This is a genomic window from Tsukamurella pseudospumae, from assembly GCF_001575195.1.
In the GTDB taxonomy this organism is placed as follows: Bacteria; Actinomycetota; Actinomycetes; order Mycobacteriales; family Mycobacteriaceae; genus Tsukamurella; species Tsukamurella pseudospumae.
In genome coordinates this window covers 167,694-224,792 of the sequence record NZ_LSRF01000058.1, presented here as the reverse complement: position 1 = coordinate 224,792, position 57,099 = coordinate 167,694, and the positions used below count along the sequence as shown (strand labels likewise).

Below are 57,099 nucleotides of genomic sequence, written 5' to 3'. Positions count from 1 at the left end.
GCCGCGCCCGAGATCGAGGTCGAGCACCCGGTCCCGGGCCCGGCTCGAGGTCAGCCCGTGCAGTTGGACCACGGGGCGGCCGCCCTCGTCGCTGTACTCGACGGCGAGACGGGCACCGGGGACGTCGAAGCTGGTCATCGGCCTTCTCTCGCCGGGCGAACGGTGCGTGGAAGGGCTAGGGTACCGGCCATGCGACTGACCAATGTCGCGCACCTGCGACTGCCCTTCGGCCGGCTGTACGGATACGACGTCACCGCGTCGGAGCCTGGCGCCGCGCTGCCGGTGTCGTTCGACCAGGCGCGGCACGTCGGCGGCGGGGATCGGCCCGGATCGTGGATGGCGCTGTCCTTCCGGCTTCCCGGACCCGTACCGCGCGATCGGCTCGCGCAGGCGTGGCTCGCCGTGATCGCGCGCCACGGCGCACTGCGCACCGCCTTCCTCCCCGGGCCCGACGGCCCGACCCTGCACGAGGTCACCGTCGGACCGGGAGCGTGGGTGGAGCACCCCATCGGGCCGGGGCAGGCAGTGGGCGACGCGCTGCGGGACGTGCTCGACGATGCCTGTTCCCCGTACCGGCGTCCGGCGCACCGGCTGTGCGTGCTGGAGACCGCCGCCGGGCCGACGGTCATCGTCGCGGCCGACCACGCGCACACCGACATGTGGTCGATGCTGGTGATCGCGCGCGACCTCCTCACCGCGCTCGACGAGATCGGTGCGGACCGCGCACCGTCGTCGGACCCGGTGCCGCCCTTCGTCGACCACACCCGGGCCCTGCGCGAACGCCCCCGCGCCCCCGCGGAGGTGCGCGGGCGGTGGCGGGAGATCCTGACCGCGAGCGGCGGTGTCATGCCCGTGTTCCCGCTGCCGCTCGGCGCGCCCGAGCCGTACGTCGAACGGGTCGAGGTGCGGGACGTGCTGGGCACCGACGAGGTGGCCGCCTTCGCCGACGCGGCGCGCGCGGCGGGCGTGTCGACGCTGTCGGCGACCGTCGCCGCGATGACGCGGGTGACGCTGGATCGCGCGGGCGCCCCGTTGCGCGCTGTGTTCCCGGTGCACAGTCGCTACGACGAGCGGTGGCACGACTCGGTGGGCTGGTTCATCACCAATTCGGTGCTGGACTCGCCGTCGGCGGAGCCGCGCGCCGCCGCCGACGCCGTGCGCGAGGCGGTGGGCCTGGGCTCGTGGCCGCTCGAGGACGTGCTCGCCGAGTGGGGCGGGATGCCCGAGGCGCCCGGCATGTTCGCCATCTCGTGGCTCGACCTGCGGCGGCTCCCGGTCCGCATCGACGCCGCCCGCCTCGACGCCCAGTACGTCGGCGCGACCATCCGGACCGACGGCGTGATGCTCTGGTTCATCCTCGACGAGGCCGGCCTGCACCTGCGCTGCCGCTACCCGGACACCCTCGAGGCCCGCGCGAACGTCGGCAGTTGGCTCGACTCCGTGGTCGGCGAGCTGCAGGCCCGCGCCCGCGCGTGAGTCCGATCAGCCGGCGGCGCGCTTGCGGGCGGGCCGCTCGGCCTGCGCCTCCCGGTTCTTCACCGAGGCCTTGAGCGCGGCGAGCAGGTCGGCGACCTCGTCGTCCTCGGCCTCCTCCTCGGGTGCCTCGGGGAAGGCCGTGCCGCCGGTGGCCTTGGCCTCGATGAGCTGGCGCAGCTGCACCTGGTAGTCGTCCTCGTACTGCTCGGGGTCGAAGTCCGTGGCCATCGAGTCGATGAGCGAGGCGGCCATCGCGAGTTCCTGCGGCCGGATCTTCACCTCCTCGCTGAGCGCGGGGAAGTCCGCCTGACGGATCTCGTCGGGCCAGAGCAGGGTCTGCAACACCATGACCTCGTCCACGACCCGCAGTGCGCAGAGCCGGGTGCGGTTGCGCAGGGTGAAGGTGCAGATGGCGAGGCGGTCCGTCTCCTGCAGCGCCTGCCGCAGCAGCACGTAGGCCTTCGGCGACTTCGACGAGGGCTCGAGGTAGTAGGGCTTGTCGAACATGATCGGGTCGACCTCCTCGCGAGGCACGAACTCCGTCACCGCGATCTCCCGGTGCTTCTCCACCGGCATCGACTTCACGTCCTCCTTGGACAGCACCACGGTGTCGCCGCCCTCGGACTCGTAGGCGTTGGCGATGTTCGCGAACTCGATCTCGTCGTCGGTGCCCTCGCGGACGCGCTTGTACCGGATCCGGACCCCGTCCTTCGCATCCACCTGGTGCGACTTCGCGTCATGACTCTCGATCGCGGAGTACACCTTCACGGGCACGTTGACCAGCCCGAACGACAGCTCACCCGTCCATATCGCGCGCATGTGACCATTGTGACTGGTGTGAGTGCGGAATGCGAGACCAACTCTCGGCCCTGCGCTCGCCGGGCGTACGAGGCCGGCAACGATCCCCACGATTCGGCACGCATGTCCGTCGCGACGAGGCATGCGTCAGGCGCATGGGCACTGACCTGCGAGATCACGGCCGGGTATGCAGTTCGCGCATAACCGGGTTCGGCACTCCGGCCCGGCGCGGGTCGATCCGCTCCGGCACCAGGTCGATTCGCGACCGAGGCTGACCGGCCCGGCGCCGACCGACCGGAGTTGAAGGATATGCGCCAACCGCATAAACCGACCCCGTTTCTGCAGGTCAACGGGCATGCGTCCGACGCATGGCCGTGGCGCCGACCACCGATCCCTTCCCGGCCGGCGCCAGCACCCGATAATGGGACCGTGGCGCAGATCCGGGAGAACCGCGAGGTCGACGGCATCGCCGTGCAGCTGACCAATCTGGACAAGGTGATCTACCCCGCCACTGGCACCACCAAGGCCGAGATCATCGACTACTACCAGGCCATCGCCCCGTTCGCGCTCCACCACCTGCGGGACCGCCCGCTGACCCGCAAACGCTGGCCCAACGGCGTCGACAAGACGGCCTTCTTCGAGAAGCGGCTGCCCGGTCACGCACCCGTGTGGATCCGCCGCGGCAGCCAGCACCACTCCGACGGCGAGTCCCTCTACCCCGTCATCGACAACGCCGCCGGCATGGTCTGGCTCGGGCAGCAGGCCGCCCTCGAACTCCACGTGCCGCAGTGGACCTTCGTGTCCGACGGTGCCGCCCCTGGCCCGGAGCCGCTCGACGCGCCACCGCCCGGAGCGCAGCTACTCGTCCCGGAGGTCCCCGGCCCGCCCGACCGCCTCGTCCTCGACCTCGACCCGGGTCCGGCGGTCACCCTCGACGATTGCGCGGCCCTCGCGCTGCGCATCCGCGATCTCCTGGCCGCGATGGGCATGGACGCCTACCCCGTGACCAGCGGCTCGAAGGGACTGCACGTCTACGCGCCGCTGCCCCCGGGCGGGATCTCGTCACAGGGCGCACGGAAGGTCGCCCACGCGATCGCCGCCCAGCTCGAGTCCGAGTCGCCCGAGCTGGTCACCGCATCGATGGCGAAGGACCAGCGCGGTGGACGGATCTTCGTCGACTGGTCGCAGAACAGCGCGTCCAAGACCACCGTCTCGCCCTATTCGCTGCGCGGACGCGACCACCCGTGGGTCGCCGCGCCGCGCACCTGGGACGAGCTCGCCCGGCCCGGCCTGCGCCAGCTCGAGTTCGGGGAGGTCCTCGCGCGCGCCCTGTCCGACGGTGACCTCCTGGCCGGGCTCGACCGTGCCGACGACTCCGGGCCGGCACGCCCCGGGCCGGCAGGCTCCGGGGTCGCGCCCGCGGCACCGTCGACGCCCCCGGCCGAGCCCGTGGACCTGGGCGCGTACCGAGCCAAACGGGACGCGCGCAAGACGCCGGAGCCGTTCGGCGGCGCACCGTCGCAGGGGGATCCGATCTTCGTCATCCAGGAGCATCACGCGCGCCGCCTGCACTACGACTTCCGCCTGGAACACGACGGAGTGCTCGCCTCCTGGGCGGTCCCGAAGAACCTGCCCGACGACCCCGAGATCAACCACCTGGCGGTGCGCACCGAGGACCACCCGATGGACTACGCCGCGTTCGAGGGCAGCATCCCGAAGGGCGAGTACGGCGGCGGCGACGTGACCATCTGGGACCACGGCACCTACGAGCTGGAGAAGTGGCGCAGCGGCGAGGTCATCGTCACCCTGTACGGGAATCGCCTGCGGGGCAAGCGGTACGCGCTGATCCGCACCGGCGAGAAGAACTGGCTGGCGCACCTCACCAAGGACAAGACCGCGAGCGCGCAGGCCCCGGCGACCACGTCAGCACCGGATCCCATGCTGCCCACCGAATCCCCCATCGACCGGCTGTCCGGCGCGGACTGGGCCTTCGAGGGCAAGTGGGACGGTTATCGGATCATCGCAACGGTGCGCGGCGGCACCGTCGCGCTGCGCACCCGGTCCGGGCGCGTGGTGACCGGAGAGTTCCCCGAATTCGAATCGCTCGCACACGATCTCGATGGCATGGATGTCGTGCTCGACGGCGAGGCCGTGGTGCTCGACGCGAACGGCGTACCGTCGTTCCACCTGATGGCGGGGGGCGACACCCGGGCCGGCGCCGTACAGCTGTTCCTGTTCGACGTGCTCGCACTGAACGGCGTCGACCTCACCACACGCCCGTGGACGGTGCGCCGGCAGGTACTGGAAGGCCTTGCGCCGCTGCTCGAAGCGGACACCTCGGTGACCCTTCCCGGACTCGTGGACGCCGCCGACGGTGCACAGGCCGCGGCGCTGAGCGCCGAGCTCGGCTGGGAGGGGATCATCGCGAAGCGTCGCGACTCCCCGTACCTGCCGGGGCAGCGCGTGCGGGCCTGGCTCAAGCACAAGAACTGGCGCGACCTGCAGGTCGCCATCGGCGGCTGGAAGCCCGGAAAGGGCTCGCGGGCCAACGGGATCGGCTCGGTCCTCGTCGGCCTGCCCGCCGAGACCGGGCTGGTGTACCTGGGGTCGGTGGGTTCCGGCTTCTCGGACCGCGACCTCGCGGCGCTGCAGGAGGAGCTGGAGCCGCTGCGGATGCGGCGCTCGCCGTTCACCGCGCCGCTCGACGATCCTGACGCCCGCGACGCGGTGTGGGTGCTGCCGAAGGTGATCGGCGATGTCCGGTACTCGTCGCTCCGCCGCGGCGGCCACCTTCGGCAGCCCACGTGGCGCGGCTTCCGGCGCGACCTGCTGCCCGGCGACCTGCCGACCGCCGGCGAGGCGCCGTGGGAGGGCCCGGAGGAATAGTTAGTGCACTATTGATTAGTGCACTACTCGACTGATACCGTCGACGTCATGACCGAGACGACGACCGACGCGGATCCCCTCGCCCTGGAACGCCAGGTGTGCTTCGCACTCGCGCTCGCCAACCGCGCCGTGCTCTCGGTCTACCGGCCGATCCTGGCGCCCATGGGGCTCACGCACCCGCAGTACCTGGTGATGCTCGCGCTGTGGGACTCGTCGCCGCGGTCGGTGAAGGCGCTGGCCGCGACCCTGCAGCTCGACTCGCCGACGCTGAGTCCGCTGCTCAAGCGGCTCGAGGCGCAGGGGCTGCTCACCCGCGGCCGCGCCGCGGACGACGAGCGGCGGATCGACGTCGAACTCACCGAGGCCGGTCGCGACCTGCGCCAGCAGGCCCTCGCGGTGCCGCCCGCCGTCATCGAGAGGCTCGGCGCGAGCCTGGCCGAGCTGGAGGACCTGCACCGCGTCCTCACCACCGTCAACGCCAAGGCGCTCGCCGCGGGCGCCCTCGAGGAGACCCCATGAACGCCGTCCACCGCCCCGATCCGCTGCACTACCTCGCCTGGGTCTACACCGGCTCCCTACCGGAGCGGAACCGGGAGTGGGTGCGCCACAACCTGACCCGCCGCACGTGGATCGCCCGGCACCTGCTGCGCGGCCAGTTGGCCTTCGTGCCCGTGTACGCGCTGCTCGTACTGCTGCTTCCCGGATCACTGTGGCTGCGCGGCGCGACGGTGCTACTCGGCGCCCTGCTCGCGCTCTTCTACAACGCCGTCTACATCGTCCCCAACCGCGTCCGCCGCCTGCAGAAGAACGGCCTCGACCCCGAGCTCGAGAACCCCGCCGTGATCCGCCGCCGCGCCGAGACGCGCCGCGCCTACGAGGCCGCGTACGCGCCCACCCGCTCCTGACCGTCCCGCCCGCGGTACGGCGCACCGTCGTAGCCTGAGGACATGCCCGTCAGTGCGATCGTCACCATCCCCGGCGTCCGCGTCGGCCACACCACCGACACCGCGGCCCGCACCGGCTGCACCGTCGTGACCTTCCCGGACGGCACCGTCGGGTCCGGCGAGGTGCGCGGCGGCGCTCCCGCCTCCCGCGAGTTCGACCTGCTCTCCCCCGAACGCTCCGTGGATGAGATCCACGCCGCCGTGCTCACCGGGGGCTCCGCGTTCGGGCTCGCCAGCGCCGACGGGGTGATGCGCCGCCTCGAGGAGGAGGGGCGCGGCGTCGAGACCGTCGCCGGACGGGTGCCGATCGTGCCCACCCTGGGGCTGTTCGACCTCATGGTCGGAGACCCGACGGTACGTCCCAGCGCCGAGGACGGTTACGCCGCAGCGGCTTCCGCGTCCGCCGATGCCGAACTGCACGGTCCGATCGGCGCCGGCACCGGCGCCACCACGGGCAAGGCCCGCGGCCTGGAGAATCTCCACGACGCCGGGCTGGGGTACGCCGAGGTACGCGCCGGCGAGGTGATCGTGGGCGCACTGTGCGCCGTGAACGCCTTCGGCGACATCCTGACCGGTGAGTCGACGGCCACCGCGGACTTCGGCTACGAGCCCTTCGAGCGCGGCGGGAACCGCGAGAACACCACCATCGGCGTGGTGATCACCAACGCCCGGCTCAGCAAGGTCGAGTGCCTGATCCTCGCGCAGGGCGCGCACGACGGCCTCGCCCGCGCGATCGACCCGCCGCACACCCGGTTCGACGGTGACGCCTTCATCTCCGCCGCCACCGGTGCGGTGGAGGCCAAGGTGGACCTGGTGCGCGCGCTCGCGATCACCGCGGTCGCCGAGGCCATCCGGTCCCGCGCCTGACGTCCGGACCGAGCCGATGATCCCCCTCCACCGCGCCGGCCTGGCGGCGTGCTTCCTGGTGCTGGCCTCCGCCTGCGCCGTGCTGCCCGAGGATCCGGGCCCGGCGCCGGAGGCACCGTCGACCCCGGCGGTGGTGATCACGACGCCGAGCGTGGCCCCGTACAACGTGGTCGCGCCGGGTGTCCCGGCCGCGGTCGCGACGCGGCCCACCACCGGCGCGGGGATCGCCACCTACGCCGACCCGTTCGGGGTGTACTCGAGCATCTGCACGCTGGGATTCCTCGCCCGCTACCCGAACGGGCAGATCGTGGCGTTCACCGCCGGGCACTGCGCCGAGGCCGCGCGGCAGGTGCGGCCGGACCGCAACCCCGTGGCGCGTTACCTGACCTCCGCGGACAGCAGCGTCCCCTTCGGCGAGTACATCAAGGCGACCCGCAGCGCACGCGGACAGGACATCGCGATCATCCAGGTGGCGGGCCGGGATGTCGCGCCGGTCGCCCCGGCGATCGGGCCCGTGACCGGGTTCAGCACCCCGGACCGGTTGCGCGCGGAGCGGCCCGAGATCTGCATCGTCGGCGCCCGCACGGGCCGGCACTGCGGGGTTCTCGAGGACGCCTCCGGCACCCGCGTGACGTGGGCCGGGATCCCCGCCGTCGAGGGCGACTCGGGCGGGCCGGTGTACGCGAAGTGGCCCGACGGGACCTTCACCGCCGTCGGCGTGGTCAACTCCGTGCACACCCGGGCCGACGGCACCGGAACCGGAAGCGGTACGGGCACACTCATCGCCGCCGACATCGAGGCGAACGACATGACGCTGCTGGGGACCGTCTAGAGCACGCCCAGCACCTGGGTATCGATGTGCAGTCCGGTGGGCGAGCCGTCGGCCGCGCGGGTGACGAGGACGGGGTAGAAGCCGTCACCCCAGCCCGAATCGCTGACAGCGATGTTCTCCCCGTGTTGAGCTCCCGGGATCGGAAACATCCCGGAGCCCTTGATGAAGGCACTCGGGTCGTCATCGGTGGGCAGGTATGCGCGAATCGCGGCGCCGTCCGCGAACGCCACCATTCCGGCATCGACCGCGACGCCGTACACCTTGTCACCGGTGGGCGCCGGCTTGCCCGGCGGAACCGCCAGCTCGACGCGCGTCGTGGGCCGATCGGAGAGCACGAGACTGAGGTAGGCGATGCGCCGGTTGGAGCCATCACGGTTCTTGGACATGTCCGCAACGGTCTGCACGACGCGGTACGTACCGTTGGGGACGGCGAACCTGCCCGCCTGCCCCAGGCTGACATAGGGATCCGACGCTTCGACCAGCCCCGATCGGACGACGAGCTGTCCGAGGTCGCGGACGGTGACCGGCACCCGTCCGGTGCGCGTCGGGGCCTCGCCGGCCCGAAGCGCGTGAAAGTCGGACAGTGCGGGATAGCGCGGCTCAGCCTGCGCCGCACCGACGCCGTGGACCAGCGGCCCCGCAAGCGCGACCGCGATGACCGCGACGAGCCCTACGATCGCCAATCGTGCAGATCGAATCACCATGGGTAAATCATGGCATGCGATCGACGCGCGCCGCTACGAAACGTCGATGCACTCGTCCGCCGCAGAGCGCGAGCGCCGGGACCGTCGGCGCGGAGATCATCCTCAGGCACGCGAAAGGAGTCCGCCGGGTGGTCACGCGCCTAGCGGGTGAGGCTGGTGCCGAACACGCGTAGTTCGCGGTAGGCCACGCGGAACGTCGCGCGGGTGTGCAGATCGCCCGCCTCGCCGTCGTGGGCCACGCGGAAGGGCTCGTCGGCGTCGATCGTGACGACGGGGGCCTGCAGCTCGCGGTAGACCTGCGAGTTGCGGATCCGGCCGCTGATCCAGGACAGCAACAGCCGTGACCAGGCGTACCGGTGCCCGTCCTCGAGGTACCGCACGTCGAGCACACCGTCGTCGAGGCGGGAGCGCCGGCCGGGCACGAAACTCGGTGCGCCGTACATGGAATTGCCGAGGAAGAAGAAGGAGACGGCGGCCGGGCGGCCCTCGATCCGCACCGTCACGGGTGAGGAGTGACGCAGCACGTGGCGCATCGCACGGACGGTGGCCGTGGCGCGACCGATGCGACGCTTCTGATAGCGGGTGCGCGCCTCGACGAAGTCCGGGTACGCGCCGATGCTCGCGGTGTTGAGCAGAAGCTTCTCGTCGTTGAGCCACACCACGTCGACCTTGGCGACCCTGCCGTTGCGGATCGAATCGACGACGGCGGCAACGGTTTCCGAACCGATGTCCAGGGCGAAATGGTTGAAGGTACCCGCCGGGAAGACCGCGAGCGGCTTGCCCGTCGCGACGGCGTGCGCGGCCAGCGTGGCCACGGTGCCGTCGCCGCCCGCCACACCGAGGAATTCAGCCCGCTCCGCGGCGTCCGCGGCGACCGTCTCGATATCGGAATCCGCACTGAGCTCAACGATCTCGGCCCGGGGCAATGCCGAGCGGATCTCCTCCGCCACGCGGGTGCCGGTCCCATCGCCGGATGCGGGGTTGAGCACCACGACCAGGCCCGCACCGTCATGCTCGGTCTCGACGCGCTCGACCGTGGGCTCCGGCGTCATCGTGCGGCTGTCGTCCACGGGCGGCACGAGCCGGGCGCCCGCGATCGCGACGCCCGCTCCCACCGCGAACCCCGCCAGGACGTCGCCCGGATAGTGTGCGCCGGTGGCGACCCGGGACAGGCCGACGGCGCCGGCGAGTCCCGCCAGTGCGTAACCGGCGGTACGGTTCTCGAGCCCCACGCCGATCGCGAAGGCCGCTGCGGCCGCCGAGTGCCCGGACGGGAACGACGTCGAGGTGGGCTGGCGCCGGGCGCGGCGGAGCGGCACACCGTCGAACACCGGGCGGCGACGGGGGTAGATCCGTTTGAGCCCCTGGTTGACGATGAGACTCGTGACCGCGAGCGAGACGATCCCGCGGACGGCGCCGCGGCGCGACGACAGGCCGCCCAAGCCGCCGAGCCCGGCCGCGATCACCAGCCACAGCTTGGAGTGATCCGCCGCCGCGGAGAGCGGGCGCATCGTGAGGTCGAGGAGGGGACTCGGCGAATCGGCGACGGCGTCGAACAGTCGGCGGTCGAGATCGCTCAGCCCCTCGTGAAGGGTGCGGAGGGGGTGCGGCGCGGGATCCGACATGACCCGAAAGTACCCCGGTCCGCTGCGGACCGGACCACGTCGGCGATCAGCGCAGGTGGATCGCCGCCGCGGCGTGGATGGCATCGGTGAGGCGCTCGACGGCGCGGGTGTGCAGCCGCCAGGACTGCCAGTACAGCTTCACGTCGACGGTGTCGTCCGTGAGGCGGAGCAGGGTGCCGCGGTCGATCGCGTCGCCGACGTCGGCCTCCGGGAGGCTGCCCCAGCCGAGCCCGGCCCGCACCGCGTGCGCGAAGGCCTCCGACGACGGGATCCGGTGCATCGGCGGCCCCTCCTCGATCCCGCGCCGGCGCAGCACCCGGGTCTGCAGCTCGTCCTTGCGCAGGTCGTACTGGACGATCGGCATCTCGCGCCAGCGCCAGCGACCGCCCGCACGCCACCGCTCCGCATACGCCGGCGTGCACACCGGGAGGTAGCGCATGGTGCCCAGGTACTCCACCGAGCAGCCCTGCACCGGCTCCGGGTCGGTGGTGATCGCGCCCAGCACCGAGCCCGCGCGCAGCAGGTCCGCGGTGTGGTGCTCGTCGTCCACGACCAGTCGCAACAGCGGACCGTCGGGCTGCGCGGCGATCGAGACGATCACGTCGCGGAACCAGGTGGCGAGGGAGTCCGCATTGACGCCCACGTCCAGCACGGTCGACGGTGCGCCGCCCGCCAACCGGCCCAGCGCGTCGGCCTCGAGCGAGGCGACGCCGCGGGCGAGGCCCAGCAGCACCTCGCCCTGGGAGGTCGGGCGGCACGGTCCCTCGCGGGTGACGACGACGTGCCCGACCTGCTGTTCGAGGGCCCGGATCCGCTGGCTGACCGCCGACTGCGTGATCCGTAGTCGCGCCGCCGCGGCACCGAAGCTCTCCTCCTCCACCACGGCGACGAGGGTCTCGAGATGATGCCCGCTCAGCATGAAGTAATTCTAATGGGTAATCTCCTTCTCGTATTGGCACTTATGTCGGGTCTGGACCTAGCGTCGTGGTCATGACCTCAGCACTCCTCGCCGGCATGGGCCTCGGCCTGTCGCTCATCGTCGCCATCGGCGCGCAGAACGCCTACGTCCTGCATGTGGGTGTGCGGGGCCGCGGACTGGCGGCGGTCGTCGCCGTGTGCATCGTCTCGGACGTCGTCCTGATCGTCGCGGGGGTCGCAGGGCTCGGGGCGGCGGTGTCCGGGCGACCGGTGCTGCTCGAGACGGTGAAGTGGGCCGGCGTCGTGGTGCTCGCCGGGTACGGCCTTCGGTCGCTGTGGTCGGCACGGACCTCGGCCGGCCTCGTCGCGGGCGGCGACGGAGCGGCGTCGGTCGCCGCGATCGTGGCCGGCGTGCTGGCACTGACCTGGCTCAATCCGCACGTCTACCTCGACACCGTGCTGCTGCTCGGGTCGGCGTCCACGCGGTACGCCGGTGACCGTTGGTGGTTCGCACTCGGCGCCTGCGTCGCCAGCGTCCTGTGGTTCTGCCTGCTCGGGTTCGGTGCCCGACGGATGGCGGGAGTGCTGGGCCGGCCGGGCGTGTGGCGCGCGATCAACCTCGGGATCGGCGTGCTCCTGCTGGTACTCGCGATGCGCCTCGCGACGATGCCGCTCGGGGGCTAGCCCTGCGGTCGATTCCTCCCGCGGAGCGAGCACTATCGACCACACCGCCCGCACCGGATCGGGCTTCGAGCCCTGCCTCGCGATGTCGCGCGGGACCACCGGCTCGCGGCCACGGGCTCACGCGGCGATGGCGTTCACGGCGGTGATGACGTCCGTCATCACCGCTTCACCGTCACCGTCGAGCTGATGCCAGCCGAAGCGGAGGACCCGCCACCCGGCGAGCACGAGGCGGTTCTGCTTGCGTGCGTCGTTCATCGCACGATCCGGGGTGCGGTGGAAGGCCCAGCCGTCGACCTCGATCGCGAGCCTCTGCGCGGGGAACGCGAAGTCGATCGAGTACACCCCGAAAGGGAACTGCGCGCGCCACCCGGTGAGGTGATGCAGTTCGAGCATCGTCTGGAACAGGCGCTCCGCCTCCGACTCGGCATCGCCGACGATCACGGCCAACAGTCGGCGGGCCTCCGCCATGCCGTGCCGCCCGGCGTTCCGCTTCGTCGCAGCGGCGAGTCCGTCCACCGTGACGATCCCCTCCTGGAGCGAGCGATCGAGCAGCGCGCTTCCCCCGACCGCCGCCGACTCGAGCGCCGTCAGCGGGGCCGCGGTCACCGACAGCCCGCGAACCACGTCGAGATCGGCCGGCAGCAGGTCGCGGCGGTGCACCTCCAGGTCGTACGGGACTTTCGGCGCCCTCCGATGGCTGCGGGGCACTGTCAGCGAGATCGAGTCCGGCGGCGACTGCGCGATGCCGTGCCACCACGCCGCGGCCGCACCGTCGACAGCCCCGCCCGTAGCGCCCGTCGCAGCGCGCAATCGGGCCTCGTCCGTGAATGTGTGCGTGGCGGACAGGTACGCGCCGCCACCGAGTGCGATCCACAGCTTCGCCTCGACCAGCCTGCCGATCGCCGACGAGCTGAGCCCGAGGCCCAGCGCCGCCGACCGCGTGATCACACCGTCGTGGTCGGCGAGGTACTCCGCGAGCTCCCGCTGTTCGCGTCGCGCCGACGACTCGGCCGCTCGCTTCGATCCGTCCCCCATATCAATTGGACGCATGGGACCGGACCACGGTTCCGGCCCGACCACCGTGGTCGATTCTTCCCGTGCAGCGGGCAGGATCGACCACACGGCGAAGCGCGTACGTTGGAACGCATGGCAGCTGTCACGATCATCGGTGGACACGGCAAGATCGCGCTGATTCTGGCGCGCATCCTCAGCTCCCGGGGCGATGCGGTCACCTCCTGGATCCGCGACCCGGGGCAGTCGGAGGAGGTCGCCGCAACGGGAGCGACACCGCGGGTACTCGATGTCGAGAACGCCTCCCGCGAGGAGATCGCGGCCGCCCTTGCCGGGTCGGACGCGGTCGTCTTCTCCGCGGGCGCCGGCGGTGGGAATCCCGAACGGACCTACGCCGTCGACCGCGACGCCGCGATCCGCTCGATCCAGGCGGCCGAGCAAGCCGGGGTGAAGCGCTACGTCATGGTCTCCTACCTCGGGGCCGCACCCGATCACGGCGTCCCGGAGTCCGATCCGTTCTTCCCGTACGCGGAGGCCAAGGCCGCCGCCGACGTCGCGCTGCGCGCGTCCGACCTGGACTGGACGGTGCTCATGCCCGGCCGGCTCACGCTCGACGAGCCCACCGGCCGCGTCGATCCGGACGCGACGCGGTCCGCGGACAACCCCGGCACGTCACGCGCCAACGTCGCGCTGGTCGCCGCCTCCGTGCTGGACCGGCCGGACACCGTCGGAAAGGACCTGCCCTTCACCGACGGGGACACGGCCATCGAGAACGCCTGGGCCTGACCACAACGCAATTGAACACCGTTATGGAGGGTAAATCCCCAGGTCGGATTCTCCATAACGGTGTTCAATTCGGGAGGCGGGATGCAGAAGGGCCCGGCACCGTCGAGAAGACGGTGCCGGGCCCGAGTGCTGTGGAGATCAGCGCATGGCGGAGAGGATGTCCTGCACGCGGTCCTTGGCGTCACCGAAGAGCATCGCCGAGTTGTCGCGGAAGAACAGCGGGTTCTGGACGCCGGCGTAACCGGCGGCCATGGACCGCTTGAACACGATCACGTTCTCGGCCTCCCACACGGTGAGCACGGGCATGCCCGCGATGGGGCTGCTCGGGTCCTCGGACGCGGCCGGGTTGACCGTGTCGTTGGCACCGATGACCAGAACCACGTCGGTGCCCGCGAGGTCGTCGTTGATCTCGTCCATCTCGAGCACGATGTCGTACGGGACCTTCGCCTCGGCGAGGAGCACGTTCATGTGCCCGGGCAGGCGGCCGGCGACCGGGTGGATGCCGAACCGGACGTCGACGCCCTTCTTGCGCAGCTCGCTGGTGAGCTCGGCCACGCCGTACTGCGCCTGCGCCACGGCCATGCCGTAACCCGGGGTGATGACGACGGACTTGGCACCGGACAGGAGCTCGGCGACCTGCTCGGCGTTGACCTCGCGGTGCTCGCCGTAGTCCTTGTCCTCGGCCGGGCCGGCCTCGATGCCGAAGCCACCCGCGATGACGGAGATGAACGACCGGTTCATCGCCTTGCACATGATGTAGCTCAGGTACGCACCCGAGGAGCCGACGAGCGCGCCGGTGACGATCAGCAGGTCGTTGCTCAGCAGGAAGCCCGACGCGGCCGCGGCCCAGCCGGAGTAGCTGTTGAGCATCGAGATGACGACGGGCATGTCGCCGCCGCCGATCGACGCCACCAGGTGCCAGCCGAGGAACAGCGCCAGCGCGGTGATGACCCCGAGCAGGATCAGCGACGTGGTGTCGTGGTGCGTGTCGCGCGCGACGTACACCGCGGTCAGAACGACGAACAGCACCAGCGAGCCGACGTTGATGAAGTTCTTGCCGGGCAGCATGAGCGGCGCCGACTTCATCTTCCCGGAGAGCTTCCGGTTGGCGACGATCGAGCCGGTCAGGGTGACCGCACCGATGAAGATGCCGATGGCGATCTCGGCCTCGTGGATGTTGGTCAGCGACCGGATGTCACCGGGGTTCACACCCGTGGTGTCGAAACCCTCGAGGGCGCCGTTCCAACCGATGAGCACGGCGGCGAGGCCGACGAAGGAGTGGAGCAGAGCGATCAGCTCGGGCATGCCCGTCATCTCGACGATGCGCGCGCGCCAGAAGCCGATCAGGGCGCCGACGACGATGGCACCGGCCATGAGCACGACCGGCAGCCACTTCAGGTCGAGGCTGTCGAGATCGAAGACCTTCTTGAGCACCAGCGCGATGGTCGCGACGAGCGCGATGCCCATGCCGGTGATGCCGTAGGTCAGGCCGCTCTTGCTGGACTCGTGCTTGGACAGCCCGGCCAGCGAGAGGATGAACAGAAGCGACGCGACGATGTACGCCGCGGTGGCGATTGCGGTGATGGTCATGGATCACGCCCCCTTGCTGAACATGGCGAGCATGCGGCGCGTGACCGCGAATCCACCGAAGATGTTGATCGAGGCGACCAGGATCGCGATCGTCGACAGCACGAGCACCGTCGTGTTGTCGCTGGCGATCTGCAGTAGCGCACCGACCACGACCACGCCGGAGATGGCGTTCGTCACCGACATCAGCGGCGTGTGCAGCGCGTGCGCCACGTTGCCGATGACGTAGTAGCCGATGACGATCGCCAGCATGAGCACGGTGAAGTGCTGCGGCAGCGGGTTCGGCGCGAAGCTGATCAGCAGGCCGAAGAGCACGACGCCGATCAGGGTGAGCGAGACCTTCTTGGACGCCGACATCGGCTCCTTGACCGGCTTCGGCTCCACCGCGGCGGCGGGCTCCGCCTTCGGCGCGGCCGAGACCTGCACCGGCGGCGGCGGGAACAGCAGCTCACCCGCGCGGGTCACGGTGATCGACCGCTGGACGGGATCCTCGAAGTCGAGCACGAGCTGCCCGTCCTTCTCGGGCGTCACCAGCTTGAGCAGGTTGACGAGGTTCGTGCCGTACAGCTGCGAGGCCTGCGCGGGCAGGCGGCCCGCGAGGTCCGTGTAGCCGATGATGGTGACGCCGTTCGGCGTCACGATCGCCTCGTCCTTGACCGCGCCCGCGACGTTGCCGCCGTTCTGCGCTGCCATATCGACGATGACACTGCCCGGCTTCATCGAGGCGACCATCTCCTCGGTGATGATCCGCGGCGCGGGGCGCCCGGGGATCAGTGCCGTGGTGATGATGATGTCGACGTCTTTGCACTGCTCGGCGTAGAGCTGCGCCTCGCGTGCCTTGTAGTCGTCGTCCATCTCCTTGGCGTACCCGGTGGCCGAGACCTCGGCCTTCTCGTTGGCCACGGAGAGGTACTCGCCGCCCAGCGAGGCGACCTGATCGGCCACCTCGGGACGCGGGTCGGTGGCGCGGACGATCGCGCCGAGCGAGCCGGCGGCACCGATCGCGGCGAGGCCGGCGACGCCGGCGCCCACCACGAGCACCTTGGCCGGCGGGACCTTGCCCGCGGCGGTGACCTGCCCGGTGAAGAACCGGCCGAAGACGTGCGCGGCTTCGACGACGGCGCGGTAGCCGGCGATGTTCGCCATCGACGACAGGACGTCCATCGACTGCGCGCGCGAGATGCGCGGCACGGACTCCATGGCCAGCGCGGTCAGCTCACGGCGGCGAAGGTCCTCGAGCAGGTCGGGGTTCTGCGCGGGGGCCAGGAGGCCCGCGAGGGTCGCGCCGGGGCGCATACCGTCGAGCTGCGCGCCCGACGGTGCGTTGACGCCCAGCACGATGTCCGCGTTCCGCGCATCACCGATCGACGCACCCGCCTCGACATAGGCCTCGTCCGAGAACGAGGACGCCGCACCGGCGCCCGAGTCCACGACGACCTCGTAGCCGAGCTTGATCAGCTGGGCGACGGTGGCGGGGGTGGCGGCGACGCGGGTCTCGCCCGGGCGCGCCTCTTTCAAAGCTCCGATGATCATGCGCAGCACTCCCACTGCTGTCCCCCGAACGGGGACATGGTCGGTTCACCGACGTTCATTGATTCGTTCCTGTCGTCCCTACCGGGCCACGCGGACACGGGCCCAGAGCTCCGGCAGCAGGGCGAATCCACACGAAGACAGTCCCCGCCGCGGTGTGAGCGGGGACGAGGATTCGTGCGGTGCCTGGGATCGCCAGGCTAGGAGGAGAACTCCATGGCCCGCCTGATGCTCAGAACAGTGGGCTGACCATAACACACCCAAACTTACTCGAAAGTAGGGTCCTTAGCGTCGACAATCTCCTGGTCGGGGCGGGTATCTCCCGGCAGATCGACGCTCATGTAGCGGTCGATGAGTGTCGCGAATGTGCGCAATTCGTCCACCGACCAGTCTGCGGTCCGGGCGGCGATCCTGCGCCGCCACTCGCGGTCGGTGTCGGCCAGCACGCGCTCGGCGCGCTCGGTGAGGCGCAGCTGCCGCGACCTGGGATTCGCCGGATCGGCGTCGCGGCGGATGAGGCCCCGTCGTTCGAGGCCCGCGAGCTGACGACTGGCGGTGGACTTGTCGATCGACACGGCCTCCGCGAGATCGACGGCGCGGATGCCCGGCGACTCGTTCAACACGAACAGCAGGGTGAAGTCGACGTACGAGACCTCGGCGCCGACGAACCTGGCGTCGGCACGGATCCGCTTGGCCAAACCGACGATGCCCCGGACGATGAGATCCACGTCGTCGGGGGAACGCGGTGGCGCCCCGCGCGCGGCCCCGGTCATCAGTAGCCCCGGTCCCGATCGATCACGGCGAGCGGCTCCATGCCGTTCGCGACGCGGCGCACGTTCACCTCGACGCGCTCGAGCAGCGCCGGGCGCAGGTGCTGCGGCGGGTTCGCGACGTGCGGGGTGATGATCGCGTTCGGGATGGACCACAGCGGGTGGCCGTCCGGGAGCGGCTCGGGATCGGTCACGTCGAGGCCGACGCCGCCGATCGTGCCCGCTCGCAGCGCGGCGACCAGTGCGTCCGTGTCGATCAGCGATCCGCGCGCGACGTTGACGATCCAGGAGTGCGGCTGCAGCTGCGCGAGGACCTCGGCGTTCACCAGGGCACGGGTCTCGGGGGTCGACGGTGCCGCCACCACGACGTGATCGACGCTCGGCCACACCTCGTCGATCCGGTCCGCGGGGACGACCACGGCATCGTCGACGGGCCGCCCCGAGCGATTGACCGCGACGACCTTGACCCCCAGCGCGCGCAGCGCGGGGATGAGGTCGCGACCGATGCCGCCCGCGCCGACCACGGCCACCGTCGAACCGCCGAGACGGCCCGTGCGCGCGGCGGCCGACGCGGGGTCCCATGAGCCCTCCCGACGCCAGAGTCCGCGGACGCCGGCGAGGAGCAGGGCCAGGGCCTGCTCGGCTACGGTGGCGGAATACGCACCGGCCGCGGAGGTGAAGACGACCTCCGGGTGGCGCGCGAGGGCGCCGCTGCCGAGGAACCCCTCGATGCCGGCGAACGGGAGCTGCACCCAGCGCACCCCGGCGGGCAGCTGCGGGAGCGGCGACCGGGAATCGGTCCACACTAGACCCGAGGCGCGCGAGAGCGGGCCCGGCACACCGCCGCCCGCGGTGATCGCGGCGTCGAAGTCGGAATCGGGCTTCGGCCCCACGGCGATGACGGGCGCGTCCTGTGACATGCACGAAAGCCTAGTGAGCGGGCGGTGGTCGCGTGGCTGACCGCGCCGACGCGCCGTGTTAAAACTGAGACTTGTGTTAACCCATGAGTCTCAAGTTAAGATTGAGACTATGGCCATGCCCTTCCTCGACCACGCGCAGCCCCGTCTCGCCGCGCTCCGTCGTCGCCTCGCAGCGACGACGATGGGCCGACGACTCGACGAGGTGCGGCCCACCGCGACCTGGAAGGTGGCCAGTTCGGTCGTCTACTCGGGCATCATCGCCGTCGCCGTGATGGGCGTCGCGGTCCTGCTCCTGGGCGTCAAGCCCGCGAACCCCGAGGTCGCGCCGGTCAGCGCGGTCGAGGTCGGGGACTGCGTGACGGTGTCCGGCGGGAACGCCGTGCGGACGGGCTGCGACGGTGACGGCTTCAGTTTCGCCGTCGCGGAGAAGCTCGCCGCGAAGACCGCGTGCAGTGTGCCGAGCTACGCCCGCGTCGAATCCGCGGGCGCGACGCTGTGCGTGGTCCCGCGGCTCACACTGGGCAGCTGCTACCAGGTCAAGCCCGATACCGCCGCGACCACCGACATCCGGCCCGTCACCTGCCCGACCGCACTGGGCAGTGCACCGTCGAACGTGATCCGCGTGACCGAGCGCGCGGGCGGCGCCCCGCTGACCTGCCGGGGCTCGGCCGCGCTCAATTACGCCGCACCGCAGCGCGTGAGCTACTGCATCGCACCGGTGAACTAGGCACGACGCACAGGAGGGGCGGCCGGATCCATCCGGCCGCCCCTCCCGCGTACGTGGGTCCGCTCAGGCGTCGAGGTCCTGAGCGACCAGGGCCGCGATCGCGTCGACCGTGCCCTGATCCGCGGATTCGACGGTGACCTCCACGCCCTGCTCGGCGCCCAGGGTCATGATCATCAGCGCCGAGCCGGCGTCCACCGGCTCGCCGCCGGCGACCGCGAGGGTGACCTCGTGGCCCGACTCGTTGACGGCATTGGCGATCACGGCGGCGGGGCGGGCGTGCAGGCCGACGGCCGATCCGACGGTGACGGTGGTGCTGGGCATGTCTCTCCTCGTGGGGTGGGGTTCTGCTCGGCGCGGCCGGTCGGCCACGGGAGCGCTCGGGTCCAGTATTACGCGGCGACGGCCGCGGGCTCAGCGGATTCGACGGCAGCGGCACCGCGACCGGCGAGGGACTTGGCGGCGACGACCGTCACCGCGCTGACGACCACGCCGACGGCGAGCGCGATGAGGAACTTCCACCACGTGCCGTTCATGGCGAACAGGACGAAGACGCCGCCGTGCGGCGCGCGCAGCTGCGCGCCGAGCGCCATCGACAGGCCGCCGGTGACCGCGCCGCCGAGCATCATCGACGGGATCACCCGCAGCGGGTCCGCCGCCGCGAACGGGATGGCACCCTCGGAGATGAACGAGGCGCCGAGGAACCAGGCGGCCTTGCCGTTCTCCCGCTCGGGCTCGGTGAACAGCTTCGGGCGCAGCACCGTCGAGGCCAGCGCGAGCGCCAGCGGGGGCACCATGCCCGCCGCCATCACGGCGGCCATCATCTCCCACTGGGCCGGACCGGCATCGGCCAGGCCGATGCCCGCGACGCCGAAGGCGTAGGCCGCCTTGTTGACCGGGCCGCCGAGGTCGAAGCACATCATCAGGCCCAGCACCACGCCGAGCGCGATCTTGGAGCTGCCGCTCATGCCGTTGAGGGCACTCGTCATCTCCTCGTTCACCCAGCGCAGCGGGCCGGCGAGGATCATGTACATCAGGCCGCCCGTGATGAGGGTGGCGAACAGAGGAATGATCACCACCGGCATGAGACCGCGCGCCCACTGCGGCAGTCGCAGCTTGCCGATCCACAGCGCGACGACACCCGCGAGCAGGCCTCCGACCACGCCGCCGATGAAGCCGGCGTTGACGGTCACCGCGAGCACGCCTGCCACGAATCCCGGTGCGAGGCCGGGACGGTCGGCGATCGCGTAGGCGATGTAGCCCGCCAGCACAGCGACCATGAGGTTCATCGCGGCGCCGCCGGTCGCATTGCTGACCGCGCCGATGTACGTGAGGAGTCCGCCGTCCGGCAGATTCCAGAGCGAGTTGTGCAGGGCGATGTACTGGGCGTTCGACATCCCGCTGTCGCCGTGGTCGCTGCCGATCTCGTAGCCCGCCAGCAGGAAACCGAGCGCGATCAGCAGGCCGCCGGCGGCGACGAACGGGATCATGTAGCTGACGCCGGTGAGCAGGGCCTGCTTGAGCCGGCCGCCGATCCCGACCTGTGAGGAGGCGGACTCGGTGCTCGCGGCGGCGGCACCGTCGACCCGTGCGGCGTTCGGATCCGCTGCGGCGGTGAGCGCCTCGGCGATCATCGCGTCGGGCTCGTTGATGCCGCGCTTGACGCCGGACGCGACCACGGGCTTGCCCGCGAACCGGTCCCGGCCCTTGACGCCCACGTCGGTGGCGAAGATGACGGCGCCGGCGTTCGCGATGGTCTCCGCGGAGAGGGGTGTGGAGCCGGACGAGCCCTGGGTCTCGACCGTGAGCTCGACGCCCGCGCGCTCCGCGGCCAGCTTGAGCGCGTCGGCCGCCATGTAGGTGTGCGCGATTCCCGTGGGGCAGGCCGTGATCGCCACCAGGTCGGGCTTGCCCGACGGTGCCTTCGCCGGCTCCGGCGCGGCGGCCGCCGCTGCGGGGGCCGCCGGCGTCGCGGCGGCGGGCTTCGGCGCGATGACCTCCTCGACGAGGGCGACCACCTCGTCCGGGGTCGCGGCGGCGCGCAGCGACGCGGTGAACTCGGGGCGCACGAGCGCGCGGGCCAGTGCGCTCAGCAGCTTCATGTGTTGCGAGCCGCCGGATTCCGGCGCTGCGATGAGGAAGACCAGGTCGGCAGGACCGTCGGGGGCGCCGAAGTCGACCTTCGGATCGAGCCGCGCGAAGCCCAGGCTCGCCGCGGTGACCGCCGCGGAGCGGCAGTGCGGGATGGCGATCCCGCCGGGAAGACCGGTGGCGGACTGCGCCTCTCGAGCGAGGGCTGCCTCGACGAGGCCGTCCACGGAGGTCGACCGACCGGCGTCGGTGATGCGCCCGGCGAGGTAGCCGATCACCTCGGTCTTGTCGGCGCCGGCCGATACGTCGAGCGCGACCAGGTCGGTCGCGATGATCGATGCGGTCATGGGGTGTTCTCCGGTTCTGCAGGTGGATCGTCGGGAGGGAGTCAGAGGGCCGTGACCCGCACGTCGGCGACGGCGAGCTCCTCCGGTCGGGGCGCCTGGGTGCCCGGCAGTGCGGCGGCCGCGGCGCCGTAAGCGACCGCGAGGGACAGGCACTCGGGCGGCTGGGCGCCGCGCTCGTGCGCGATGAGGTATCCGGCCAGGGAGCTGTCGCCGGCGCCGACGGTGCTGCGCACCGTGATGCGCGGGGGCGTCGCGACCCAGGCACCGTCGGCCGTCACGAGCAGCGCACCCGCACCGCCGAGGGTGGCGAGGACGGCGGCGCCGGTGGCGCGGTGCAGTTCGCGCGCGGCGTCCAGGACGGGACCGGGATCGCCCGCGGCGGCCCGCGATTCGAACTCGGCGCCCGCGACGGGATCGCGCCCCACGAGCTCGGCGAGCTCCTCGGCGTTGGGCTTGAGCAGTGCGACGCCGCGCACCGCGGACGCGGCGAGCGCCGCCCCCGAGGTGTCGACGGCGATCCGCGGACCGTCGGGCCCCGCGCCGAGGCGCGCCATGAGACGTGCGTACCAGTCGTCGGGCAGGCCGGGCGGGAGCGAACCGCAGAGCGCGAGCCAGGAGGCACCGTCGGCCGCCGCGACGACGGCGTCCTCCAGCGCCTGCACCGTCTCCGACGCAAGGTGCGGCCCGGGGGCGTTGAGCTTGGTAGTGGTGCCGTCCGGCTCGGTGACGGTGATGTTGCTGCGGACCTCGTGGCCGACGGGCACCGGAATGGCGGGCACGTCGAGGCGGGCGAGGGCGACGAGCAGGGGGTCGCCCTGATCGGCGGGCAGGACCGCGACGGTGCCCGCACCGGCGGCGTGGACCACACGGGAGACGTTGACGCCCTTGCCCCCCGGATCGGCGGCGGCGCCCTGCGCGCGTTGCACGGCGCCGCGCCGGAGGGGTGCGCCGAGCACCACGAGCCGGTCGAGGCTGGGGTTCGCGGTGACGGTGACGATCATCGGGCGACCTCCACGTCCACACCGTGCTCGGCGAGCGCCGCGGCCAGGTCCGACGGCACCGGCGCATCGGTGACGAGGACGTCGATCGCATCGAGCGGAGCGAAGGCGACGAGGCTCTCGCGGGCGAACTTGGTCGAGTCGACGACGAGGACCACGATGTCGGCGGCACGGACCATCGCGGTCTTGACCGCCGCCTCGTCGGCGTCGGGCGTGGAGAGCCCGCGCTCGGCGCTGAGGCCGTTGGCGCCGATGATGGCGACATCCGTGCGCAGGCCCGCGATCTCGGCGACGGTGCCGGCGCCGACGGCGGCCTGGGTGAGGCCGCGGACGCGCCCGCCGAGCAGCCGGAGCTCCACCGTCTCGCGGATGGACAGCGCGGCGGCGACGGGTACCGAGTTGGTGATCGCGGTGATGTGCAGGTTCGTCGGCACCTCCCGGGCCGCGGCGATCGTGGTGGTACCCGCGTCGAACAGGACCGAGCCGCCCGCGGGGGGCAGGAAGCGTCGAGCGGCGACGCCGATGGACCGCTTCGCCTCGGAGTTGGTGCCCTCGCGCTCCCCCAGGCCCGATTCGGCGCCGGCCAGGACGCCCGCCGCGACGGCGCCCCCGTGCACGCGGCGCACGCCGCCGAGCCGCTCGAGCGCGTCCAGGTCGCGGCGCACCGTCTCCGGCGTGACGTCGAACCGCTCCGCCAGCTCGATCACCGACGCGCGGCCGCGCCCACCGACCAGCTCACTGATCGCGCGCTGTCGTTCTTCCGCGTACATCGCCCCTCCGAGTTAGTGGGATTCTGTGGTTTTCCTTTTGCTTTTTCTGTTTTTACGCCTGTTTGTGTTGACAAGTCAAGAGGATTTCGTAATCTAGGTCACATGAGTTCGCAGCAGACGACCGAACCGCACGTCCTCACCGGAACCCCCGTGGTGCCCGGAGTCGCCTACGCCCCCGTGATGTGGCCCGGCGCCCGGCCGGAGGTGCCGCCGCCCGTCGATCTGCCCGAGGACGACCGCGCCGCCGAAGCCGCGCGGTTCTCCACCGCGGCGCAGGCCGTGGCCGATCGTCTGCGCCTCCGCGCCGCACAGGCCCAGGGCGCGGCGGCCGAGGTCCTCGGCGCGAACGCGGGCCTGGCCTCCGACAAGGCGTGGATCGGCACCACCGAGAAGCTGATCCAGGCGGGCACGCCCGCCGCGAACGCCGTCGCCGCCGCGACCGAGCAGTTCGCGGACATGTTCACCAAGATCGGCGGCCTCATGGCCGAGCGCGTCACCGACCTGCGCGACGTGCGGGACCGGGTCGTCGCCGAGTTGCTCGGCGGCCCGGAGCCCGGCGTGCCGGTGCCGGACGCACCGTCGATCCTGTTGGCCGACGATCTCGCCCCCGCCGACACCGCCGGCCTCGATCCCGCACTGATCGTGGGCATCGGCACCCGGCTCGGCGGCCCCACCAGTCACACCGCGATCATCGCCCGGCAGCTGGGCATCCCGTGCATCGTCGGCCTGGCGGAGGCCGGCACCGTCGACGCCGGGACGCCCGTGCTGCTCGACGGCGGGGCGGGCACCGTCACCGTCGCCCCCGACGAGGGCGGGGCGAGGGCACTGGTGGCCGAGTCGGCCCGGCGGGCGGCGGAGGTCGCCCGGTGGCGCGGCCCCGGGCACACGTCCGACGGTGCCGCCGTCGCGATCCTCGCGAACGTCCAGGACGGGGCCACCGCACGGGGCGCCGCCGAGCGACAGGTCGAGGGCGTGGGCCTGTTCCGGACCGAGCTCGCCTTCCTGGACCGCGCCGACGAGCCCTCCGTCGAGGAGCAGGCGACGCTGTACCGCGAGGTGATCGACGCTTTCCCCGGGCAGAAGGTCGTGATCCGGACGCTGGACGCGGGCTCGGACAAGCCGCTGAAGTTCGTCGACCACGGCGAGGAGGAGAACCCGGCGCTCGGCGTGCGCGGGATCCGCATCGCCGAGGGCGATCCCGGCCTGCTCGAGCGGCAGCTGGACGCGATCGCGGCCGCCGCCGAGGGCGCCCAGGCACAGCCCTGGGTGATGGCGCCGATGATCGCCACCCCCGCCGAGGCCCGGGACTTCGCCGCGCAGTGCCGTTCCCGCGGGCTGGTCGCCGGTGTGATGGTCGAGGTACCTGCGGTGGCCCTGTGCGCCGACGCCGTGCTGGCCGAGGTCGACTTCGTGTCGATCGGCACCAACGACCTCACGCAGTACGCGATGGCGGCGGACCGGATGAGCACCGAGCTGGCCTCCCTCACCGACCCGTGGCAGCCCGCGGTGCTGCGGCTGATCGAGCTCACCGGCCGCGCCGGCACGGCAGCGGGCAAGCCCGTGGGCGTGTGCGGCGAGGCCGCGGCCGACCCGCTGCTCGCGTGCGTCCTGGTCGGCCTCGGCGTGACCTCGCTGTCCTGCGCAGCCGGCGCCGCGGCGGCCGTGGGTTCCCGGGTCGGGGGCGTGACCCTGCAGCAGTGTCGCTGGGCGGCCGAGGCGGCGGTGGCGGCGACGGACCCGCAGGCCGCGCGCGAGGCGGCGCGGGCGGCGCTGGCCTGAGCGGATCGGATCGGATCCGCGAAACCTGTCGGTGGTCACTGATACACCTGGGAGTGTTCCGGGCGCGGCCCGCGCCCGGCGGAAACGAGGAGCCGTCATGATCGACCACTTCGGGATCAACTGCGCCGACCTGGACGCCGCCAAGCGGTTCTACGACGGGGTGCTGGCCGTCCTCGGCTCGCGCCGCGTCATGGACTTCGAGGTGGCCGTGGGCTACGGCTCCGAGCAGCCGGTGTTCTGGATCTCGGGCGCCGCCGAGGGGGCGTCGAACCGGGAGGCGCACATCGCCTTCAGCGCGCCGGACACCGCCACCGTCGACGCCTTCCACGCGGCGGCGCTGGAGCTGGGCGCGGAGTCGCTGCACGCCCCGCGCCTCTGGCCCGAGTACCACCCCGGCTACTACGGCGCCTTCGTTCGCGATCCGGATGGCAACAACGTGGAGGCCGTGTTCCACGGGGCCGCCCAGTAGGCGGTCTTCAGGGGACGTTCAGGGCGTGTTCACCGCATCCGGAATACATCGGACTACGGTCCGGTTATGGTTGATGAGTCTTGAGAGTTCAACCATCGAAGGAGCACCCCATGAGCAACGTCCTCCCCGCCGGCACCTACGTCGTCGATCCCGTCCACTCGTCCGTCGAGTTCTCCGTGCGCCACCTCATGGTGAGCAAGGTCAAGGGCCGCTTCGACGAGTTCTCCGGCACGATCACGGTCGCCGAGGACGGGTCCGCGTCGCTCAGCGCTGAGGTCGACGTGACCTCGGTGAGCACCCGCAACGAGCAGCGCGACGCCCACATCCGCACCGCCGACTTCTTCGACGCCGAGAACCACCCGAAGGCGACCTTCGTGTCCACGGGTGTCGCGACGAAGGGCTCGGACTACGTCCTGTCCGGCGAGCTGACGCTGCGCGGCGTCACCAAGCCCGTGCAGTTCGACCTCGAGTTCCTCGGCACCAACCCCGGCATGGGTCAGGGCGAGGTGGCCGCGTTCGAGGCGAAGACCGTGATCACCCGCCAGGACTTCGGCATCACCATCGACATGCCGCTGGAGACCGGCGGCAAGGTCATCGGCGACAAGATCACCCTGACACTCGACATCGAGGCCCTGCGCCAGGCCTGATCCTGGAGCCCTTGCCCTCCTCCGTCATCTCGTACATACTTTGTACGTACGAGACGACGAAGGAGAGGGCAGTGGCACTCGAAGCCAAAGACCGGCGGATCAATCTGCGCACCACGAGTCGTCAGGAACAACTGCTGCGGCGTGCCGCAGAGGCGTCAGGCGAGTCGCTCACGGAGTTCGTGCTGGAAACGGCGGTCTCGGAGGCCGAGCGCGTGCTGGCCGATCGTCGATGGTTCGCCGCGTCGGAGGCGCAGTTCGTCGAGTTCACCCGTCTGCTCGATGCGCCGCTTCCCACCGCGAAACTGGCCGCCCTGTTCGCTCGCGAATCGGTCTTCGACCGCCCGTTCCACCTGGCCGACTGATGTCCGGCGTACTTCGTGCGCCACGACGACTCACGAAGTCCGACGACCGGTCGTCGTTCACGAGCGGCGCCGAGGAACTCGACGACTGGTTCCGGCGGTTCGCCTGGCAGAACCAACAGGCCAAGAACTCCGTGGTCTACGTCGCTGCCGTCGATGACATCGTGGTCGGGTACTACGCGATCTGCGCGGCTGCCATCGGGCACGACGATGCGCCGGAGGGTTTCACCCGTCGACGGCCGAACCCCATCCCCGTCGTACTCCTGGCACGCCTGGCCGTCGACAGGCGGGCACAGGGGCGTGGTGTCGGCGCCGGCATGGTCCGGGACGCCGTCGCACGAGCACTGTCCGTGAGCACCGGCCTCGGGGCGGCCGCGCTGATCATCCATTGCAGGGACGATGCCGCGCGCGAGTTCGATCTCCGCCACATCGATCTGCTCGAATCGCCGATCGATCCCTTGCACCTGATCCTGCCCCTCCGGGCGGCGGCCGCCGCGCTGGAGGGGCCGGAGGGTCAGTAGTGGAAGGTGTCCGACGGTGCCGGGGCGTGCTCGCCCTCGATCCCGTCCGAGACCACGATGCCGTAGGCGCGGGCGAGGTCGAGGATCTTCGTGGCCCGCGCGATGCGCGGCAGATCGGAGCCGTTGCGGATCTCGCCGCCATCGCGGTCGAACTCCGCGAAGAACTCCCGCGACCAGCGGATGTCCTCGGGCGAGGGGCTCAGCCCCTCGTTCACCGGGTGGCACTGATCCGGCGTGAGGCAGATCTTGCCGGTCATGCCGAACTCGGCCGAGACAGCGGTGGCCTCGCTGAGCAACAACCCCTTCGAACCCACCGTCGGGCCGTCGATGGCGCCGGGCAGGTGCGCCGCCTTCGCGGCGATGGTGAACCGAGACCGGGCGTACGCCAGGGTCATCGGGTCGCCGCCGAAGCCGGTGTCCCGGCGGAAGTCGCCGATGCCGAAGGCGAGCCGGAAGGTCCCCTTGGCGGACGCGATCTCGCCGATCCGCTCCAGCCCCCGGGCCGTCTCGACCAGCGCGACGATGAGCGTGTCCGGCAGCCGCTTCGCGGTCTCGGTCACGTGGTCCATCGACTCGACCATCGCGAGCATCACGCCACCCAGGTGCTTCGCACCGCGCAGCGCCTCCAGGTCGTCGGCCCACCACTGCGTGCCGAAGCCGTTCACGCGCACCCAGGCGCCCGGGGGCACACCGTCGTTCTCACGCCCCAGCCAGTCGACCACGTTCGCCCGGGCGACGGCCTTGTCCTTGGGCGCCACCGCATCCTCGATGTCCAACACCACGATGTCGGCACGCGAGCGGGCGGCATCGTCGAACCGCTCGGGCTGCGCCGCGTTCACCAGGAGCCAGCTCCGGGCGAGCACGGGGTCGATCCGGAAGCCGATGGGCTCGTCGGCGTCGGTGGTGGTGGTGGAGCGCGGCGTCATCGTCGGTGGCCTCAGGTTTCTGCTGTGGGTTCGATGAAGAGGGTACCGATATGCGGGAAGGCCCCGGGCGAGTGCCCGGGGCCTTCCTTGCGATCGCTGTGTCAGCGCGGGGTCAGTTGAACCAACCGGTGCGCTGCATCTGCCACACCTGGTCGCTCCAGTAGCCCCACGTGTGGGTGCCCACCGACGAGAAGTCGTAGTGAGCGGGCACGCCGGCCTTGTCGGCGGCGGCCTTGAAGGCCTCCGACTGCGACTTGGCCAGGATCTCCAGCGGCACGCCCTGAACGATGTCGGCGGGCGACGGGTTCGGGGTGTACTTGCCGGGCTCACCGGTCGAGGCGGTGATCCACAGCTTGATGCCCTTGAGGCGCGCGGCCTGCACGGTCGGGTCGTTCTTCGCCCAGTTGGCGTCGAACGGGCCGCCCCACATGTCGAGCACGTTGTAGCCGCCCGCGTCCAGCATCGCGACACCCACGGCGACGGGCATGCCCGGGGCCGAGGTGTTCAGGAAGCCCGACAGAGCCGCGGCGCGCTTGTACACGCCGGGGTTGTTGGCAGCGTTGATGAGGGCGGCGCCGCCACCCATCGAGATGCCGACGAGCGACAGGTTGCTCGAGAAGCCGCGCGACTTGATGTACGCCGGCAGGCTCGTGGCGAGGAAGTTGCCCCAGGTGGGCTTGTAGGTGCCGTTGCCCTGCTTCGACGAGTTCGCCCAGTTCGTGTAGAAGCTGGCCGTGCCGCCGACGGGCATGACGACGTTGATGCCCTTCTCCGACAGGAAGGCGACGTTGGAGTCGCGCTCCCAGCCCGAGACGTCCTGCGTCGCGCGCAGGCCGTCGAGCAGGACGACGGTCGGGGCCTTGGCCGGGTCGGTCGTGGTGGAAGCCCACGAACGCACCGTGACGGCCGGCATGCCGGCACCGTCGACCTTCTCGGACTTGAATCCCTTGGGCGGGTTCTTGGCGCTACCCGGACCCCAGGCACCGGCGACGCCGGCACCCATGCCGGCGAGGGCGGGCACCATGGCCGCGGTGAGAACCGCTGCACCCGCTCGCTTACCCCAGGCTGCTCGCATTGCTGACCTCTCCTTTTTCACGCGTTGCCGCGCATTTGCTGGTGGACCGGACAGCCTGTCGTCTCCGACCAAGCCTAGTCACAGCCGTCACTCTAACATCGTTCGTCACACATGTCACATGTTTCACATTCGTCACATGGGCGACACTCTCCCTGGATCTCATCGAAATCACAGGGTAAGTCGTTACAGACGCTCCCGTATTCCTCAGGAAAGTCATCCACATCACAATACGACAGACGACCCCATTCGTCCGAACGAGGCCGTCTGTCGTGTGATCTGTTCGTGCGTTCGCGAAGTCTACTTCGAGAACCAACCGGTGCGCTGCATCTGCCACACCTGGTCCTGCCAGTAGCCCCACGTATGGGTGCCGGCCGGCGGGAAGTCGTAGTGCACCTTGTTCAGGCCGGCGCGCTGCGCGGCACCCTGGAAGGCGCGCGACTGCGACAGCGCGAGCCACTCGAGCGGCACGCCCTGGATGACATCGGCGGGGCCCGGGTTCGGGGTGTACTTGCCGAAGACGCCGTTGCCGGCCGAGATCCACAGCGGGACGTTCTTCAGGCGGTTCACCTGAACGGTCGGGTCGTTCTTGGCCCAGCGCGAGTCGAACGGGCCGCCCCACATGTCGAGGCCGGCGTTGTAGCCGCCCGAATCGAGGGAGGCGATGCCGACGGCGATCGGGATGCCCGGCGCCGAGATGTTGTTCAGGCCCGACAGCGATGCGGCGCGCTTGTAGTAGCCGTTCGAATCGAGGGTGTTGATGATCGCGGCGCTACCGGACATCGAGAGGCCGACCAGCGAGACGTTGTCGCTGAAGCCGAGGCTCTTGATGTACTGCGGCAGGCTGGTCTTCAGGAACGAGGCCCAGGTGTAGCGGTAGGGCTGACGGTTCGTCGACGACGGCGCCTGCCAGTCGGTGAACCAGCTCGAGGTGCCGCCGACCGGCATCACGACGTTGATGCCCTTCTGCGACAGGAAGGCCACGTTGGCGTCGCGCTCCCAGCCTGAGACGTCCCAGGTGGCGCGCAGGCCGTCGAGGAAGACCACGGTGGGGGCGGTCTTCGGGTTGGTCGTCGTGGACGCCCAGGTGCGGACCTTCACGTTCGGCATGCCGGCGCCGTTGACGAAGGCCTGCTTGAAGCCCTTCGGCGGGTTCTTGGCGCTACCCGGACCCCACGCGTTCGCGGCGCCCGTGCCGGCGATCGTGAGGGCCGGAATGGCAGCCACGGTGACGGCGGCGGCGACAGCCTTCTTGGCCAAGCCGTTACGCATACGCATTCGTAACTCTCTTCCTTGTTCGGTCGCCCGGTGGGCGCGTCCTACCGCCTGCGCGGCCCCGGGGAACCGGGACCGTCCGGTACCACAGGTGACCCCCATGGCACGGCAGGACAAGCGGAGCAGTGCTCATCAGGCACTGTATGCGAGATATCAGTTCCTGACAAACTCTTAGTCGGGGGCGCGTCGAAGTCCGTTACTCCCGAACGCAAAGATCGTCCATACCGAGTGGTCAGCGCTGGACAACCGGTACTTTTCCGCCTCGGACCACGCCGCATTCAACCCGTCACGCTCTCAGCTTCCGCCCAGAATCAGGGCCGACGGAAGGTGTCGGCGCACCGTCGGACCCCGTACCGTCGGGGCGTGTCGTTCTCCCTTCCCGAACTCTCCGAGTCCCCCGCCGAGCGCTACGCCCAGCTCGCCGAACACGCCCGGGCCCTGATCGACGGTGAGCCCGACCGGGTCGCCAACGCCGCGAACCTGTCGGCTCTCGTGAAGGCGACGGTGCCCGACCTCAACTGGGTGGGCTTCTACTTCTTCGACGGTGCCGAGCTCGTCGTGGGCCCCTTCCAGGGGCTGCCCGCGTGCATCCGCATCCCGCTCGACCGCGGCGTGTGCGGGGCCGCGGCGCGCACGCGGGAGACGCAGCGGGTCGCCGACGTGCACGCGGTCGCGGACCACATCGCCTGCGACGGAGCCACTCGTTCCGAGCTCGTCGTGCCCCTCGAGCGCGACGGCGAGCTGATCGGGGTCTTCGATCTGGACAGCGAGAGGCCCGCGCGGTTCAGCGACGACGATCAGCGCGGCCTCGAGGCCGTCGCCGCGGTGTTCGTCGCCTCGCTGCGCTGACCCGGCGATTCGCCCGGCCCGCAGTGGGCGATTCGGGTGTGGGAAGCCATCCGCACCCGGAACGCGCGAGCGCACCCGGCATGCCGGGTGCGGCTGGGTGAAACGGGTGCGGATGGCCATCCGCACCCGATCTGCGCCGTTCCATGTGGTCCGAACGGACGGCGCGGCGAGCGGGCTAGAAACCGCGGCCGGGGTTGAGCAGGTTCTTCGGGTCCCAGACGGCCTTGATGCCGCGGTGCAGGTCGAGGACGTCCTCGGAGAGCTCCTCGCCCACCCAGCGGGCCTTGAGCACACCGACGCCGTGCTCGCCGGTGAGCGTGCCGCCGAGCTCCAGCGCGGCCTGGAAGACCTCGTCGGCGGCGTCCCAGATGGCCTGGGGCACCTCGCGATCGTCCTTCGAGTAGATCAGCGTGGGGTGCAGGTTGCCGTCGCCGGCGTGCGCGCAGGTGGGGATGTCCACGTCGTACTTCGCGGCGATCGCCTCGATCCGCGCGAACATCTCGGGCAGCTGCGAACGCGGCACGCCCACGTCCTCGGAGAAGATGTTGCCCGCGTGCTCGTAGGCGTGAAACGCAGCACGCCGGACCGCCAACAGCTCCGCGGCCTCGGTCGGATCGTCGGAGACGACCGTGTAATGCGCTCCGGCGGCGTCGAACTCGCGTTCCAGCACGGCGGCGTCCGCCGGGGTGCTCCCCTGGCCGATGAGCATCGCGCGGGTCTCGTCCTCGAGGCCGAAGGGGCGCAGCGCCTCCACGCATTCGAGCGTGCGACGGTCCATGAGCTCCATCAGCGCCGGCACGACGCCGGTGCCCACCACCGCGGCCACGGCGGCCGCCGCGCTCACCACGTCCGGGAACGACGCGGCGACGGTCGTCGGCGGGATCACCGGCGCGGGACGGAGTTTGACGGTGACCTCGGTGACGATGCCGAGCGTGCCCTCGCTGCCGACCAGCAGCTGGGTCAGGTCGTAGCCGGTGACGCCCTTGACGGTGCGCCGACCGGTCGTGATGATCCGCCCGTCGGGCAGCACGACGGTGAGCCCGAGGACGTACTCGCGCGTGACGCCGTACATGACGCAGCGCAGGCCGCCCGCATTGGTCGCGACATTCCCGCCGATGGAACAGATCTCGAACGACGACGGATCCGGCGGATACATCAGCCCGTGCTCGCGGACCGCGCGATCGAGGTCCGCGTTGATGACCCCCGCCTCCGCGCGCGCGTACTGATCGGCCACATTGATCTCGAGCATCGCGTTCATCTTCGCGAGCGAGATGATCACGCAGCCCTCGATGGCGCTGGCGCCGCCGGCGAGGCCGCTACCCGCGCCGCGCGGCACGATCACCACGTCGTTGGCGTAGCACCAGGCCGCCGCCGCGGCGACGTCCTCGGTGGTCTCGGCGAGCACCACCGCCAACGGCACTGCGCCGTGCACGGGCGAGCAGTGGTCAACGGCGTAGGCCGCCGTCACGTCGGGGTCGGTCAGAACCGACCCCGTGATCTCCGGGAAGGTGTCCATCGAGGCCATGACGGGCACCGTCCTACATCGGCATGAGGTAGGTGCGGCGCGGCACGCGCTGCAGCTCCTTGTCGCGCAGCTGCGCGATCGACTTGCGGATCAGCAGGCGCGTGTCCTTCGGCTCGATGACGCCGTCGATGTAGCCGCGCTCGGCCGCCAGCCACGGCGTGGCCATGAACTGGTTGTAGAAGTCGATGAAGGCCTGGCGGATCGCGGGGCCGTTCTCGCCGGCCTCCTCGATCTCGCGCCGCTTGATGATCGCCGCGGCGCCCTCGGCACCCATCACGGCCAGGCGCGCCGTCGGCCATGCGAACACGAAGTCGGCGCCCAGCTGCTTGGAGCCCATCACGGCCCACGCGCCGCCGTAGGACTTGCGCAGGATGATGGTGACCTTCGGAACGGCCGCCTCGACGTAGCTGAAGATGAACTTGCCCGACCGGCGGATGGTGCCGATCTTCTCCTCCTCGACACCGGGCAGGATGCCGGGCACGTCCACGAGGAAGACGAGCGGGATGTTGAAGGAGTTGCACAGCCGCACGAACCGCGCGGCCTTCTCCGACGCCTGCGTGTCGAGCGTGCCGGCCATGTGCATCGGCTGGTTCGCCACGACGCCGACGGGCTGGCCGTCGACGCGGGCGAAGCCGGTCACGATGTTCGGCGCCCACAGCTCCGCGTACTCGAGGAAGTCACCGTCGTCGAAGACGCGCAGGATCACGTCGTGGATGTCGTACCCGGCCGTGTCGGCGTCCGGGATGATCGACTCGAGCGAGAGGTCCGTCTCCGTCAGCTCGGGCTCCAGGCCCGGGTTGACCAGCGGCGGGCGCTGGTGCACCGAGTCCGGCATGAAGGACAGGTAGCGCTTGACCCAGTCGAAGGCGGCCTGCTCGTCGACCGCGATGTGGTGCAGGTTGCCCCACTGGGCCTGCTTGATCGCGCCGCCGAGGTCCTCCGCGGAGGTGGTCTCACCCGTGGTCGGGCGGATCACCTCGGGGCCGGTGACGAACATGTAGGTGTTGTCCTGCACGCCGACGAGGACGTCGGTGTTCGCGGGCGCGTACACCGCGCCACCCACGCAGGTGCCGAGGATCATCGAGATCTGCGGCACCTGGCCGCAGAGGCCGTCCTGGTGCCGACCGAGCTCCGCGTACCAGGCGATCGACGTCGCGGCGTCCTGGATCCGGGCGCCGCCCGAGTCGTTGATGCCGACGACGGGCAGGCCCGCGGCCGCCGCGAAGTCGTACAGCTTGACCATCTTGCGGCCGAACATCTCGCCGACGGTGCCCGCGCCCACCGTCTGGTCGTGGCTGAACGCCGCGACCTTCCGGCCGTTCACGGTGCCGTAGCCGATGACCACGCCGTCCTTGATCTTGTCGTCGCCGGGCGACTTGGCGAGCTGGTCCAGCTCAACGAAGGTGCCCTCGTCGAACAGCATGCGCATGCGCGCACGCGCGCTGGGCAGGCCCTTCGCGTCGCGGCGGGCACGGGCCCGCTCGCTGCCCGGATCCTTCGCCGCGTCCAGGCGGCGGTAGAGATCGTCGAGCTTGCCCGCGGTGGTGGTCAGGTCGACCTGGTCCGATACGTCCGTCACGTCAGTCACCCTATCCCCTGCCGTCGATCACGCGACGCCGTCTGCGGCGTCGAGCTCCGTGGTCATGTGCGTCGCGATCTTCCCGACGTACGGCTCGTCGATGATCTGCAGGTGATCGCCGCCGATCTTGACGATCCGCAGGTCCTCGACCACCGGCGCCCAGCCGCCGTCCGGCGCGATGTCCGCGAAGTTCGGCTCCAGCTCCACCGCGCCGTCGTGCATGCGATCCGCGCGGTACAACGTGACCGTGCCACCGAACCGGTCGTAGTCGGCGGGGTTCACCTTGATCAGCATGCGGTTGTCCACGAAGGACGTCCGCTGGTGCTCGATCATCGAGGTCGGGATCTTCTTGTCGGACAACTGCACCAGCTCCATGATGATCCGGAACTGGCCCTCGTCGTCGGCCGCCGCGAGGCGATCGATCGGCAACTCGATCTCGTCGCCGATGTCGTAGTTCTTGCGCGCGAACTTCTCCCAGCGCTCCAGGCGGGCCCGCTTCTCCGCGGGCTCGTCGGTGAGCGGCACCGTCGGCGCGACCACGTCCAGCAGACCCACGTACTCGACCTCCTGGCCCTCGTCCTCGAGGGCGCGCGCGAGGCCGTAGGCGAAGGCGCCGCCGAGGCTCCAGCCCGCGAGCCGGTACGGCCCCTCCGGCTGGATCTCCTTGAGCTTCGGCAGGTACTCGGCGACCCGCTCCTCGATCTCGCCCTCGATGCGCTCGAAACCGTAGATCGGCAGGTCCTCGGGCAGCTTGCGCAGCAGCGCCTCGTAGGCGGTGGTGTTACCGCCGGCGGGGTGGAAGAGGAAGAGCGGCCGGCGATCCGAGCCCTCCGGCTTACGCAGGGTGCGGACGAATCCGTCGACCGGCGTGGCCTCGTTCATGACCGCGCCCACGTAGGTGGCCATCTCCTCGATGTTCTTCGAGTCGATGACGTCCTCGATGTCGATCTCGCCGCCGGCCCGCTCGGAGAGGCGCGCGGTCAGCTTCTCCGCGACCTCCTCGGACAGCACGTCGAGCTCGTTGAAGACGCCGCCGGGGGACGCGCCGACCACGATCGCGTAGGTCGCGAAGGTCAGCCGCTCCGCGGCGTCGCGCGGGGGGACGCCGTCGCCGACGGCTTCCGCGATGGCGGCCGCGTCGTGCAGGTCCGGGGTCTCGGCCTCCGCCACCGGGTCCGACGGTGCTGCCGGCGCGGCCTCGGCGGCCGGGGCCTCCGCGGGAGCCTCGGCGGCGGCTTCGGCCTTCGCCGCGGCCTCCGCCTTGGCGGCCTTCATCATCTCGGCCAGCTGGCCGGCGTCGGCGAGTTCGCCGGTGCCGGACTGGTGCTCGGCCAGCGCGTCCACCTGATCGCGGTGCTCGACCGCGTACTCGACGAACTGCACGACGTCGTTGAAGGACGCGTCGCGCACGGCCTGGATCTGGATCGGCGGGATGTCGAACTCGTACTCGGTGCGGTTCTTGATGCGCATCGCGAGGAGCGAGTCCATGCCGAGATCGATGAGCGGGATCTCCTTGGGGAGATCCTCGATCTCGAAGCCCATGGTCTCCGAGATGATCAGGCCCAGGCGGTGTTCCACCGTCTCACCGGACTCCGGCGACCAGCGCTCGGTGCTGCCCTCCGGCGCGGGGGCCTCGGTCTCCTCCGAGACGGTGATCTCGGGCTCGGACTCGTCGAGCTCGTCCATCTCCTCCACCGGTGCGGCGGCCCTCGTGATGAGCGGCGCGGCCGCGGTGCCGGAGGCCTCGCCGGCCACGACGACCGCGTCCAGCAGCAGCCGGAAGCCGGTGCCCAGGTTCTCGTGGACCTGGATCGACGCGCCGCCGGGGTGCGGGGTCAGCGTGGTGGTCAGGGTCTGGCCCTTGCCGACGGTGCCGTGCTCGACAGCAGCGGTGACCGCGGCGCCGTCCAGCACCTGGACGGCGGCCAGCCGCGCGAGCTCGACGAGCGAGATCTCGGTCTGATCGCCGAGGGTGAGGGCACCCGCGTCGAGCTGCCACACGTGCCGGCCGTCGGGCAGTGCCACGTGGCCGCCGGGCACGACGCCCGAGCCGCCGTCGGGCAGCTTGGTCTGGATCCAGATGTGCTTGCGCTGGAAGCTCGTCCGCGGCACCGGCGCGTACCGGCCGGGGCCGAACAGCGACGCCACGTCCACATGGTGGCCCCGCGCGAAGACGGTCGCGAGCGCCGTCATGATCGTGCCGGGCTCGTCCTCCTTGCGCTTGAGCGTCTGCACCAGCGCGGCGTCCTGGATACCCGAGCCGAAGGTGACAGCGGCGACGGAGATCAGGGTGATCGGGTTCGGCGAGAACTCGATGAAGGTGCGGTAGCCGGCCTCGACGGATTTCTCCACGGCCTGGGTGAACCACACGCTGTGGCGCAGGCCCTTGATCCAGTAGTCCACGTCGTGCACCGGCGCGTGGCCGGCCTTGTAGAACTCGTCCTTGTTCACGGTGGAGTACATCGGGTACTGCAGCACGTGCGGCTCGATGCCCATGAGCTCGGCCTGCAGCTCGCCCAGCAGCGGATCCATCTGCGAGGTGTGGGATGCTCCGCGGGTCACCAGCTTCCGGGCCATCAGCCCCTTGGCCTCGGTCTCCTCGACGATCTTGTCGATGACCTTGCCGGGGCCGCCGAGCACGGTGTGCGTGGGCGCGGCGTAGACGCAGATCTCCAGACCCTCGTAATCGCCCAGCACCGTGTCGATCTCAGCCGCGCTGTACTCGACGAGCGCCATGAAGCGCTCCATCTCCTCCGGGAGCATCTCCTCGCCCTCGCCCATGAGGCGCGAGCGGTTGCAGATGACGCGGACGGCGTCCTCCAGCGAAAGACCGCCGGTGACCCAGGCCGCCGTGGCCTCGCCCATCGAATGGGGCAGCACCACACCGGGTTCGATGCCGTGGTGGCGGAACAGGCCGACGAGCGCGACCTGGATGGCGAAGATGCCCACCTGGCCGGTCTCGATGTGGAAGGTCTGCTCGTCGTCGGTGATCATGTCGGCGTAGTCGTTGCCCGACTCGTCGATGATCAGCTCGTTGACCTCGTCGAAGAAGTGCTTGAACACGGGGTTCTCGAGGTAGAGCTGCTTGGCCATCTTGCGGTGATGGCTGCCGAAGCCGGAGAAGATGAACGCCGGGCCCACGCCGTCGGGCTGGTTGGCGGAGATGACGTTCGGCGCGTTCTTGCCCTCGGCGATCGCACGGAAGCCCTTGATCGCCTCGTCGAGGTCCTTGGCCATGACCACGGACCGGACGCGGCCGTGGTTGCGGTGCGCGAGGGTGCGGCCGATCTCGGCGAGTGTGTACTCCTTCGCCTCGTCGGACTCGAGCCACGCGAGCAGCTCTGCGGCGGCGGCCCGTCGGCGGGACGGGACGTAGGCCGTCAGCACGAGCGGGACCGCGGCACCGTCGGCGGTGGCGGCGTAGAAGTCCGGCACGGCGTTCGACGGGGCCTCCGTGGAATCGGACGCATCCGCAGCGCCTTCCACGACCTCCGGAGCGATGTACTCCTTGACCACCACGTGGGCGTTGGTGCCGCCGAAGCCGTTACCGGTGACACCGGCGAGCTTCGCGCCGGAGTACTTGGGCCACTCCGTGTTCCGCGCCGCCATGAGCAGGCGGTTGGCCTCGAACTGGATGTACGGGTTGGGGCCCGCGAAGTTCAGCGAGGCGGGGATCTGCCCGTTGCGCATGCCGAGCAGCACCTTGGCGACGCCCGCGATGCCGGCGGCCGCCTCGAGGTGGCCGAAGTTGGTCTTCGCCGAACCGAGGAGCAGCGGCTTCTCCGCCTCGCGGCCGCGACCCAGCACGCGCCCGATGGCGTCGGCCTCGAGCGGGTCGCCCAGGATCGTGCCGGTGCCGTGCGCCTCGAGGTAGTCGACGGTACGCGGGTCGATGCCGGCGTCGATGTACGCATCGCGCAGGTTCATGACCTGCGCCTCGGGGTTCGGCGCGAAGATGCCGTTGGACTTGCCGTCGGAGGTGACCGCGGAACCCGCGATGACGCCGAGGATCTCGTCACCGTCGCGCTCCGCGTCGGCCAGGCGCTTGAGCAGCACGACGCCGCCGCCCTCGGCGCGGATCATGCCGTTCGCATCGGAGCTGAAGGCCTTGATCTTGCCGTCGGGCGCCTGCGCACCGATGGTGTCGAAGCCGAGCGTGGCCGCCGGGACGATGAGCATGTTCACGCCGCCGGCGACGGCCATGTCGGTCTCGCCGTCGCGGAGGCTGCGGATGGCCTGGTGCATCGCGACCAGCGAGGAGCTGCAGGCGGTGTCCACGGTGACCGACGGTCCGTGGAAGTCGTAGAAGTACGAGACGCGGTTCGCGACGATGGAGGTCGAGGTACCGGTCAGCGCATAGGGATTGGCCTTCGTCGGATCGGCGACGGCCAGCATCTGATAGTCGTTGGCGGAGCTGCCCATCCACACACCGGTGCGCGTGCCCTTGACGGAGCTGGCGGGAATGTTGGCCTGCTCCAGCGCCTCCCAGGTGAGCTCGAGCGCGAGCCGCTGCTGCGGATCGACCATCTCGACCTCGCGCGGGGTCATCTGGAAGAACTCGGCGTCGAACGACGCGACGTCGTCGAGGTAGCCGCCGAAGGTGTTGGCATCGTCGAGGACGGCCTTCAGGCGCGGGTCCTGCTTGAACTCCAGCCAGCGGTCCTCGGGGAGATCGGTCGTGGCGTCGCCGCCCCCGATGAGGAACTCCCACGTCGACTCGGGGGTCTCGCCGGCCTTCGGGAAGCGGGTCGCGAGGCCGACCACGGCCACGTCGTGCCGACCGCGGTCCGCCTCGAAGTCCTCGCCCCGGTCGTACTGGGCCGCCTCGGCCGCGAGGTCGTCGTCGGAGACCACCGGGTCACCGTCGATGATGCGCTGGCTGAGCAGGGCGATCGTGGGGTGCTGGAAGGCGACGGTGGCCGTCAGCTGTACGCCCGTGAAGTCCTCGATGTCCGAGGCCATCGACACCGCGTCGCGCGAGCCCAGGCCGAACTCGTCCAGCGACTTGTCGTCGGTGATGTTCTCCAGCGGCTGCTTGGTCGCATCCGCGATCCACTGCCGCATCCACGCGCGCAGATCCTCGAGGCTCAGATCCTCGCGGGCCTTGCCGGTCGGGCCTTCATGGGGGGTGTGCTCGTTCTCAGCCATGGTGTTTCTACCCTTCGCGTCGAGACCGTGGGTGTTGCCTGGGTCGCGTGTGATGAAGTTGTGGAGAGCGCCGGTGGGCGCTACTGGACGTCGTTCGCCTCGGCGTCGGGGAACGCGGTCTGCGTGTAGCCGCCGCGCAACGTGCCGTCGATGTAAGCGGCGCGCCCCGCGCGCCGGGCGATCTTGCCGGAGCTGGTGCGGGGCAGCGAGCCGCCGGGCACGAGCAGGACGTCGCGGGCGAGCACGCCGTGCGCCGCGCCCACGGCCGAGCGGATGCCGTCGGCGAGGGCCTGCTGGTCCTGCTTGGCGCCACCGGCACCGAGCTCGGCGACGATCACGAGCTGCTCCGACTGGTCGTTCACGTCGTAGGTGATGCCCGAGTGCGCGCTGTCGAAGACGGCCTGCGGCAGCTCGTTCGCCGGCACCGAGAACGCCGCGACGTAGCCGGTGCGGATGTACTTGGTGTCCGACTCCTGCGCCGTGAACTCGATGTCCTGCGGGTAGTGGTTGCGGCCGTCGACGATGACGAGGTCCTTCACGCGGCCGGTGATGTAGAGCTCACCGCCGTGGTAGACGCCGAAATCGCCCGTGCGCATCCACTTCGCCTTCTCGAGGTTCTTCACACCCTCGGAGTGGCTGCCCTCGGAGAGCGGGGTCACGTAGTTCTGGAAGGTCTCGCGGGACTCCTCGTCGCGCTCCCAGTAGCCCGAGCCGATGTTCATGCCGTGCAGCCAGATCTCGCCCACGGAATCGTCCGGGACCTCCTTGCCCGTCTCTGGGTCGACGATGCACGCCCACTGGCTCAGCGCCACGTCGCCGCAGGAGACCTGCGGGACCGCGCCCTCGGCGCCCTCGTCGGAGACGACGAAGGTGCCGGCGGCCAGCTGGTCGCGGTCGACGTAGACCACGCGGGCCTCGTTCTCGACGGGGGTCGAGCTGACGAACAGCGTGGCCTCGGCCATGCCGAAGCAGGGCTTGATGGCCTTCGGCGAGAGGCCGTACGGGGCGAACGCGTCGTTGAACTTCTTCATCGACGAGACCGTGACCGGCTCGGAGCCGTTGATCAGGCCCTTGACGTTGGACAGGTCGAGGGTCTCGCCCTCCTTGGGCAGGCCGCGGGCGGCGGCGTGCTCGTAGGCGAAGTTCGGGGCCGCGGCGAAGGTCTCGGCACCGTCCTCGACGGCCGCGAGCTCGTTGATCCAGCGGCCCGGGCGGCGCACGAACGCCGACGGGCTCATGATGGTGATGAACTTGCCGCCGAGGGCGGGCAGGATCACCGTGAGCAGGCCCATGTCGTGGAACATCGGCAGCCAGGTCACGCCGCGGGAGTTCTCGTTGAGGTCCAGCGCGTGGATCATCTGGATCACGTTCGTGCCGACGGCCTCGTAGGTGATCTGCACGCCGGCCGGGTTGCGCGTGGAACCCGAGGTGTACTGCAGGTACGCGATGGTGTCACGGTAGATCGGGAAGGGCTTGAGGGTGGAGCCGACCGAGTCCGGGATCGCGTCCACGGCGATGATGCGCGGCCGCTCCTTCGCCGGGAGGTGGCGGAAGAAGTTGCGGCACGCCTCGGCGGAGCCCGAGCTGGTGAGGATCGCCGTCGGCTTGCAGTCCTCGAGGACGATGCGCAGGCGATCCGTGTGGCCCGGCTCGTCCGGGCTGAACAGCGGCACCGCGATGTTGCCCGCGTAGAGGGCGCCGAAGAAGGCGGTCACGTAGTCCAGGCCCTGCGGGGCGAGGATCGCGACGCGGTCCTCGCGCTTGGTGATGTGCTGCAGCCGGGCGCCGATGGCGCGCAGGCGGGCGCCGAACTGCGACCAGGTCAGCTCGTGGACGACGCCGTCGCGCTCGCGGCTGTAGTCGATGAAGCGGTACGCGAGGGTGTCGGCACGCTCCCGTGCGTTCCTCTCGACGAAGTCGACCAGCGTGGTTCCGGGGCGGAAGAAGATGTTGCCGTCTTCATCCAGAAACTGGTCAAACTCGTTGTTCATGCATCGCTCCTCGTAACCGGTGCCGGGCAGCGCCGGTCATACAGTGGTACATCGCGTGGCGGCGCGGACCCGTTGCGGGCCTGTGCGCCACCTCATAGTGCTCGATATCCGTAACGCGTTTCACCTGTTTGGTCAGGTGACACGCGCAGAAAAATCCGCAAACCCGACTATCGTACCGCGCGGTAACGGCGGGTGCGAAAACCGTGAGGTCGGGGTCACTCGCCCTTCAGCTGCTCCAGCACGGGCGCGAACGCCTCCATCTGGGTGGGGACGACGCCGACGTACGACATGCCGGTGGCCTCGCGGGTCGCACGGACCTGGTCCGCGATCTCGTCGAAGGTGCCGATCGCGAGGTAGGGCGAGCCCAGCACGTCGTCGATCGTCACCTCCTTGTCGACCTCGATGTTCGCCGAGAGCCCCCGCTCGATGGCCTTGAGCGCGAAGTCCGCGACCTGCTCCCGGTCGTCGGTGACCACGATCGTGGCGATCGACCAGGACAGCTCGAGGTCCGCGAAACGCTCGCCCGCGGCGGCCTTGACGATCTCGACCTTGTTCTTCACCGCGTCCAGCGACATGTCCGAGATCTTGAGCTTGCCCTCGGCGGAGCTGCGCGGATTGATCGAGACCACGTCCGCGCGGCGCGCGGCCAGCTCCAGCGTGCGGCGCGCGCCGGCGCCGATCGCGATGGGCGGACGCGGGCCCTGCCGCGGCCGCGGGTAGCCCTTGAGGTCCTTGACCCGGAAGATCTCGCCCTCGAACTCCGCCTCCTGGCCACGGAGCAGCGAGTCGAGCACCGTCAGGCCCTCGTCCAGGCGCTGCAGCCGGCGGGCGGGCGACTCGAACTCGATGCCCGACTGGTCGAAGTCGTCCTTGAACGCGCCCAGGCCGAGGCCGATCTCGAGGCGACCCTTGGACAGCACGTCGATGGTGGTCAGCTCCTTGGCCAGGACCGCCGGGTGTCGGAAGGGCATCGCGAGCATCGAGGTGGCGAGGCGGATCGTGGAGGTGCTCACGGCGAGCGCGCCGAGCGCCGCCAGCGGACCCACCTGCGCGTCCAGCCGGTCCGGGATCGCGAAGGTGTCGAACCCCAGCTCCTCGGCCTCCTGCGCGAGCTTGACGAACTTGCGCACGCCGCCCTCGTCGGCGTTGCCGGCGCCACCCGCCGCGAACCGGAACTTGCGGGGCTCAGTGCTCACGTGTGGATACTCCTGGTCGACGGTGGTGCGGTCTGACATGGTTGCGCACAGCCTAACGGTTCGACGGTGCGCCCCGTTCCGGACCGCGGCGGGCACCGTCGTCCCCCGCGCTGCGCCGGATCCCCGCGAAGCGCCCCCTCGCGCGAGAATGGGCGGACGGGGCTGGAGGAGCCGGCACCGTCGAGAGAGGGAATGCGATGCGACGACGGAACTTCCTGATGGCGGCGGTGGGAGCGGTACTGGCGGCGTGCGGCGCACCGTCGAACAGCCCGACCGAGAGGTCCCCGGTGGACCGGGGCGGGCGGCGGTGGCGGATGCCGGACGAGGGCGATCGGCACGAGCGGACGTGGATGGCGCTCGCCGCGCGCGAGGACGTGTGGGGCAAGAAGCTGCTGCCCGACGTGCAGAGGTCGCTGATGCTGGTCGCGACCACGATCGGCCGGTTCGAGCCGGTGTCGATGCTGGTGCGCCCCGACCAGGTGGACCGCGCCCGCGCACTGCTCGGCGCCGCGCCGGGCGTGACGCTGGTCCCGGCCGACCTCGACGACCTGTGGATCCGCGACACCGGTCCGACCTTCGTGACCGGCGACAAGGGGCTCGCGGGCGTGGACTTCACCTTCAACGGCTGGGGGAACAAGCAGACCCACGCGTCCGACGCGAAGGTCGCCGGGTTCGTCACCGGGCAGGCGCGGGCCGAGGCGGTGCGGACCGACCTGGTGCTCGAGGGCGGCGCACTGGAGGTCGACGGGGAGGGCACCGCGATCATCACGGAGAGCTGCGTCCTGAACGACAACCGGAACCCGGGGTGGACGAAGCAGCAGGTCGAGACCGAGCTGAACGACCTACTCGGGATCGAGAAGGTGATCTGGCTGCCCGGCATCAAGGGCAAGGACATCACCGACGGCCACACCGACTTCTACGCCCGCTTCGCCTCCCCCGGCACGGTGGTCGCGGCGCAGGACGACGACCCCGGCTCCTTCGACCACGACGTGACCCGCCGGCACCTCGAGATCCTCCGCGGCGCCACCGACGCGCGCGGCCGGAGGCTGCAGGTGGAGGTGCTACGCACGCCCTCGACGGTGCGCGAGGCGTACGCGCAGGACGACGACTTCGCCGCCGGGTACATCAACTTCTACCTGTGCAACGGCGCCGTGATCTGCCCGCAGTTCGGCGACGCGGAGACCGACGGTGCGGCTCGCGCGACGCTGCAGCGGCTCTTCCCCGGCCGCGAGGTCGTCCAGCTGGACATCGACCCCATCGCCGGGGGCGGCGGCGGGATCCACTGCGCCACCCAGCAGCAACCCGCCCGGTGAGCCGACGAATCGTGTGCCCTTGACCACCCTGTGAGGGGTCAACGGCACACGATCACTTCGTCTTCGGCGCCTTGTCGATGACGCCGGTGGCCCAGCCGGTCATCCACTGGGTCGCGGTCTTACCGTCGAGCGACCAGTTGGCGGTGGTGCCGTAGGCGGCGTGCGAGTTCTGGGTGATCGTCGAGATCACCTGCGGCAGGCCGGTGGCGAGACCGAGCAGTCCGCCCTTGGGCTGGTTGCAGATCGGGTCGTTGGAGCCGCAGATGGTGACGACCTTGTCGTTCACCGCACCGAAGCCACCGCCGCGCTTGCCCTGCAGGTCCACGCCCGAGAAGTTGAAGCCGGAGAACGTGACCTCGACACCCTCGCCCTCGGGGTCGACGCCGATCGCGCGGCCCTGCCCCTGCACACGGCGACTGTCCGAGATCAGGCCGACCCCGAGCAGCCGCTGCGCGACGATCGGCCCCTTGCCCGCGCCGATCTGCGCGGCGATGTTGCCCGCGATCGTGGCGCCCTGCGAGAAGCCGACCAGCACGAAGCCCGTGCGCGGGCACGTCGCCGTGACCGCCTTCATCTTCGCGATCGCGCGGTCGGTGCCCTGCTGGCGCGAGGCCTGGTAGGTCATCTGGCCGTCCGGCGGGACCGCGATCGGGTTGTGGAACTGCGCCGCGTAGTTCACGGTCCAGATATCGGCGCGGCCGTCGTCGTACCGCTTGTCCAGCGGATTCGTCACCTGCAGCATGAGCGAGCGCGGGTTGAAGGTCGGGCGCTCCGGGCTGTCGGTCGCCGAGGATTCCCACGTGCCGGGGAAGGACAGCACCTGCACGTCCGGGCACCCCGCCGCCTGCGGGCCGGTGGGCTCGCCGGGCGGGGTGGGCCCCGTCCTGTTCCAGATCGACCAGAGGAGGGTGCCCACCACGATGAGCGCGATGATCGCGGCGATGATCACCGCGATGCCGAACACGTTCAGGACGCGCTTGCTCTTGCCTGCCATTCCTCTGTGGATACCAGGGTCAGCTGTGCGGAGGCTTAGGCGCCTTGTCGATCACACCGCGCGCCCAGCCCTGCAGCCACTGCGTCGCGGTCTGGCCGTTCAGGTTCCAGTCGGCGGTGGTCGCGTACAGCGCGTGCGAGTTGCCCGTGAGCACCTTCTGCAGCTCGGGCAGCGTCTTCGTCAGCTCGTCCACCTGGAAGATGTCCTTGGGCTGGTTGCAGATCGGGTCCTTGGTGCCGCACAGCGAGACGGTGCGGTCCCGGACCGAACCGAAGCCGCCCTCACGCTTACCGCGCAGCGACAGGCTGCCGAAGCTGAAGCCGCCGTACGCGACCTCGACGCCGACGCCGGGCGGGTTCGGGCCGACGGTGCGCGCGTCCCCCGGCTCGCGCCGCGGGTCGGAGATCAGCCCCACGCCGAGCACGTTCTCGGCGGGGATGAGCTTGCCGGCACCGATCTCGGCGGCGATGTCGCCCGCGATCACGGCGCCCTGTGAGAAGCCCATCAGCACGAAGCCGGTGAGTTTGCACCGCTCGTAGACCTTCTTGATCTGCGCGACCGACTTGTCGTAGCCCTCGGTGCGGGACTTCTCGTAGGACGCCTGCCCGTCCGGCGGGATCGCGACGGGGTTCGACAGCTGCGCCACGTACGGCGTGGTCCAGATGTCGGCGCGCGAGCCCGGGATCGAGGACGCGAGCGGCCCGGTCACCTTGAGCATCAACGAGTTCGGGTTGAACGTGGGCCGGTACGGGTCGTCGGTGCTCTTCGACTCCCACGTGCCGGGCACGGAGATCACCTGCACGTCCGGGCAGTCCGCCGGCTGCGACTTCGGGCGCGGCGGGAACCCGGAGGTGCTCGGCGCCGAGCTCTGCGATTCCGACGGTGGCGGAATCGAGGGCCCCGGCCGCAGCCACGTCCCGACGAGGATCGCCAGCAGCACCAGCGCGATCACGACGACGACACCCACGACGATGACGAGCGGCGAGAACCTGCGTCCCGACGGCGTACCGTCGGGCTTTCCGGGCTGCTGGTGCGTCACCCGACTAGGCCTTGCAGTACGAGGTCTTGGCCTCGGCGATCAGCTTGGTCGCGTCGGCGGTGGCGAGCTTGTCGGCCTGCTCGGCACTGACGCCGCCGCCCGTGCGCGAGGTGCCGATCATCGCCTTGACCAGCGTCGGCAGGGTCTTCTCCTGGTACTGCTTGTTCGGGTTCTGCGACAGCGCGGAGCACACGTAGCCCGCGGCGCCCAGGATGTCCGAGTCGGAGGCCACGAGGCCCTGCGACTTCATCTTCGCGACGAAGGCCGCGTCCTTGGGATTCGTCGACGCCGCCGAGGACGACGCGGGCGCGGTGGCCGGGAGCGTCGTCGGGCCCGACGAGGTGCCGCCGCCGTCCGCCGCGGTGGTGGGCGCCTCGACCGTCGAACTGCCGCCGCACGCGACGGCGCCCAGCAGCACGCCGCCCGTCAACACTGCGGCCACAAGGGCTTCCCGAAGTCCAGCCATGTCTTCTCTCCTTGAAGTACGTCCGCACGCAACGCTGCAAGGCTACCGGCAGCGGTGAACCACAACCCCCGGACGGGCGTCAGCGCGTGGTGGCGACGCCGTTCACCAGGGCGATCACACCGTGCTCGAAGCGCTGCTCCCAGCCGCCGGGGATCGGCGTACCGTCGGCGAGCGGGTAGCCGAGTCGGCCCGCCTCGTAGCCCTGACGACCCCATTCCGCGTAGATCGGGCCGCTCACGACCGCCGCCTCCGTCTTCGGCGACCAGTAGATCTGCCCGCCCTGGAAGCGCTGGAAGGCGCCACCGGCGAGCTTCGTCTCGTCGGACGCCGGAAGCCCCAGCGCCGAGCGCTCGAAGTTCAGTGCGGCGTACTTCTCGCCGATCTTGCCGCGCACCGCCCGTGCCCCCGTCTGCGGCGTCCAGTACACGGTGCCGTGCTGGAACTGCTGGTAGCGGCCGTTCTTGTCGGGCAGGGCCCGCTCCCCCGCGGTCGGGTAGCCGAGCGCGCCGCCGGGGCCGCCCGCGCCCAGGTAGGCGCCGCCGATCGCGCCGCCCACCACCTGAGCGCCGGTGTCGGCCGACCAGAACACCTGTCCGCCGCGGAAGTCCTGCGCCCGGCCGCCGGGAACGGGATATTCGACGGTGACGCACGATCCGAGTGCCGGAGCCTTCGGCGCGGCCTCGGCGATCGCCCCGCCGATGCCGCACGGCTTCGGGTTCGCGATCCCCAGCGCCGACTGCACCTGCGGCCACGCCTGGCCGTTCTCGAACTGCCAGTACGGCCAGCTGTGGTTGCCCGACGGCCGGTAGAGCGCGTTCGCGGGGATGCCGAGGCGGTTGAGCTCGACCGCGAAGGCCTGGTTCGAGGAGCGCGAGAGCACCTCGAGCGCCAACGCCTGCAGGTCGGTGGGCGCGCCGGTACCGCCGGATCCGTTGCCGGAGCTGAAGTACAGGCTGACGCCGCGCAGCTTGTCCGCGAGCTTGAGCGGATCGTGCTGCGCCCACGCGGGATCCGTCGGCGGGCCGTACATGGCGTCGGCGTTGAAGCCGCCGGCGTCGCGCATGGCGAGCGCGATCGATTCCGGCGTGCCGGGCGTGCTCGTCGAGAGGATGCCGGAGTAGGAGCCCGCGAACCGGTAGAGGCCCTTGTTGCGGGCCGCCAGGGTGAACGCGGCGGTGCCGCCCATCGAGACGCCCGCCGCGGCGCGGACATCCGTGGCGCGCCAGCCCTGCTGCAGCAGCGGCGGCAGTTCCTTCGCGAGGAAGGTCTCCCACTGGTAGTTCTTGCCGTTGTCGGGTCGCTTCCAGTCGGTGTACCAGCTGGATTGGCCGCCGACGGGCAGCACGACCGTCACGTTCTTGTCGCGGTAGAAGTTCGCGACATCGGTCTCGATCAGCCAGCCGTTGCGGTCCTCGCGCGCCCGCATCCCGTCGAGCAGGTACAGCGTGGGGAAGCGCGCCTTCGGATCCGCGTGCCAGTCGCGGGCGAGCAGCAGCTGGACCTTGATCGTGTCGTTCATCGCCGCGGAGTAGACGCTCAGGTCCACCTGGTGGTCGCCCTGCCACTGCGCGCCCACGATCCTGGACTTCGCCGGCGCCGGGTCCGCATGGGCGGGTGCGGTGTTCAGGGTCGACGGTGCCGCCACGACGGTCCCCGCCGCCACGGCACCGGCGACGAGCAGCGTTCCGAGTCGGCCCATCGATGACATGCGACCAGTGTTACACGGGTGTTGTTTCGCGTCCCGGTGCCGCGCGGAGGGTGGTCGGGGTCACCGGCCGTCGCACCCGTGATAGGACTGTTCGATGACCGAAATGCACGCCTCCGCGCAGCCCTTCACCGTCGCCGCGGGCGGCCTGACGATCGCTGGCGATCGCTGGGGCGAGGGCGGCACGACGCTCCTGCTCCTGCACGGCGGCGGACAGACCCGGCATTCGTGGGACCGGACCGCCGCGGCGCTGGCGGGCAGGGGCCACACGGTCCTCACTCTCGACGCGCGCGGTCACGGCGACACCGCCTGGGCCGCGGACGGCTCCTACGCCCTGGGCGACTTCGTCGGCGACCTCCTGGCCGTCCTGGGCACGCTCGACGGTCCGCCGCCCGTGCTGATCGGGGCCTCGCTCGGCGGGATCACCAGCCTGTGCGCGGTCGGCGAGAACCCAGGCATCGCGTCGGCACTCGTTCTCGTGGACGTGGTGGTCGACGTGGAGCCCAAGGGCATCGACCGCGTGACCGAGTTCCTCTCCGCGCACACCGACGGTTTCGCGGACCTCGAGGAGGTGGCCGACGCCGTTGCCGCCTACAACCCCGCCCGCAAGCGCGCCCGCAACCTCGAGGGCCTGAAGAAGAACGTGCGGCAGCGCGCCGACGGCCGCTGGTACTGGCACTGGGACCCGGCGTTCATCCGCGGCGACGACCGCGGGGAGGCCCGCATCCAGGACAAGGACCGGCTCGGGGCCGCGGCCGCGCGGGTCACCGTGCCCACGCTCATCGTGCGCGGCGGCAAGTCCGACGTGGTCAGCGACGAGGGCGTGCAGAAGATGCTGCAGCGCGTGCCGCAGGCCGAGGTCGCCGACGTCAGCGGTGCCGGGCACATGGTGGCGGGCGACGACAACCAGGTCTTCGCCGCCGCGATCGAGGACTTCCTCGACCGCCACGAGCTCTGATCGGCGCTGGTCAGGGCGAACACACGCGCAGGTCGTCAACCGCGCCCATCAGGGCTTCGGCATCGACTTCTGGTCGTCGGTGAGCGGCGGCGGCACGTCGAGGCGGCACATGCGCAACGTGTACTCGGGCACGCGGTCGATGCGCAGCTTGTAGTTCGCGTACGACAGCTTGAGGTTCCGCTTGAACAGGTCGAAGGTCAGCGGCGCCGAGTACGAGGCCTGCAGCTGCTGGATCTGCGGGCAGGTCAGCGCGACGCGGGACTGGTTCACCCAGTCCGGATCGATGAAACCCGGCAGCGCGGGACGCTTCGGGTAGGCCTTCGCCTCCGCCACGGCCCAGTCCGGGAACATGTCCTTGTCGTGCCCGATCCGGCCGTCCTCGAGCCGCGCGGTGTGCGAGGCCATCGGCCAGGCGAGGCCGATCTGGTCCCACACGCGCACGTCGAGCGGCAGGTTCATCCCGGTCATGCCGAGGTTGGTGAAGAAGACCGTCTGCCGCAACGGCACGTCGTCCGGCCGCGGGTACGGCAGCGGATCGATGAACCACCAGTCGTAGTCGATCGACGGCAGGTAGACGCCGCCCCGCGGGGTCTGCCGGAGGATCTCCTGCAGCGCCTGCATGCGCGGGTAGTCCAGGTAGTCGTCGGCGGTGATCGGGTGCGCGTGGCCCGTCTGCAGGGAGTAGAACGCCCGCTCGTCGACGATGCCGGTCCGGCCGATGGAGGTCCCGTCGGGCTGGCCGCGCAGCGTCGTGGCGTGCAGGGCCCAGCCGATGACGAGGACCCACAGGACCGCCGCGATCGCGGCGCCCGCGGTGCCTCCGGCGAGCCGCGCGAAGCCGCGGACCTTCGAGTCGCCCGGCTGCCGCGCGGGGATCCGCAGTGGGATCACCATCACGGGCAGGAGCAGCAGGAACAGCGGTGCGAGCAGGACGCGGCCGGACATGAAGTCGCCGCCCTGGCGCAGCCAGTACAGGGTCTCGGCGACGCCGCCGAGGAACATCACGGCCACGATCACCGCGGGCCGCTGCAGCTGATCGCGCAGGCCGCGAGCACCGCCGTGGGGCAGGCGGAACCGGCCGGTCAACGGGGCGCGGGCGCCGCGCGCGGGCAGGAGCAGCAGCGGCATCGCCAGGAGCAGCGCCAGCACGGGCAACCACAGCGAATACGGCTCCACGAGGTTCATCAGGTACGTGAAGCCCTGGCCCCACTTGGATCCCGTGGCGTCCTTCGCGACGGCCGTGTTCGGTACCGGCAGGCCGTAGTAGCCCATCCGGAAGATCTGGTACGCGACGGGCAGGAAGCCGCCGGCCGCGGTGATCCCCAGCCGCAGCCGCCAGCCGATGGGCGCCGCGAACATCACCAGCAGCACCAGGCCGCCGACCAGCGCCATCTCGGGGCGCACCAGCCAGGACAGACCCGCGACGAACGCGGTGGAGAGCGTCAGGGTCCAGTACCGGATGACATCGCGCCGCTCGACCGGATCGCGGTCGGCCTGCGACCAGGCGACGGCCAGCCACCAGAGCAGCGCGACCCAGAAGATGGTCAGCGACACCTCGAGCCCGGAGGTCGCGAAGTCGCGCGCCGGCGGCAGCGCCATGTAGACCAGGCCGCCCGCGGGGAGGAGCAGCAGCCCCGAGCCGCGCAGCCGGGACCAGCCCGCGCCCCCCTTGTACAGGCGGGCCGTGCCGAGCATCGCCAGCGGGATCGCGGCGACCGAGAGCACCAGCGCGACGGTGAGCACCACGTACTCGGTCTGCACACCGCTGATCCAGGAGAAGAACCAGATGAGGTAGGTCCAGGCCGCGGAGGTGTTCACCTCGACGCGCTCGCCCACGTTGAAGACGGGGCCGTTGCCGGCCAGCAGGTTCCGGACGGTGCGCAGGACGATCAGCCCGTCGTCGGCGATCCACCGGCGCTGCCAGGCGCCGTACGCGAACGCCACCGCACAGACCGCGACCCCGAGCCAGAGACTGACCCGGGGTGCGGAGAACCTCGACGGGGCCCCGGCGTCGGTCGAGCTCGACGGGGCCGTGTCGTCAGGCGAAGTAGACCGCGGCAACGACGGTTCCAATCCACGCGATCGCGAGCACCTGCAGCACGCGGTCACCGAGGGCGATCTCCTCGGGCTCGCCCGCCTCGCCACCGTCGACGTCGACGGCGTACCGAAGGATGGCGATGGTGAAGGGCACCATCGACAGGCCGTACCAGATGTTGTTCGGGTGCGCGGTCTTGTCGAAGGCCCACAGCCCGTAGCAGAGGACGACGGCCGTCGCGGCCAGCGTCCAGACGAAGCGCAGGTAGGTGGTGGTGTAGTACTCGAGCGACTTGCGGATCTTCGCGCCGGTGCGCTCCGCGAGCTGCAGCTCGGCGTAGCGCTTACCGGCCGCCATGAACAGCGAACCGAAGGCCATCACGAGCAGGAACCACTGCGACAGGCCCTTGGGCAGCTCGGCGGCCACGCCACCGGCGACGGCGCGGAGCAGGAAGCCGGAGCTGACGATGCAGATGTCGAGCACGGCCTGGTGCTTGAGGCCGAAGCAGTACCCGAGCTGGATCACGATGTACACCGCGATGACCACGGCGAGATGCCAGTTCGCGAGGAACGACACCGCGATGGCACCGGCGCCGAACAGGAACGACAGGACGTAGGCCAGGTTCACCGGCACCACGCCGGCCGCGATGGGCCGGAACCGCTTGGTCGGGTGCGCGCGGTCGGCCTCGACGTCGAGGGCGTCGTTGATCAGGTAGATCGACGACGCGGCCAGGCAGAACGCGATGAACGCGATGCCGACGTTTCCGAACTTGACGAACTCCAGCTGGTCGCGCCCGGCGGCCAGCGGGGCCACCACGACCAGGACGTTCTTGACCCACTGCCGGGGCCGGATCGCCTTGACCAGTCCGCTGGCGAGGTTCGACGGTGCCTTCGGCTCGCCGTGCTCGATCGGCTCCTCGCTCATCAGTCGTCCGACCCCTTCGTCTGGTTCTTCCGGTCCTTCGCGGAGCAGCGCGCCGCTCGGTCAGCCCACAGTCTCTCACCCTCGATCGCGGCGAGCGCGGTCACGGCACCGATCGCGGCGCCGGCGGCGACGTCGGTCGGGTAGTGCACCCCGAGCACCATGCGCGAGGCCAGCATCGGCGGCACGACCGCCGCCGGCGCGAGCACGGCTCCGCCGGGCACGCCGGACGCGCGGCCCAGCAGGATCGCGCCGGCCGTCGAGGACGTGGCGTGCGAGGACGGGAAGCTCAGCTTGCTCGGGGTCCCCACGCCGACGGTGATGTACGGATGGTCGGGGCGCTTGCGCCGGACGATCCGCTTGATCACCACGGACGCCGCGTGCGCGACGAAGGCGCCCACGCCGGCGGTCACGTACTCCCGGCGGCGCTTCGGCTGCAGCACCGCACCGAGCGCGGCGAGGCCGAGCCAGCCGAGTGAGTGCTCGCCGAAGTGGCTGAGGCCGCGGGCCGCCGGGAGCACCCCGGGACGGCCGGCCAGCTGCGCCTGCACGCCGACGAGGATCATCTCCTCCGGCTTCAGCGCCTGCTCCGGGTTGTCGGTCACTTCGTCTCCTCGGGCTCGAAGATCGTCGACCACGCCTCCCGGCTGGTCAGTTCGGGGTACGCGGCGCGGTAGCGCTGCTTCATCTCGTCGAAGCGGCGGTCCACCTCGCGGTGCACTGCCAGGCTCTCGCGCATGAGCGCGAACATCTTCTCCCGGTCGCGCTGCCGGTAGACCACGCCGCGGCCGTCGGCGGTGGTGACGGTCACCCCGTCGACCCTGCCCAGGCTGAACCAGCGCGCCTCGAGCGGCGGGTAGTTGGCCTGCGGCACCTCGTGACTCCGGGGATCAGCAGGACGCAGGTTGTTGCGCACGGCCTTGGCCAGCGTCGAGACCTTGGTCAGCGGGTTGGTCGGGATCCGGGTGCCGAACGCGGTCGCCGAGCCGGACGTGCGGGGCAGCTCGGTGGCGCTGGGCAGCACCACGGCGTCCGGGTACTCCTTGCGCATCGCGGCGATCTTCGGCAGCGCGGTGGGCAGCAGTTCGTGGAGCGCCTCGGGACCGCGCAGGAAGTCGCGCATCGCCTCGATCTGGATCGCGACGGTCGAGTACTCGAGGCACAGCAGGTGCTTCATCAGCGCCTTGATCGAGCTGGTCATGATGCCGCGGGTACTGCCCTCGTGATGGATCGCGGCGACGACCAGTCGGTTGCGCAGGTGGAAGTACGCCTGCCAGTCGATGGCGTCGTCCTTGTCGGACCAGGCCATGTGCCAGATCGCGATGCCGGGCACCGTCGCCGTCGGGTAGCCCGCCCGGGCGGCGCGCAGACCGTAGTCCCAGTCGTCCCACTTGATGAACAACGGCATCGGCAGGCCGATCTCCTCCGCGACGACGCGCGGGATCAGACACATCCACCAGCCGTTGCCGTCGACGTCGATGCGGCGATGCAGGTTCTTGCTGTTCTCCTTGTCCTTCAGGGGGTACTCGGAGAAGTCGTGGTCGTACTCGACGAAGGGCGCCGCGGTCCACATGAAGGCGTTCCGGTCGATGACCTCGCCCATGCAGTGCAGGTGACTGCGGTCCTGCAGGTTGAGCATCTGCCCGCCGACCAGCATCGGGGACTTCGCGAACCGGGCGAACGCCAGGGCCCGCAGGATCGAGTCCGGCTCGATCGCGATGTCGTCGTCCATGTACAGCACGTACGGGCTGTCGGTCAGCCGGAGCGCCTCGTACATGATGCGTCCGTAGCCGCCGGAGCCGCCGAGGTTGCCCTGCTCGAAGCGGTGGTAGCGCTCGCCCAGCGGGGCGATCGCGGCCTCGTAGTCCGGGTGGTCGATGACCTTCTTGTTGCCCTGGTCGGGCATGAGGACCGCGTCGATCACTTCGTCGACCAGCGGATCGCTGGTCAGGGCGGCGATCGCGGCGACGGCGTCGTCGGGCCGGTTGAAGGTGGGGATGCCGACGGTGACGCGCTTGGCCGGCAGGCCCTCCTCGCCGACGGTGGCGTACCAGGCGGCGGAGATGATCTCGGTGTCGCTGTCGGCGGTCACGTCGAACCAGATCCACCCGCCGTCCTCGAACGGGCCGAGGTCGGTGGCGAACTCGGCGACGCCGTAGCCGGTGGCGTCGGTCTGAACGAGCCCACCGCCCAGGGCGATGCGGGCACCGTCGACCTTGGAGCGGTAGAGGTCGACGCGGGCCGTGCCCTTGAGCTCGATCCGCAGGACCACGTCGGTGAGCACGGTCCAGCGGCGCCAGTAGGACGCGGGGAAGGCGTTGAAGTAGGTGGCGAAGCTGACCTCGGACTCGCCGGCGACGTTCAGCTGGGTGCGGGTGGGCGCGTGCGAGCGGCGCGAGTTGGTCTCGGCCTCCTCGATGTACAGCGAGCGCACGTCGAGGGGCTCGCCCGGGCGTGGCAGGATCACGCGCTGCAGAAGGGTTTTCGCCTGGTTCGTCACTGTGCCGTCTCCTCGGTGAGCGCGGCACCGGTTTCGAGATGCGGACGCAGGGTGTTGTCGAACATCGACAGCGCGCTGGCGATGGCCATGTGCATGTCGAGGTACTGGTAGGTGCCGAGGCGGCCGCCGAAGAGCACCTTGCGGTCCGCGGCCTCGGCCTTGGCCAGCGCCCGGTAGGCCGCGAGCATCTCGCGGTCCGACGGGGTGTTGATCGGGTAGTAGGGCTCGTCGTCGTCGTTCGCGAAGCGGCCGAACTCGCGCATGATCACGGTCTTGTCCGTGGGGTAGTCCCGCTCGGGGTGGAAGTGGCGGAACTCGTGGATGCGGGTGTACTGCACGTCCGCGTCGTTGTAGTTCATCACCGGGGTGCCCTGGAAGTCGCCGGTGGGCAGGACCTCGGTCTCGAAGTCCAGCGTGCGCCAGCCGAGGCGGCCGGCGGAGTAGTCGAAGTAGCGGTCCAGCGGGCCGGTGTAGACGATCGGGGCGTCCGGGGAGGCGGCGGTGAGCTCGTCGCGGACGTCGAACCAGTCGGTGTCCAGGCGCACGTCGATGAGGTCCGACGCGGCCATGTTCTCAAGCCACGCGGTGTACCCCTCGACGGGCAGGCCCTCGTGCGTGTCGTTGAAGTACCGGTTGTCGAAGTTGTAGCGCACGGGCAGGCGCGTGATGTTGCCCGCGGGCAGGTTCTTCGGGTCGGTCTCCCACTGCTTGGCCGTGTAGTGCTTGATGAAGGCCTCGTAGAGGGGTCGGCCGATCAGGCTGATCGCCTTCTCCTCGAAGTTCGCGGCGTCCTTGGAGTCGAACTCGGCGGCCTGCTCCTGGATCAGCGCCTTCGCCTCGTCGGGCGTGAAGTAGCGGCCGAAGAACTGGCTGACGAGGCCGAGGCCCAGCGGGAACTGGTAGGCCTGGCCCTTGTGCATCGCGAAGACGCGGTGCTGGTAGCCGGTGAAGTCGGTGAACTTGTTGACGTACTCCCACACCCGCTCGTTGGACGTGTGGAAGAGGTGCGCGCCGTACTTGTGGATCTCGATGCCGGTCTCGGGCTCCGCCTCGGAGTAGGCGTTGCCGCCGAGGTGGTGCCGGCGCTCGACGACGAGGACCCGCTTGCCCAGCTCAGCGGCCGTGCGCTCGGCGATGGTCAGGCCGAAGAAGCCGGAGCCGACGACGATGAGGTCATAGGACTGGGGAGAGGAGGTTGCCACGGACGTTCAGGGTACCGGCCGGACGGCGTCCATGACGCCACCCGGCCCGGCGCTGTGACCGAGGCCGGCCGGCGCCGGTTCCCCGGAGCCGGCCGCCACGGCCCTCGTCACTGCGGCGCGCCCGGCACCGTCGGGACGGCCAACGGGGTCGAGCCCGCGGCCGGAGCCGGAGCGGCGGGGGCGGCCGGGGTGGTCGGCACCGCCGGGGTGGCAGCGGCCGCGGGCGCCGACGGGGCCGCGGGCGCGGACGGGACGGCCGGGGTCGCCGCCGCGCTCGACGGTGCGCCGGGCGTCACCGGCACGGCGGGCACGCCGGACGCGGCACCGGTGGACGCCGGGTTGACTCCCAGCAGGTCGCCCCAGCCGGGGATCAGGTTGAGCAGCGGTAGCGGCGGCAGGCTCGGGGCGCCGCCGGACGCGAAGGCGGTGACCCAGTTGAGCAGCGTCGTGGGCGCCGCGACGCCCGAGGGCACCACCTGGGCGCCGTTCGCCTGCGTGTAGTAGATCGTGCCGTTCTGATACGACTGGAACATCGACCCGTCGGGGAAGGTGATCGGGTTCGAGACCGCCTTGCCCAGCGTGCCGGCCTCGCCGCCCGCACCGGCGTACGCGGCTTCGACCGCGGCCTTACCGGTCACGGCCTGCGCCACGGGCGCGACCGCGGAGGCGGCCGGCGGCCCGGGGATCCCCGGGATCACCGGCGCGGCGGGCGCGGTCGGGGCCGCCGCAGCGGCGGGGGCCGCCGGAGCAGCGGGCGTCGCGGGTGCGGCCGGGGCCGCGCCGGGCACCGTCGGGACGGCCGGTACGGCGGGTGCCGCTGTGACGGCGGACGCCGCTGCGGTCGCCGAACTGGCGGCCACAGGCGCGGACTGCGCGGCGTTCGGCGCGGTTGGGACCGGGTTGAAGGGGTCGACGGGGGCCGCCACGATCTGCCGGTCCACGACCTGCCCGGGGACCGGTGCCGGGGTGGAGCCCGACGGTGCGGTGCCCGCGCCGGGAGCGACGGGCGCGGGAGCCGCGCCGGGAGTGCTCGGGGCGCCGGAGGCGGGCGCCGCGGCCGGAGCCTGGCCGTCGATGGTGAACCAGTCCGAGCGCAGGCCCAGCTTCTTGCGGACGTCCGCGCCGGTCGCGGTGACGGTCTTGCCGGCACCGACGATCTCGACGGCCTCGACGCGGGCGGCCTGCGCCGACTGCGTCTTCGTCACGCGGATGGACTTGAACGTGCCGACGCCGAACTCCTGCGCGATCTTCGCCGTCGGGACCTTCTGCGTCCAGTTCCGGTAGGGCGAGACGACGTCGCCGTCGTCCTTGACGGCCGTGAAGTCGCCGCCCGCGGTGAAGCCGCCGGTGGAGCTGGAGAAC

At 70.7% G+C, this 57,099-nt stretch carries 48 protein-coding genes and 1 pseudogene (2 of these 49 running past the window's edge); 17 read left to right on the top strand and 32 right to left on the bottom strand.

All coding sequences use genetic code 11. The features are described 5' to 3' along the window. Window positions 1-138, bottom strand: the beginning of a protein-coding gene (locus tag AXK60_RS19525; protein WP_068573656.1) for an alpha/beta fold hydrolase. 636 nt of this gene lie to the left of the window's left edge; 138 of the gene's 774 nt are visible here — the first part of the coding sequence; its start codon is at window positions 136-138; its stop codon lies off the left edge, out of view. 51 nt (window positions 139-189) lie between these two features. Here AXK60_RS19525 and AXK60_RS19520 point away from each other — a divergent pair. Next, window positions 190-1,473, top strand: a pseudogene (locus AXK60_RS19520) (condensation domain-containing protein); the annotation flags it as partial. Between the two features lie 9 nt (window positions 1,474-1,482). On the opposite strand, the gene ku reads toward AXK60_RS19520, so the two are convergent. Beyond that, window positions 1,483-2,295 carry a non-homologous end joining protein Ku gene (gene ku / locus AXK60_RS19515; RefSeq protein ID WP_068573655.1) on the bottom strand — a complete coding sequence of 271 codons (813 nt, stop codon included), beginning with the start codon at window positions 2,293-2,295 and terminating at the stop codon, window positions 1,483-1,485. 408 nt (window positions 2,296-2,703) lie between these two features. Here ku and AXK60_RS19510 point away from each other — a divergent pair, with 408 nt between their 5' ends. Genes AXK60_RS19510 through AXK60_RS19490 form a run of 5 tightly spaced genes read left to right on the top strand, consistent with a single transcriptional unit; the run spans window position 2,704 to window position 7,803 of the window. Then, window positions 2,704-5,160, top strand: coding sequence for an ATP-dependent DNA ligase (locus tag AXK60_RS19510; RefSeq protein ID WP_244881137.1), 2,457 nt, complete (start codon window positions 2,704-2,706; stop codon window positions 5,158-5,160). 48 nt (window positions 5,161-5,208) lie between these two features. Further along, a complete protein-coding gene (locus tag AXK60_RS19505) occupies window positions 5,209-5,679 on the top strand; it encodes a MarR family winged helix-turn-helix transcriptional regulator (protein ID WP_068575244.1) in 471 nt (156 codons plus the stop codon). Further along, complete coding sequence (locus AXK60_RS19500; protein ID WP_068573654.1) at window positions 5,676-6,065, top strand: DUF5313 family protein; 390 nt, start codon at window positions 5,676-5,678, stop codon at window positions 6,063-6,065. Before AXK60_RS19505 ends, AXK60_RS19500 begins: the two co-directional genes overlap by 4 nt. A 42-nt stretch (window positions 6,066-6,107) precedes the next feature. After that, the gene (locus AXK60_RS19495) at window positions 6,108-6,971 is read left to right on the top strand and encodes a P1 family peptidase (RefSeq protein WP_068573653.1); all 864 of its coding nucleotides are present in this window, start codon (window positions 6,108-6,110) and stop codon (window positions 6,969-6,971) included. A 16-nt stretch (window positions 6,972-6,987) separates the two neighbouring features. After that, window positions 6,988-7,803: a chymotrypsin family serine protease gene (locus AXK60_RS19490; RefSeq protein WP_068573652.1), complete on the top strand. Its 816-nt coding sequence runs from the start codon at window positions 6,988-6,990 to the stop codon at window positions 7,801-7,803. On the opposite strand, the gene AXK60_RS19485 is transcribed toward AXK60_RS19490, so the two are convergent. The 3 genes from AXK60_RS19485 to AXK60_RS19475 all read right to left on the bottom strand — a co-directional run bounded on the left by AXK60_RS19485 (window position 7,800) and on the right by AXK60_RS19475 (window position 11,051). Continuing rightward, window positions 7,800-8,507: a DUF4241 domain-containing protein gene (locus AXK60_RS19485; protein ID WP_082778131.1), complete on the bottom strand. Its 708-nt coding sequence runs from the start codon at window positions 8,505-8,507 to the stop codon at window positions 7,800-7,802. The two genes, AXK60_RS19490 and AXK60_RS19485, sit on opposite strands and share 4 nt — an antisense overlap. 140 nt (window positions 8,508-8,647) lie before the next feature. Continuing rightward, a complete protein-coding gene (locus tag AXK60_RS19480) occupies window positions 8,648-10,132 on the bottom strand; it encodes a bifunctional phosphatase PAP2/diacylglycerol kinase family protein (protein WP_068573650.1) in 1,485 nt (494 codons plus the stop codon). A gap of 46 nt (window positions 10,133-10,178) precedes the next feature. Continuing rightward, on the bottom strand, window positions 10,179-11,051 hold the full coding sequence (locus tag AXK60_RS19475) for a LysR family transcriptional regulator ArgP (protein ID WP_068573649.1): 873 nt from the start codon (window positions 11,049-11,051) through the stop codon (window positions 10,179-10,181). Between the two features lie 71 nt (window positions 11,052-11,122). Here AXK60_RS19475 and AXK60_RS19470 point away from each other — a divergent pair, with 71 nt between their 5' ends. Next, entirely contained in the window at window positions 11,123-11,734 is a 612-nt protein-coding gene (locus tag AXK60_RS19470; RefSeq protein WP_068575243.1) for a LysE/ArgO family amino acid transporter, read from the top strand. Between the two features lie 117 nt (window positions 11,735-11,851). Here the strand turns inward: AXK60_RS19470 and AXK60_RS19465 are convergent, their stop codons facing one another. Then, entirely contained in the window at window positions 11,852-12,769 is a 918-nt protein-coding gene (locus tag AXK60_RS19465) for a type IV toxin-antitoxin system AbiEi family antitoxin domain-containing protein (RefSeq protein WP_068573648.1), read from the bottom strand. Between the two features lie 111 nt (window positions 12,770-12,880). Here AXK60_RS19465 and AXK60_RS19460 point away from each other — a divergent pair, with 111 nt between their 5' ends. Beyond that, window positions 12,881-13,531 carry an SDR family oxidoreductase gene (locus AXK60_RS19460; protein WP_068573647.1) on the top strand — a complete coding sequence of 217 codons (651 nt, stop codon included), beginning with the start codon at window positions 12,881-12,883 and terminating at the stop codon, window positions 13,529-13,531. A 138-nt stretch (window positions 13,532-13,669) separates the two neighbouring features. On the opposite strand, the gene pntB is transcribed toward AXK60_RS19460, so the two are convergent. The 4 genes from pntB to AXK60_RS19440 all read right to left on the bottom strand — a co-directional run bounded on the left by pntB (window position 13,670) and on the right by AXK60_RS19440 (window position 18,338). After that, window positions 13,670-15,121, bottom strand: coding sequence for a Re/Si-specific NAD(P)(+) transhydrogenase subunit beta (gene pntB, locus AXK60_RS19455; RefSeq protein ID WP_068573646.1), 1,452 nt, complete (start codon window positions 15,119-15,121; stop codon window positions 13,670-13,672). 3 nt (window positions 15,122-15,124) lie between these two features. Next, window positions 15,125-16,651, bottom strand: coding sequence for a Re/Si-specific NAD(P)(+) transhydrogenase subunit alpha (locus tag AXK60_RS19450; protein WP_068575242.1), 1,527 nt, complete (start codon window positions 16,649-16,651; stop codon window positions 15,125-15,127). Between the two features lie 263 nt (window positions 16,652-16,914). Beyond that, entirely contained in the window at window positions 16,915-17,421 is a 507-nt protein-coding gene (locus AXK60_RS19445; RefSeq protein WP_068573645.1) for a MarR family winged helix-turn-helix transcriptional regulator, read from the bottom strand. Further along, window positions 17,421-18,338 (bottom strand): D-isomer specific 2-hydroxyacid dehydrogenase family protein, encoded by a 918-nt coding sequence (locus AXK60_RS19440; RefSeq protein ID WP_068573644.1) that lies wholly within the window; start codon window positions 18,336-18,338, stop codon window positions 17,421-17,423. Before AXK60_RS19440 ends, AXK60_RS19445 begins: the two co-directional genes overlap by 1 nt. Before the next feature lie 109 nt (window positions 18,339-18,447). Between AXK60_RS19440 and AXK60_RS19435 the strand changes: the two genes are divergently transcribed. Further along, window positions 18,448-19,065 (top strand): hypothetical protein, encoded by a 618-nt coding sequence (locus tag AXK60_RS19435; protein ID WP_068573643.1) that lies wholly within the window; start codon window positions 18,448-18,450, stop codon window positions 19,063-19,065. Between the two features lie 63 nt (window positions 19,066-19,128). On the opposite strand, the gene AXK60_RS19430 is transcribed toward AXK60_RS19435, so the two are convergent. From AXK60_RS19430 to AXK60_RS19415, 4 genes are all read right to left on the bottom strand, one after another. Then, entirely contained in the window at window positions 19,129-19,386 is a 258-nt protein-coding gene (locus tag AXK60_RS19430) for an HPr family phosphocarrier protein (protein WP_068573642.1), read from the bottom strand. Between the two features lie 68 nt (window positions 19,387-19,454). Beyond that, a complete protein-coding gene (locus AXK60_RS19425; protein ID WP_068573641.1) occupies window positions 19,455-21,500 on the bottom strand; it encodes a PTS fructose transporter subunit IIABC in 2,046 nt (681 codons plus the stop codon). Between the two features lie 41 nt (window positions 21,501-21,541). Further along, complete coding sequence (locus AXK60_RS19420; protein WP_068573640.1) at window positions 21,542-22,501, bottom strand: 1-phosphofructokinase family hexose kinase; 960 nt, start codon at window positions 22,499-22,501, stop codon at window positions 21,542-21,544. Further along, window positions 22,498-23,268: a DeoR/GlpR family DNA-binding transcription regulator gene (locus tag AXK60_RS19415; RefSeq protein WP_068573639.1), complete on the bottom strand. Its 771-nt coding sequence runs from the start codon at window positions 23,266-23,268 to the stop codon at window positions 22,498-22,500. The genes AXK60_RS19420 and AXK60_RS19415 overlap by 4 nt, the downstream gene beginning before the upstream one ends. Window positions 23,269-23,370: 102 nt before the next feature. On the opposite strand from AXK60_RS19415, the gene AXK60_RS19410 reads away from it, so the two are divergent. The 5 genes from AXK60_RS19410 to AXK60_RS19390 all read left to right on the top strand — a co-directional run bounded on the left by AXK60_RS19410 (window position 23,371) and on the right by AXK60_RS19390 (window position 27,043). Beyond that, window positions 23,371-25,047, top strand: a complete 1,677-nt coding sequence (locus AXK60_RS19410; RefSeq protein WP_068573638.1) for a phosphoenolpyruvate--protein phosphotransferase — start codon at window positions 23,371-23,373, stop codon at window positions 25,045-25,047. Between the two features lie 97 nt (window positions 25,048-25,144). Continuing rightward, window positions 25,145-25,516 (top strand): VOC family protein, encoded by a 372-nt coding sequence (locus tag AXK60_RS19405; protein WP_068573637.1) that lies wholly within the window; start codon window positions 25,145-25,147, stop codon window positions 25,514-25,516. Window positions 25,517-25,626: 110 nt separating this feature from the next. Beyond that, window positions 25,627-26,163, top strand: a complete 537-nt coding sequence (locus tag AXK60_RS19400; protein WP_068573636.1) for a YceI family protein — start codon at window positions 25,627-25,629, stop codon at window positions 26,161-26,163. A gap of 71 nt (window positions 26,164-26,234) precedes the next feature. Then, complete coding sequence (locus AXK60_RS19395) at window positions 26,235-26,525, top strand: type II toxin-antitoxin system TacA family antitoxin (protein WP_068573635.1); 291 nt, start codon at window positions 26,235-26,237, stop codon at window positions 26,523-26,525. Continuing rightward, window positions 26,525-27,043 carry a GNAT family N-acetyltransferase gene (locus AXK60_RS19390; RefSeq protein WP_068573634.1) on the top strand — a complete coding sequence of 173 codons (519 nt, stop codon included), beginning with the start codon at window positions 26,525-26,527 and terminating at the stop codon, window positions 27,041-27,043. The genes AXK60_RS19395 and AXK60_RS19390 overlap by 1 nt, the downstream gene beginning before the upstream one ends. Here the strand turns inward: AXK60_RS19390 and AXK60_RS19385 are convergent. The 3 genes from AXK60_RS19385 to AXK60_RS19375 all read right to left on the bottom strand — a co-directional run bounded on the left by AXK60_RS19385 (window position 27,037) and on the right by AXK60_RS19375 (window position 30,313). Continuing rightward, window positions 27,037-27,969 carry an HpcH/HpaI aldolase/citrate lyase family protein gene (locus AXK60_RS19385; RefSeq protein ID WP_068573633.1) on the bottom strand — a complete coding sequence of 311 codons (933 nt, stop codon included), beginning with the start codon at window positions 27,967-27,969 and terminating at the stop codon, window positions 27,037-27,039. The genes AXK60_RS19390 and AXK60_RS19385 overlap by 7 nt on opposite strands. A gap of 112 nt (window positions 27,970-28,081) precedes the next feature. Beyond that, on the bottom strand, window positions 28,082-29,044 hold the full coding sequence (locus tag AXK60_RS19380; protein ID WP_068745348.1) for an alpha/beta hydrolase: 963 nt from the start codon (window positions 29,042-29,044) through the stop codon (window positions 28,082-28,084). A gap of 297 nt (window positions 29,045-29,341) precedes the next feature. Then, complete coding sequence (locus tag AXK60_RS19375; RefSeq protein WP_068573631.1) at window positions 29,342-30,313, bottom strand: alpha/beta hydrolase; 972 nt, start codon at window positions 30,311-30,313, stop codon at window positions 29,342-29,344. A 366-nt stretch (window positions 30,314-30,679) separates the two neighbouring features. On the opposite strand from AXK60_RS19375, the gene AXK60_RS19370 reads away from it, so the two are divergent. Further along, the gene (locus AXK60_RS19370; RefSeq protein ID WP_068573630.1) at window positions 30,680-31,165 is read left to right on the top strand and encodes a GAF domain-containing protein; all 486 of its coding nucleotides are present in this window, start codon (window positions 30,680-30,682) and stop codon (window positions 31,163-31,165) included. Window positions 31,166-31,340: 175 nt separating this feature from the next. Here the strand turns inward: AXK60_RS19370 and AXK60_RS19365 are convergent, their stop codons facing one another. From AXK60_RS19365 to AXK60_RS19345, 5 genes are all read right to left on the bottom strand, one after another. Continuing rightward, entirely contained in the window at window positions 31,341-32,690 is a 1,350-nt protein-coding gene (locus AXK60_RS19365; protein ID WP_068573629.1) for an FAD-binding oxidoreductase, read from the bottom strand. Window positions 32,691-32,703: 13 nt separating this feature from the next. Beyond that, on the bottom strand, window positions 32,704-34,278 hold the full coding sequence (locus tag AXK60_RS19360; protein ID WP_244881136.1) for an acyl-CoA carboxylase subunit beta: 1,575 nt from the start codon (window positions 34,276-34,278) through the stop codon (window positions 32,704-32,706). Window positions 34,279-34,296: 18 nt separating this feature from the next. Continuing rightward, entirely contained in the window at window positions 34,297-39,417 is a 5,121-nt protein-coding gene (pks13, locus tag AXK60_RS19355; RefSeq protein ID WP_068573628.1) for a polyketide synthase Pks13, read from the bottom strand. An 80-nt stretch (window positions 39,418-39,497) separates the two neighbouring features. Then, window positions 39,498-41,408 carry a long-chain-fatty-acid--AMP ligase FadD32 gene (gene fadD32 / locus AXK60_RS19350; protein WP_068573627.1) on the bottom strand — a complete coding sequence of 637 codons (1,911 nt, stop codon included), beginning with the start codon at window positions 41,406-41,408 and terminating at the stop codon, window positions 39,498-39,500. 215 nt (window positions 41,409-41,623) lie between these two features. Beyond that, the gene (locus AXK60_RS19345) at window positions 41,624-42,643 is read right to left on the bottom strand and encodes a TIGR03621 family F420-dependent LLM class oxidoreductase (RefSeq protein WP_068573626.1); all 1,020 of its coding nucleotides are present in this window, start codon (window positions 42,641-42,643) and stop codon (window positions 41,624-41,626) included. A gap of 158 nt (window positions 42,644-42,801) precedes the next feature. Here AXK60_RS19345 and AXK60_RS19340 point away from each other — a divergent pair, with 158 nt between their 5' ends. Then, window positions 42,802-43,917 carry an agmatine deiminase family protein gene (locus AXK60_RS19340; RefSeq protein ID WP_068573625.1) on the top strand — a complete coding sequence of 372 codons (1,116 nt, stop codon included), beginning with the start codon at window positions 42,802-42,804 and terminating at the stop codon, window positions 43,915-43,917. A gap of 52 nt (window positions 43,918-43,969) precedes the next feature. Here AXK60_RS19340 and AXK60_RS19335 read toward each other — a convergent pair whose 3' ends face one another. The 4 genes from AXK60_RS19335 to AXK60_RS19320 form a co-directional block, all read right to left on the bottom strand. Beyond that, window positions 43,970-44,911, bottom strand: coding sequence for a cutinase family protein (locus AXK60_RS19335; protein ID WP_068573624.1), 942 nt, complete (start codon window positions 44,909-44,911; stop codon window positions 43,970-43,972). 19 nt (window positions 44,912-44,930) lie between these two features. After that, window positions 44,931-45,950 carry a cutinase family protein gene (locus AXK60_RS19330; protein WP_068573623.1) on the bottom strand — a complete coding sequence of 340 codons (1,020 nt, stop codon included), beginning with the start codon at window positions 45,948-45,950 and terminating at the stop codon, window positions 44,931-44,933. Window positions 45,951-45,954: 4 nt separating this feature from the next. Further along, a complete protein-coding gene (locus AXK60_RS27160; protein ID WP_175400075.1) occupies window positions 45,955-46,416 on the bottom strand; it encodes a DUF732 domain-containing protein in 462 nt (153 codons plus the stop codon). 79 nt (window positions 46,417-46,495) lie between these two features. After that, on the bottom strand, window positions 46,496-48,124 hold the full coding sequence (locus AXK60_RS19320) for an alpha/beta hydrolase-fold protein (RefSeq protein WP_068573621.1): 1,629 nt from the start codon (window positions 48,122-48,124) through the stop codon (window positions 46,496-46,498). 94 nt (window positions 48,125-48,218) lie between these two features. Between AXK60_RS19320 and AXK60_RS19315 the strand changes: the two genes are divergently transcribed. Next, complete coding sequence (locus tag AXK60_RS19315) at window positions 48,219-49,079, top strand: alpha/beta fold hydrolase (RefSeq protein ID WP_068573620.1); 861 nt, start codon at window positions 48,219-48,221, stop codon at window positions 49,077-49,079. Window positions 49,080-49,127: 48 nt separating this feature from the next. Here AXK60_RS19315 and AXK60_RS19310 read toward each other — a convergent pair whose 3' ends face one another. From AXK60_RS19310 to AXK60_RS27845, 6 genes are all read right to left on the bottom strand, one after another. Then, window positions 49,128-51,140 (bottom strand): arabinofuranosyltransferase AftB family protein, encoded by a 2,013-nt coding sequence (locus tag AXK60_RS19310; protein WP_082778130.1) that lies wholly within the window; start codon window positions 51,138-51,140, stop codon window positions 49,128-49,130. After that, on the bottom strand, window positions 51,118-52,038 hold the full coding sequence (locus tag AXK60_RS19305; protein ID WP_068573618.1) for a decaprenyl-phosphate phosphoribosyltransferase: 921 nt from the start codon (window positions 52,036-52,038) through the stop codon (window positions 51,118-51,120). Before AXK60_RS19305 ends, AXK60_RS19310 begins: the two co-directional genes overlap by 23 nt. Further along, window positions 52,038-52,601, bottom strand: a complete 564-nt coding sequence (locus AXK60_RS19300) for a phosphatase PAP2 family protein (RefSeq protein WP_068575240.1) — start codon at window positions 52,599-52,601, stop codon at window positions 52,038-52,040. Before AXK60_RS19300 ends, AXK60_RS19305 begins: the two co-directional genes overlap by 1 nt. A 35-nt stretch (window positions 52,602-52,636) precedes the next feature. Further along, complete coding sequence (locus tag AXK60_RS19295; protein WP_068573617.1) at window positions 52,637-54,535, bottom strand: glycosyltransferase; 1,899 nt, start codon at window positions 54,533-54,535, stop codon at window positions 52,637-52,639. Continuing rightward, complete coding sequence (gene glf / locus AXK60_RS19290; RefSeq protein WP_068573616.1) at window positions 54,532-55,737, bottom strand: UDP-galactopyranose mutase; 1,206 nt, start codon at window positions 55,735-55,737, stop codon at window positions 54,532-54,534. Before glf ends, AXK60_RS19295 begins: the two co-directional genes overlap by 4 nt. Before the next feature lie 107 nt (window positions 55,738-55,844). Then, window positions 55,845-57,099, bottom strand: partial view of a SpoIID/LytB domain-containing protein gene (locus tag AXK60_RS27845; protein WP_082778129.1) — the 3' portion only. 869 nt of this gene lie beyond the right edge of the window; 1,255 of the gene's 2,124 nt are visible here — the last part of the coding sequence; its start codon lies off the right edge, out of view; the stop codon is at window positions 55,845-55,847.

Coding starts and splice junctions, on each gene's coding strand:
- AXK60_RS19400 (WP_068573636.1), top strand. CDS start 25,627: ATGAGCAACGTCCTCCCCGCCGGCACCTACGTCGTCGATCCCGTCCAC.
- AXK60_RS19305 (WP_068573618.1), bottom strand. CDS start 52,038: ATGAGCGAGGAGCCGATCGAGCACGGCGAGCCGAAGGCACCGTCGAAC.
- pntB (WP_068573646.1), bottom strand. CDS start 15,121: ATGACCATCACCGCAATCGCCACCGCGGCGTACATCGTCGCGTCGCTT.
- AXK60_RS19340 (WP_068573625.1), top strand. CDS start 42,802: ATGCGACGACGGAACTTCCTGATGGCGGCGGTGGGAGCGGTACTGGCG.
- AXK60_RS19445 (WP_068573645.1), bottom strand. CDS start 17,421: ATGACCGGGGCCGCGCGCGGGGCGCCACCGCGTTCCCCCGACGACGTG.
- AXK60_RS19440 (WP_068573644.1), bottom strand. CDS start 18,338: ATGTCACAGGACGCGCCCGTCATCGCCGTGGGGCCGAAGCCCGATTCC.
- AXK60_RS19410 (WP_068573638.1), top strand. CDS start 23,371: ATGAGTTCGCAGCAGACGACCGAACCGCACGTCCTCACCGGAACCCCC.
- ku (WP_068573655.1), bottom strand. CDS start 2,295: ATGCGCGCGATATGGACGGGTGAGCTGTCGTTCGGGCTGGTCAACGTG.
- AXK60_RS19420 (WP_068573640.1), bottom strand. CDS start 22,501: ATGATCGTCACCGTCACCGCGAACCCCAGCCTCGACCGGCTCGTGGTG.
- AXK60_RS19475 (WP_068573649.1), bottom strand. CDS start 11,051: ATGCTGAGCGGGCATCATCTCGAGACCCTCGTCGCCGTGGTGGAGGAG.
- AXK60_RS19460 (WP_068573647.1), top strand. CDS start 12,881: ATGGCAGCTGTCACGATCATCGGTGGACACGGCAAGATCGCGCTGATT.
- AXK60_RS27160 (WP_175400075.1), bottom strand. CDS start 46,416: ATGGCTGGACTTCGGGAAGCCCTTGTGGCCGCAGTGTTGACGGGCGGC.
- AXK60_RS19385 (WP_068573633.1), bottom strand. CDS start 27,969: ATGACGCCGCGCTCCACCACCACCACCGACGCCGACGAGCCCATCGGC.
- AXK60_RS19335 (WP_068573624.1), bottom strand. CDS start 44,911: ATGGCAGGCAAGAGCAAGCGCGTCCTGAACGTGTTCGGCATCGCGGTG.
- AXK60_RS19315 (WP_068573620.1), top strand. CDS start 48,219: ATGACCGAAATGCACGCCTCCGCGCAGCCCTTCACCGTCGCCGCGGGC.
- AXK60_RS19415 (WP_068573639.1), bottom strand. CDS start 23,268: ATGTACGCGGAAGAACGACAGCGCGCGATCAGTGAGCTGGTCGGTGGG.
- AXK60_RS19390 (WP_068573634.1), top strand. CDS start 26,525: ATGTCCGGCGTACTTCGTGCGCCACGACGACTCACGAAGTCCGACGAC.
- AXK60_RS19480 (WP_068573650.1), bottom strand. CDS start 10,132: ATGTCGGATCCCGCGCCGCACCCCCTCCGCACCCTTCACGAGGGGCTG.
- AXK60_RS19495 (WP_068573653.1), top strand. CDS start 6,108: ATGCCCGTCAGTGCGATCGTCACCATCCCCGGCGTCCGCGTCGGCCAC.
- AXK60_RS19365 (WP_068573629.1), bottom strand. CDS start 32,690: ATGGCCTCGATGGACACCTTCCCGGAGATCACGGGGTCGGTTCTGACC.
- AXK60_RS19345 (WP_068573626.1), bottom strand. CDS start 42,643: ATGTCAGACCGCACCACCGTCGACCAGGAGTATCCACACGTGAGCACT.
- AXK60_RS19425 (WP_068573641.1), bottom strand. CDS start 21,500: ATGACCGCATCGATCATCGCGACCGACCTGGTCGCGCTCGACGTATCG.
- pks13 (WP_068573628.1), bottom strand. CDS start 39,417: ATGGCTGAGAACGAGCACACCCCCCATGAAGGCCCGACCGGCAAGGCC.
- AXK60_RS19485 (WP_082778131.1), bottom strand. CDS start 8,507: ATGGTGATTCGATCTGCACGATTGGCGATCGTAGGGCTCGTCGCGGTC.
- AXK60_RS19405 (WP_068573637.1), top strand. CDS start 25,145: ATGATCGACCACTTCGGGATCAACTGCGCCGACCTGGACGCCGCCAAG.
- AXK60_RS19450 (WP_068575242.1), bottom strand. CDS start 16,651: ATGATCATCGGAGCTTTGAAAGAGGCGCGCCCGGGCGAGACCCGCGTC.
- AXK60_RS19505 (WP_068575244.1), top strand. CDS start 5,209: ATGACCGAGACGACGACCGACGCGGATCCCCTCGCCCTGGAACGCCAG.
- fadD32 (WP_068573627.1), bottom strand. CDS start 41,408: ATGAACAACGAGTTTGACCAGTTTCTGGATGAAGACGGCAACATCTTC.
- AXK60_RS19490 (WP_068573652.1), top strand. CDS start 6,988: ATGATCCCCCTCCACCGCGCCGGCCTGGCGGCGTGCTTCCTGGTGCTG.
- AXK60_RS19500 (WP_068573654.1), top strand. CDS start 5,676: ATGAACGCCGTCCACCGCCCCGATCCGCTGCACTACCTCGCCTGGGTC.
- AXK60_RS19435 (WP_068573643.1), top strand. CDS start 18,448: ATGGCCATGCCCTTCCTCGACCACGCGCAGCCCCGTCTCGCCGCGCTC.
- AXK60_RS19300 (WP_068575240.1), bottom strand. CDS start 52,601: ATGATCCTCGTCGGCGTGCAGGCGCAGCTGGCCGGCCGTCCCGGGGTG.
- AXK60_RS19320 (WP_068573621.1), bottom strand. CDS start 48,124: ATGTCATCGATGGGCCGACTCGGAACGCTGCTCGTCGCCGGTGCCGTG.
- AXK60_RS19465 (WP_068573648.1), bottom strand. CDS start 12,769: ATGGGGGACGGATCGAAGCGAGCGGCCGAGTCGTCGGCGCGACGCGAA.
- AXK60_RS19430 (WP_068573642.1), bottom strand. CDS start 19,386: ATGCCCAGCACCACCGTCACCGTCGGATCGGCCGTCGGCCTGCACGCC.
- AXK60_RS19470 (WP_068575243.1), top strand. CDS start 11,123: ATGACCTCAGCACTCCTCGCCGGCATGGGCCTCGGCCTGTCGCTCATC.
- AXK60_RS19380 (WP_068745348.1), bottom strand. CDS start 29,044: ATGCGAGCAGCCTGGGGTAAGCGAGCGGGTGCAGCGGTTCTCACCGCG.
- AXK60_RS19375 (WP_068573631.1), bottom strand. CDS start 30,313: ATGCGTAACGGCTTGGCCAAGAAGGCTGTCGCCGCCGCCGTCACCGTG.